The following is a 55,446-nucleotide window of genomic DNA, read 5'->3' as shown; positions in this document are numbered from 1 at the left end:
AAATGCAAAAAGGTGTATGAGCAAATCGAATAAGAAAAGTGAGGTTTTGCGCATCAACGTGTTATAATAAAGGTAAACTTGGTTAGTGCTGAAGCAATACTGCAAGTTTTAAAGGGAAAGAAGATTTAAAAGACAGTGTATGTTGCAATCGTAATAGTCGCTGACAGGTACTTTGAAACATATCTGGACTATTGAAGTTAAAATTCTGGGCTGTTACTTAAAAAACGCATACACTGAATTATTTATGCTAAAAAAAGCTTTATTAAAAAATGAAACAGAAGTGTAAGAAAGTTGCAAAACGTATAAGGTATTACTTGAAGCTACCTATCTGAAGCAACTGGAGCTTTTCAAGTTGCGAAAAATATTTTAAAATCTGAAAGAATGATGTGAAATTTTTTAAGTAAACCAGAAAGTATTCCACTATCGCGCTGAACAGCAAATTAGGCATTATATCATTTACTGTAAAAGCTCATATTTTACGTAATCAGAGCTAGAAATTTGAAAGGATAATTTCATTATACTTAACATGGAAACAAAGAGAACTATACAATCCCCTGCCTATCGTTTCTTGAACCACTCCCCTGAACGGGTACTTTTACTTTTATCAAACTATTCTCTTATTGTAATAAGTTGCTTCTATATTCAAATTTAGCAACTTCCCTCTAGGATTATCCTTATTTTGTTCTAAGTATTGGCTTTGTTCAAATGCCATTCCCCATTGTGTACGATAGCTAGACTTTCTATATTCATAAAAACTCTCTTCAGCATTATTTGTATCGAGCTTTTTGTGTGCCGTAGAGACACAAGGAATGTTCAGGAAAGAGCAAACTAAGTGCGAAAGCTGCACAATAGATGAGGGTGGGCCCCTCGGAGCCGGTTTACAAGAGCAGGCTTCAAACAACCATAAGCTGCTTTGGTAAAGAGCCAAGGTAGTGAGCGTTATGGAAAAGGCGTAATTATGCGTCATGTGTGAAATAGAGAGATGAACGCAAGTGAACCACTGATTACACGTCGAAAGGTAATGCGATGATGTCAAAACCAGGGGAGAAAAAGTAACTTGGGATAAGCCTATCGGGAACTTGTCTACTGGGTAGGTGGCATCCGGCATATAGGTGGCATGAACCTATTTCAGGCTATTGTGTGGAACTATGGGAACCTGTCGTTTCGATGATAAGGGAGAAGTCCAAGGAGCTGAACTCTAAGGAAGAGAGTACTGATGCGAAAAACAGGGGCGGATTAGCTCGTAGTAGTGAAGAAGTTTTTGTAATGGAAATGGAGCGAAGGGGCTGAGTTATTTAGTTTTAATTATTTATCAACCGAAAGGGAAGAGTTAATGAATAAAACAAAATCTTTTGACATACCAAAGCAACTGATTTGGAAAGCTTATAAACAAGTATCCAAAAACAGAGGTGCGGCAGGTGTAGATGAGGTCTCGATAACAAAGTTTGAAGAAAATCTAAAAGATAATCTATACAAACTGTGGAATCGGATGTCATCCGGAAGTTATTTTCCAGAACCAGTAAAAGCTGTTGCGATACCAAAAGATACAGGAGGACAAAGAACTTTATGTGTTCCTTCAGTATTCGACAGGATAGGGCAAACAGCAGCTACTATGTATCTCGAACCGTTAGTAGAGCCGGAATTTCACGAAGATTCGTATGGTTATAGACCAAACAAGTCTGCACTGGATGCGGTAAGTACAGCGTGTAAGAGATGTTGGAGAAGTGATTGGACGATAGATCTTGATATTTCTGGATTTTTCGACAATCTGGATCATGTGTTAGCACTGCAAACTATCAAGAAGCATACAGATTGCAAGTGGGTCATACTGTACGTGGAAAGGTGGATGAAAGCCCCGATTCAACTAGCAGATGGCAGTAAGGTAGTTAGGAATAAGGGAGTTCCACAAGGAGGTTCTGTAAGCCCAATCATTTCTAACATATTTATGCATCATGCATTTGATATGTGGATGAGGCAAAACTACCCAACAATACCATTTGAGAGATATGTAGATGATGCAATGGTGCACTGTAAAACCCAGAAACAGGCAAAATTCATAAAAGACAAGATCGAAGAAAGATTGGCTGAGTTTAAGCTAAAATTACATCCTGAAAAGACACAAATAGTGTACTGTAAGGATGACAATAGGAGAGATGTGTTTCCAATACAGAGCTTTGACTTTCTGGGTTACACGTTCAGACCTAGACTGGCAAAGAACAATAAAATAGGAAACTATTTTGTCTCATTTCTACCTGCAATTAGCAACAAAGCCAAGAAGAAGATCAACCAAACCATAAGGTCATGGAAAATACGTAGGCAAACATATACAACACTAGAGAAAATATCAAAGAAAATAAATCCTATAGTCCGAGGCTGGTATCAGTACTATGGCAGGTTTTATAAATCAGAGATGTATCCATCTCTTAGAAATGTAGAGTGGCACCTAGTAGGATGGGTCAGAGCCAAATATAAGAAACTTCGAAATCATGGAAGACTAGCAAAGCAATTTCTAGCAAAAGTGAGAAAGAGGTCTCCAAATATTTTCTATCACTGGACACTAGGATTGGGATCAAAAGGCTGAATAACGGGAGCTGTATAAATTGAGAGGTTTACGTACAGTTCTGCGAGAGACTGGTGGGGAAGCTCCGCCGGTCTACTCTCCATCTTGTTTTCTTATACTCTCTACCATCAAGCACCCACATCTATTAATTTATTTTAAAAAGTTTACTTATCTTATCATAAAAAATATAGCTGTAAATACTTTAGTGAAAATTTCTTCTTATTTTATCTTTCTTTAAGCAAATATTGAGGTCTTTTTGTAAATTTTTATAGCCTGCTTGCATAATGTTTTTATGGGTTAGTATTATGTAATAGTATCCTACATTACTTATATTAGAAATGCTAACTTTAGCTAGCATTCGTAATTGCCTTTTTATTTTATTTCTTTTTGCTGCTTTTCCGACTTTTTTACTGATAGCCAGACCTACTCTAATAACATGAATATACTTTTCAGGTTCTCTTTCTTTTATAGCATATAGTGATATATATACCCCTCGATAAAAAAGACTGTCAGGTGCTAATCTGTTTTTAAAAGCAAAGGAAAACTCTTTTTTTTTATGCTTACTATGCGCATAATTTATTACACCCTAATGAGCGACGCTTATTAAGAATTTTTCTTCCAGCTTTTGTTGACATACGTGAACGAAATCCGTGTTTGTGCTTTTTTTTTAAATTTTTTGGTTGAAATGTTCTTTTCATTGTTTTTATATTAATATAACTATTTATTTTAAATTATTTTTCTCTATTGTCAAATAATGGTCAACTTCTATGGCATTCTTATTGAATAAAATTTGATATATGGAAAAATGAATTTAATTATAGGCGTACCTGTTTTACTAATCCTTTTATTTTGTTTGAGTAAGTTTCAAGCAGTAAGTAAAGTTAAGTCTTATATATATTTGAGTTGTATGTGGATGCTACCTTGTTTGTTAGCATTCTATGATGGTTATTTTATAACTTCTATTTCTATAGCGTTACTTTTTTTTATGCTGATTTTTATCTTTAAAGGTAAAAGAAATAAGATGGTAAAATTTTTGTTATTTATGGCTTTAGCAATATCACTTTTTATCACTTTATTTATAATGCTATCTATTTTTGTTCAGTCCATTTCTTTTTTTAATAAAGTAGCTATTTCAGAATTCTTATTTTGCTTAAAATGGAAGCATAATGTAGCTATTATTGGTGAAGGAGAGGTGGGGTGTTTTGGTATAGCGCCACTTTTAGTGGGGACATTACTTATAACTATTGTAGCAATGTTAGTTGCGGTGCCGCTTGGTTTATTTTCTGCAATATATATTAGTGAGTATGCGAGTGAAAAAGTGCGTTATGTTATTAATACAGCCTTACAGGTTTTGTCTGCTATTCCTACTGTTGTATATGGATACTTCTCAGTTGTATTTTTGTCTTTTTTTATAAAGCAGGTAGCGAATTTTTTTAATCTAAGTATACACTCAGAAAGTGCTTTGATTGCTGGTTTATCGATTGGAATAATGATTCTTCCTTTTATTATTTCTTTGCTTGAAGATGCTATAAGATCTGTTCCAAAAAGTTTACGTTATGGTTTTATGGCGCTTGGCGCAACACCAGCGGAAACTATATGGCATATAACAATACCTTATGCAATGCCTACAATTTTAAGTGCAGTTTTATTATCAATTTCAAGGGTGATAGGTGAAACAATGATTGTACTAATGGCTGTGGGAATCAATGCAAATTTGACCTTTAATCCTCTCAATTCAGTTACTACTATCACTGTACAAATTGCTACATTACTTACCGGAGATCAGGATTTCAATAGTGTGCAAACTCTTGCTGCTTATGCGCTTAGTTTGGTGCTGTTTGTTATTACTTGGCTATTGAATGCATTTGCACTATTTATAATGAAACGTAACTAGTAAGTGTTTTAATATTGCAAAATTTCTGTTAATAATATAAGATTTATTTTTTAGAAGTTCTTTTATAGAATTATAGTGTTAGGTGATGAAAGAGATGAATATAGGTAGAACGGTTAAGATAACTCAAGCAGTTGTTGATCTAAAATTTGAAGGCGAGTTACCTAAGATATTTAATGCTTTAAAAAGCAAACTAAAATGTAAGGGCAAGGAGCTAGTTTTAGAGGTTTCACAACATATAGGTGACAATATAGTTCGTTGCATTGCTATGGATAGCACAGATGGTATGTCAAGAGGTGATGAGTTTGTTGATACAGGTGCACCAATATCAGTTCCGGTTGGGCGCTCAACTTTAGGAAGGATTTTTAATGTTGTAGGAGAGCTTATAGATGAGTGTGGTCCTTTAAAAGGAAAGTATAATTTAGAACCTATACATAGATCACCTCCAAGTTTTACCGAGCAGAAGATACAGGAAGAGGTTTTAGTTACAGGAATAAAGGTTATAGATCTTCTTGCTCCTTATCTTAAAGGAGGAAAAATTGGCTTATTTGGTGGAGCTGGTGTTGGTAAAACAGTTCTGATAATGGAGCTGATTAACAACATAGCAAAAGCTCATAAAGGATTTTCTGTGTTTGCTGGAGTAGGAGAGAGAACGCGTGAAGGTAATGATCTTTATAACGAGATGATTACTTCGAATGTAATAGATATAAATGAGCACGAAAAATCTCAAGCCGTTTTGGTTTATGGTCAAATGAATGAACCTCCTGGAGCAAGGGCTAGGGTTGCTTTAACAGCACTAACTATGGCGGAGTATTTTCGTGATCATGAAAATCAAGATGTTCTATTTTTTGTAGATAATATCTTCCGTTTTACTCAAGCTGGCTCTGAAATTTCTGCTTTGCTTGGAAGAATACCGTCGGCTGTTGGTTATCAGCCAACTCTTGCGACTGATATGGGCGCTATGCAAGAGAGAATAGCCTCAACTACTGCTGGTTCTATTACTTCTGTACAGGCTATATATGTTCCTGCAGACGATTTGACCGATCCAGCTCCAGCAACGACATTCTCTCATCTTGATGCAACCACAGTGTTGTCAAGGCAGATAGCTGAAATGGGTATATATCCTGCTGTTGATCCACTTGACTCAACTTCTCAGTCTTTATCTGCTGAAATCATTGGTGAAGAGCATTATAATGTGGCTTCTGAAGTGAAACGTATATTGCAAACTTATAAGTCGCTGCAAGATATTATCGCAATACTTGGTATGGATGAACTATCTGATGAAGATAAAATTATTGTTGATAGAGCTCGTAAAATTCAGAAGTTTCTTTCTCAACCTTTTCATGTTGCGGAGGTATTTACTGGCATGTCTGGCAAATTTGTTTCACTTTCTGATACTATTTCTAGTTTTAAAGGAATTATTGAAGGTAAATATGATCACCTGCCAGAAGCTGCTTTTTATATGGTGGGAAGTATAAGTGAAGCAATAGAAAAGGCTGAATCAATAAAAGCTGAAGTTGGAGCCGGACATTAAAGATTATGAACACTTTTAAGGTGCAATTTTTTTCTCCTGATAATCGAATTTCATTCGATGAAGTGGTTTCGCTTTCAGTGAATGGGCTTGAAGGAGAGCTAGTGATTTTAGCTTACCATTCTCCTTACTTAATTTATTTATTGCCTGGTATAATTACTGTTCAAATGAGTAACCAGACAAAGGAAAAAGTTGTAATTGATAATGGTATATTAGAGGTTGCAAATAATAATTGTAGCATTATAACGAATCAAATTCAGGTTTTTGATCATTTGACTCATGATGAGGAATCATTAAAAAATAAGAGAGTTGGTATATATTTAGGTTATCTTGATGTCAAATCTCTTTAGGGGCTCTTTTTGTGTTCAAGAAATGAGTTTACTCTTGTCATTCCCACTTCAAGTAGCTGACACACAACTGTACGAACATTATGGTTCAGGGAAGATGTCATTCCAGTATCTTCCTTCTTTTCATCCCAGTGCGTGACACTGGGATCCAGATATAAAAAGTATTTGAAAATTATGCAGTAAACAATAGTTCTTAAGGACATATGTCAAAAACAATGTCCAAAAACTAGATCCCAGTGTCTAGGCACTGGCATGACATTATTTATTATGTGCCGTATTGCAATGTTCGTACAGCTATGTGTCACACTACTCGGATGACAAGAGGGGCTACTTGAATAAAGAAGCCGCTGGTCTCATGTGCATCTTTAAACATTTTCACGCTGACTTTGGCTACACACCTTTGATGGACTGCTGATTAAGTCTAGAAGTGAATTACAGTGATCGCTATGAAATGCGCTATCAAGGCTTAAAGACCTAGGTTTTTTTTCTGAATCATCAATTTCCTCTGTAAGCTGGTAAAACATTTTTGAATTATTATCAAAAACTTCCTTTTTATTAACAAGTACTTGATCAATTACTGGACTTAACAGTTCTACTTGGCTATTTAAGTATTGTACTTTATCGTTTAGCTCTTTTTTTTCTCTTATTAATCTTTCAATCTCATCTTCATATTCTTTAAACTTTAATTCCAGTGATGGACGGTACTTATTAACTATTTCTTCTTCTATCTCCTGCCGTAATTGCCCTCTTATTGTCTCGATCTGCTCATCTTTAAGCTCTAGCTCGTTCTTTAACGTTTCAAAATCCCACGTTAGCTGATCTGCCTCTTGTTCATCAGATTCCAAATGTGCGTTATGCTCATTTTCTAAATTTTGTATTTGAGATTTATAACTCGCTATACACTTATCCCTTGCACTTATCATGTGTTCTGCTTCCTCTATCTCTTCCTCTTTTTTTTCAAACTGGTTCAATTTACCTTGTAGTTTCTCTTGTTCTGCATTAGCAGTTTTTAGCTTTTCCTTCAGTTCTTCTACCTTTTCTTCCAGTTCCTTATTTTTTCCATAAATTTCTTGAATTTTCTGCTCTTGCTCCTTATTGAGCTGGATTATTCGCTCATCTGTTTTACTCATTTCTTTCTCAAGTCTTTGTTCCTTTTCTTTACACTCAACTTGTAAATCATTGCACTGTTCCTCCAATTCCTCAATTTTTTGCTTAGCCTCCACGAGTTCTTGTTCTGATTCTACTTGCTTTGCTTTTAACATTTGATTTGCTTCTTTCAGTAATAATAACTCTTCTTTCAAATCTGATATTTGTTGTTCACTGCTTTCTTTTGTACTATTGCTATAGTGTTCTAATTGATCAAGCTTGTCTTCCAAACTATACTTTTCTTCTTTCAGTTGATTTAATTCCTCGTGCAATTTTCTTAACTCACTTATCAACTCTTCTTTTCCTGCATTGGCAACTTCCAGCTTTTTCTTCAGGTCTTTCTTTTCTTCATATGCACCTTCAAGTTCTTGCGCTCTTTCTTGCAGCTCTGTTGACATATTTGCTAGCTTTGCATTTTTTTGTGTCAGTTCAGCTTGCAATTTTGCATTTTTTTGCTTTTCTTCTCCAAGTTCATTCTGTAAATCACTATTATGCTTTTCAAATTCTTGCTGGCTTTGTTGCATAGCTAGTGTTGGTTGAGGTTATTGTAAGAAGAAAAGCTTTTTAATATATGGCTACTAACGCATTTTGTTGTAAAATAGGCATTTTTCAAACAAGTACAACTTATGCCACAAAAAATGAGAGTAAGTAACCAAAGAGAATATAACGAGTTTCTCAAAAAAAGAGGAAATGTTTTTCATTTTGTTAATCAAGCCATAGAAAATTGGTATGAAAATAGTCCAAAAGTTGCAGGTGGCAATAACACTTATAGTGATAAAGTTGTAATTTTAATACACATAATAGTTCATCTTTTTAGAATTGGCTTGAGACAAGCTGTAGGTTTTGTAAAAGGTTATATGGTACAAATAGGCAAAAAACTTAAGATTATCAGCTATACACAAGCTTCCAGAAGATTTAAAAAGCTTAATTTGAAGATTGATGACCATAGAAGCAATAAAGATGATCTGGAAAATGTTGAAATTGCCGTAGATAGCACTAGAGTTAGTATCTACAATAATAACGGTGGGCATAGTAAGCTTAATATTCGAAAAAGGAAATACAGTGGTTATGGTCAAGTAAGAAAATTACATGTTGTTTTAAACATAAATGATAAGAAAGCAATAAGCATGAACTACACTAGTGGTGTTGCTGTAGACTATTTGCCGGTCTGCGATATGTTAGAAGAAGTCAGTGATAAATATAACATTTGTTCTATTCGAGCAGATGCGGCTTATGATATAAAAAGTGTGTATAAAGAATGCAGAAAATACAATATTGTGCCTATTATTCGCCCTAGGAAGGATACTAAAATTTGTTTAGCTGACTACTTATCAGAAAGAAACAAGTATATTAGTAGAATTAGGTCATATGAGAATTATGAAGATGGTATTAATGAATGGAAGAAAAAAGTTAAGTATGGAGCACGGTCTTATATTGAAGTCTTTTTCTATAGGTTGAAGCAAATATTTGGGTTTGGCTTGAAAAATAAATCAGAGGTAAATCGTGAAAAAGAGCTGTTAATTAAGTGCTACTTAGTATCCGTTCAGCGGAGTGGCAGAATAAGGTAGACAAGGTGATCTAAAAAGATAATCATAGAGCAAAAGTGAGGTAATGTGGTAAACCTTTTAGAGCTTTGCAAAAATTTACAGCAAAAAATAGAAAAGTTAGAAGCAAAAATAGAAAAGCTGGAAAGGGAGAATGAAAGTTTAAAAGCAGAGAACAAGGCTTTAAAGATAGAGAACGCTGAATTAAAGGAAAGGCTTGGTTTAAACTCGAAAAATTCATCTCTACCAAGCTCTAGAGAGTTGTACAAAATAAAAAAGGACAAGCCAAAGAGCGACAGAAACGTTGGTGGTCAGGTTGGTCATAAAGGAAGTTTTCGCGCCAAAATGGATGCAGATGAGGTGATAAAAGTAAAGTTGTCATCTACTTGTGAATGCGGAGGAGGGATTGCAATATGCAATGGACCGTACATTCATCAAAAAGTTGATCTTCCGGAAATTAGGCCTTATGTAGTGGAATATCAGATGGAGCATGGTCGTTGCCGGAGATGCGGAAAAAGAAGAAGCAGTAAGTTACCAGAAGGTGTTACGTCAGATACATTTGGTCCAAGGGTTAAGTCAATAATTGCAGCGTTCAGCGGATTCTACAAAAATTCAAAACGCGAAATAGCGAGTGTCGTAAATGATATCTTCAATTTGAACATAAGCGTCGTTAGCATATCAAATAGTGAACATAGAGTTGCTTCAAAATGCAAAAAAATGTATGAGCAGATCGAACAAGAGATAAGTAGGAGTAAAGTTCTACATATTGATGAAACGAGCCATTATAACAAAGGTAAACTCGCTTGGTGTTGGATGTTTGCAAGCAATACGGCAAGTTTTGTGAAGTTGACAGAGTCAAGAGGAATGAAAGTTTTAAAAAATAACGCATGCTGCAATCATAATAGCTTAGTGGTAACCGACAGGTACGCAGTATACAATTACTTTGCTGATGAAAAAAGGCAAATCTGCTGGGCACACTTAGCAAGGGATTTTGAAAGATTAGCGCATAGTTGGAATATTGAAGTCAAAGTTCTTGGCTGTTACTTAAGAAATGTAGCTACTGAATTATTTGCACTAAAAAAGGCTTTGCTAAAAAATGAGATAGATGTTTTTAGATTTGCCAGACGTGCCAGAAAGTTGCGAAAACGTACAAGGTATTACTTGAAGGAAATATCCTACTTACCTGAAGCAATTGGAGCCTCTCGAGTTGCGAAAAATATTTTGAAATCTGAAAGAATGATGTGGAATTTTTTAGATGACCCAAAAAACATTCCGCTGACAAACAACCATGCTGAACAGCAGATACGGCATGGCTTTGTTGCATAGCTAGTGTTGGTTGAGGTTATTGTAAGAAGAAAAGCTTTTTAATATATGGCTACTAACGCATTTTGTTGTAAAATAGGCATTTTTCAAACAAGTACAACTTATGCCACAAAAAATGAGAGTAAGTAACCAAAGAGAATATAACGAGTTTCTCAAAAAAAGAGGAAATGTTTTTCATTTTGTTAATCAAGCCATAGAAAATTGGTATGAAAATAGTCCAAAAGTTGCAGGTGGCAATAACACTTATAGTGATAAAGTTGTAATTTTAATACACATAATAGTTCATCTTTTTAGAATTGGCTTGAGACAAGCTGTAGGTTTTGTAAAAGGTTATATGGTACAAATAGGCAAAAAACTTAAGATTATCAGCTATACACAAGCTTCCAGAAGATTTAAAAAGCTTAATTTGAAGATTGATGACCATAGAAGCAATAAAGATGATCTGGAAAATGTTGAAATTGCCGTAGATAGCACTAGAGTTAGTATCTACAATAATAACGGTGGGCATAGTAAGCTTAATATTCGAAAAAGGAAATACAGTGGTTATGGTCAAGTAAGAAAATTACATGTTGTTTTAAACATAAATGATAAGAAAGCAATAAGCATGAACTACACTAGTGGTGTTGCTGTAGACTATTTGCCGGTCTGCGATATGTTAGAAGAAGTCAGTGATAAATATAACATTTGTTCTATTCGAGCAGATGCGGCTTATGATATAAAAAGTGTGTATAAAGAATGCAGAAAATACAATATTGTGCCTATTATTCGCCCTAGGAAGGATACTAAAATTTGTTTAGCTGACTACTTATCAGAAAGAAACAAGTATATTAGTAGAATTAGGTCATATGAGAATTATGAAGATGGTATTAATGAATGGAAGAAAAAAGTTAAGTATGGAGCACGGTCTTATATTGAAGTCTTTTTCTATAGGTTGAAGCAAATATTTGGGTTTGGCTTGAAAAATAAATCAGAGGTAAATCGTGAAAAAGAGCTGTTAATTAAGTGCTACTTATTGAACAAATTTACTGATATAGGTATGGCTAAATTTAAATTAGCTGCGTAAATTCACTGTGATTTACATGCCTATCAGTGCTATGCAACAAAGCCATACGGCATTATGTCGTTTACCGCAAAAATTCGTATTTTACACAATCAAAGCGGGGAAATGCATTCCTTGAACGGATAATTTCGTTATACTTAACATGGAAACAAAGGGGTCTCAATCCTTTCCAAAACCTCTTATCTATTGTTTCTTAAACCACTCTCCTGAACGGATACGCTACTTATTGAACAAATTTACTGATATAGGTATGGCTAAATTTAAATTAGCTGCGTAAATTCACTGTGATTTACATGCCTATCAGTGCTATGCAACAAAGCCATTCTTGCTTGGCCTCTTCGAGCCTATGCTGTAAATTGTTCCTCTGCTCATTTAATTCTCTAATTTCTTGCTCAGCTTTTGTAAGCTTTTGATCTAGTTGTTGTGAATTAACTTCTGTTTGAGTTGCAATTGCCTGAGTTGCAATCTGCTGTGGATTAACCTCTGATACATTGTTGCTAGTGAAAGAAAGAATAGGATTGCTTTTAGCATCATTTTCAAGATCTTTCATCTTTTCGTCTTGATTGATTACGATATGTTCGTTATTTTGCAGATTACTAACAGCCGGTGCAATGTTAGCATTTTTGTTCTTTTTCAATAATGCTTTTACAGCATCATGTAGAGAGAGGCCTTGAATATATAATTCCTCATTTTGTCTTATTAATTCCCAAAACTCCTCAGGTGGCGATTCAAAATCTTTACCATTAAACTGTAGTACTTTAGTTATACCAGAATTACTTACATTCATAACCATAGTACAGGTAAAAGTTTTCCCATCCTTGTCCTGCACAGGCCAAGTGCTTGTCATTTCATAATATGCACCCTCTTTAAATTCATAATGTCTTTCCTTACCTTTTCGGTAAGCGTATATGTCATGCTTTTTATCGCAATAGATATTCAATGTGCTAATATCCCTTTCTTGCTGTAAGATATCACTAATTCTTATTGGCTCACTTCTATTGTAATTAATAAGATTAATGTTTAACACTTTATCAGAATTGTTAGTTTCTACATAAAAAGCTCGAAGGTCTATGTCTTTGTCTCTAAAATACTTACTTACAGCTTTTTTTGCCTGATTTGCTAATTCTATAAAGTTTTTTTTAAAGCTCTTGTTGAAAGATAGATCTATATATGCTTGCTTAAAATTTTCATCATTTGTTAAATCCATGAGCAAGTCATAAACCTCCCATTTTTCCTGACAATGTTCTTCTAAAACAGTAATGCTATTTTTTCTTTTCAGCTCTGCTAATATGTTTTTCAATGTCGGGAAATTTGTTGACATAGTATACCCCTTGTTACTATTGTTCTGATAATATATTTACTTTAGGAGTGATTAACTCCTTTTATATTAACCTTTTTAGTTGAATTTAATTGCGAGCGTTAAACTCGAACTTAGTCATTTTGTTTATTGTTCCTCACTACCTATTTGTATTACTATACTAATAGTAGCACTAAGTTTTAGGCTATGCAAGAATTTCTATTGAACGTAAAGCTAGTAAACTTCAGAAATTGGTTATGCTAATTTTGTTAATAAAATGCAACCAATTAAGGAAAGCGCTATACTGTGTCTCAGTGCAATATTTTCTTTCCTAACGGACTGAAAATTGAGTTGAGTTAAAAATCCGATTTTATTTAATACTTTTCAAAGATGACAATATTTTGTAAAAATAGGTTTTTAATAGGACAATAATATGGAAATTTTTCTTGATAGTGTTGATTTGAATGAAATTAAGGAGCTAAAAGAGTTCATTGATGGTATAACAACTAATCCTTCTTTAATAGCAAAATCTGGACATAAAGATAAGTACGAAGATTTAGTAAGCGAAATATGTTCTATTATAAAAGGACCTGTTAGTGTTGAAGTTGTTGCAGATAGCCATGAAGATATGGTTAAGGAAGGCCTTAAGTTAGCGAAAATCGCTAGTAATATCGTAGTAAAGTTACCCCTTACACATGAAGGATTAATTTCTTGTAAAAAGTTGTGGACAGAACATAAAATACCTGCTAATATCACATTATGTTTTTCTCCTGGACAAGCACTGTTTGCCGCTAAGGCCGGTGCTTGTTTTATTTCTCCCTTTGTTGGTCGCCTTGATGATATAAGCTATGATGGCTTATCGCTAATAGAAGATATATGCACTATATATTCTAATTATAATTTTAAGACAAAAGTTCTTGTTGCATCAGTAAGAAGTCCAGCACATGTAATAGAAGCTGCACGGCTCGGTGCTCATTCAATTACTGTGCCAGCAAAAATACTTAGACAGTTAATTAATCATCCACTTACTGATCAAGGGCTCGCAATATTTGAAAAAGACTGGGGCGTAAAACAATAAATGACATTGCTAAAAAAGACATAAAAACACAATAATTTATATAAAAAGGACATAGGTACCATCTGTCCTTTAAAGACATGTAGGTCAATGATATGCGTAATTCAGTGTTTTAAACATGATAGTCCTCCACTAATAAAAAAGATTGAGAAAAATGTATACAGCTACGACCGAAGTATAGCTAAAATATATTTTAACTGAAGATTATAGATTAGTTGAATTGAAAAGTCTGCAGACGAAGATAGATTCCGAGCTCTAGAACACCTTCACTGTGCATGGTAACAAAACTATTAGAGTTTGTCAAGTAATTTTTTATCGTAATTTTACGAACGTGCCATGCCAGTAATTATATCTAGTTAAATTTGTAAAGTAATACAGTGTTTTCGATAGTTATAAAAAAGCTGGATTTCAGTACTGGAGTAACATTTTGGAAATTGGGATGAAAAGAGGGAAAGTACTGGTTTGAAATTAAGTTTTCTGGATTCCAGTGCTGGAATGACAAGAGAGGAGCTCCAGGTACAGCTGTTACCTATAGAATGGCAGTACTAGAATGATAACAAACTGAATGACATATTTAATCTCTATACAGATGTACATCACGCACCGATTTCCATTCAAGGTAATGTCATTCCAGCATTGGAATCCAGTTAGATTTGCGAGTATAAAAGTAATACAACATTTTTGATGATGGAAGCCATTACTAGGATAACAAGAAAGGAAGTGCTGATTTCAGTGTTTATACGTTAGCCATGCATCTAAAAATTTATAAACAAAAGATTACACTTCACAACTTTGTGATGGAATAAGTTTTTCAATGCTGTTGACGCAAAACTCAGTTGTATTATTAGCTATTTCATCGAATTTATCATTTATATCCTTACCTATTTTTTCATCTTTAATATATTCATACAGAGCTAAAATAGCTATAGTTGAACATATTGCGATGAAACCAACTTTTGCTGTAATAAGTAATGATAGCCCACCTGCAAGTATGGACACTGCTCCAATAGCTAGGTTTATAATTTTATTTTGTGTTGATTGATTCTCTTTATCCTCTAAAACGTTTGATATTGCTTTTGAGGCAATTTTTATTGCTATTGCTGTAGTTGAGATTATAACAAACATCATAGCTATTTTTGCTAAGAGAAAAATTGATGGTAGCATTATTACAAGAAACAGTGAAGCACCTCCTATAAATAACCATTTCTCATTTATTTTTTTAGACTGATCTGTATTATTAGGCATTGCAACCCTCCACTTTGATTAACAGTTTATTCATATAATATGAAACATGCGATAGTCAAGATGTTTTTGTGTGGAGAAGCTTGCGATTGAGTTTTGAAGAGCTTTAGCTTTACAAGATGGTAGATTTGGTGATTATCGTAAGATTCTTGCAGTCATTTTAGTGGGAAGAATTTGTAAAATATGAAAAAATAACCGCCAGAAAATTGGAAACGCTATAACTTTCTTTCCTTTAAATATACTTTTTAAAATATATGCTGCAGCTTTTTCTGGCTCCCATATGAAGGGAAGTGGTTTATTAGACTTAAACATATCTGTTTTTACTGGCCCTGGCATTATGGTGATAAACTTTGTGCTACTGTTAGAATATTGGATTTTAGTGATTGAAAACAACTTTTTAGTGCTGCTTTGCTGACACAGTATGCAGAAGCATGTGGTGTTGCATGCATAGCAACAAGAGAAGATATAACCGCAAAAGTTGCCAAGGAATTATGATGAATCCATTCTTCAATCCAGTTGATAACGCCAAAATAATTGGTTTCAAATGTTTTTCTATGAATGTTGGTATGAAACTTATCTTCTATTTCGCCACATCCTGCATTAAGAAAAAAGAGATTTGGTATAATATTTTGCTTTTTTAAAAAATCAGACGAGTTTTTAATATTTTCACTTTTGCTTACATCACATGTTATAGGTAAAAAATTACTACCTAATTCTTCTTTTAATTTTTCCAGTTTTTCAGTGCGCCTTGCAATGCCAACCACAAATCATCCATCTTTAATGAGCAACCGTGCTAGACTTTCTCCAATGACAGATGATGCTCCTGTAATGAGACAAGTTTTTCTATCCATGTGAATTTACATAACGTGAAGTATGAATGTAATGACTATTGCCTATTCACACAAGTTAAGTTTGCTATAATTTTGCTAAATAATAAAAAAAGAAAGCTACTTATAATTTTGAATTTTATATAAAGTTAAAGGGAAATTTAGTATTTGCTTACTTGTAATTTAAAATTCTTATATAATATTTTAAATGAGTTGAGAGAATTAAATGCAGGATGCAGCTTTAGTTTTACAAGATGGCAAGTGCTTTTGGGGAAGATCGGTAGGTAAAAAGGGCAAATGTATAGGTGAAGTTTGTTTTATCACTGGTATGACCGGGTATCAACATACTATAACCGATCCTTCTTTTGCTAATCAAATCATAGCGTTCACTTTTCCTCATATTGGTAATGTTGGAATAAATCATAAAGATAATGAAGGAGAGAAAATTTTTGCAAGTGGTGTGGTTATGCGTGAACTTTCTCCTATGTCTCACTCTTCTTCATATATTAGTTTAAATGATTGGTTGGAGAAAAATAATGTAGTTGGGATATCGGGAATTGATACTAGAGCTTTGACGAGATATTTGAGAAAACATGGATCTCAAAATGGAATGATATGTCCGTCAAGTGAGGCACATATATTAGATGAATTGAAGAAATACAAATCTGTAAATGGAATAGAAATAACTAAGAAAGTCAGTTTAAGTAATAACTTTCAAAGCGTTCTTAATGCAAAATATAGGGTTGTAATTGTTGATTTCGGTATAAAAAATAGTATAATCTCACGCTTAGTAGAACTTGATTGTACGGTTGAATTAGTCAAACCAGATACAGGTTTTGCTCACAAAATATTAAGCATGAATCCAGATGGTATAGTGCTTTCAAATGGCCCTGGTGATCCACAAGAGATAGGAGAGAGTGTAACTTCAGAAATAGAAATTATTGTGAAATCTAAAATACCAGTTTTTGGAATATGCCTGGGCCATCAATTACTTGCAGTTACTTTGGGAGCAAAGACTGTCAAGATGGATATTGGTCATCGAGGGAGTAATCATCCAGTTTATGATCTGGAGAGTAAAAAAGTTGAGATAACTAGCCAAAATCATGGTTTTGTTGTTGATTCAGCTTCTCTTCCAAGTAACGTTGAAGTTACTCATATTTCTCTATTTGATAATAGTGTAGAGGGGATAATGATGAAGGATTACCCAGTCTTTTCTACTCAATACCATCCAGAAGAAGCGCCAGGTACACATGATTCACATTACTTATTTGGGCGTTTTATTGACAATATTTTGTTATATAAAAGTAAAATCTAACTGAAATCAGTTAGATTAGCTTTTATTACTTGATCTTTTGGATTTGGATGTTTAATATTAGGAATAATAAAACTTAAGTTAAGGTAGTGTTCTCTTAACAGATTTTTGTGGAGGAGTGACCGAGTGGTTAAAGGTAACAGACTGTAAATCTGTCCGCATTGCGTACGTAGGTTCGAATCCTACCTCCTCCATTGTGCGGGTATAGCTCAATGGTAGAGCTCTAGCCTTCCAAGCTAGTGACGTGGGTTCGATTCCCACTATCCGCTCTTTTTTTGTTGTATTTATATAAAATCAACATATTATTTATTGATGTATTTGTATTTTAGGTAGAAGAGTTAAAATTATGACAGCGATAGTAGAAGCATTTGGAAAGCCGCATGTAAACGTGGGAACGATAGGACATGTGGATCATGGGAAGACAACGTTAACAGCGGCGATAACAAAGCATTATGGTAATTTTGTAGCATATGATCAAATAGATAAAGCGCCAGAAGAAAGAAAGAGAGGTATAACAATAGCAACAGCGCATGTTGAATATCAAACAGAAAAGAGACACTATGCACACGTTGATTGCCCTGGACATGCTGATTATGTAAAGAATATGATAGTAGGTGCAGCACAGATGGATGCAGCGATATTGGTAGTGTCGGGGGTTGATGGGCCGATGCCACAAACGAGAGAGCATATATTGCTGGCAAAACAGGTGGGTGTTGGATATATCGTGGTATATATAAATAAAGCTGATGTTGCTGATGCTGATATGATAGATTTGGTGGAAATGGAAGTGAGAGAGTTGCTGAGTAAGTATAAATTTCCAGGTGATGAAGTGCCTGTGATAGTTGGGTCTGCGTTAAAAGCATTAGAGGATGATAGTAGTGAGTATGGAAAGAAATCAATAGATAAATTGATGGAGAAGTTAGATGAGTATGTGGCAGTACCTCCAAGGCCTGTAGATTTGCCGTTTTTGTTGCCAATAGAAGATGTATTTTCAATATCGGGCCGAGGGACGGTAGTAACAGGAAGAATAGAGAAGGGGGAGATAAAGACAGGGGATGATATAGAGATAATAGGTCTGAAAGCGACGCAAAAGACGACATGTACTGGTGTTGAGATGTTTAAGAAGTTGCTAGATAAGGGAAGTGCAGGACTCAATGTAGGAATACTACTAAGAGGAACAAAGAGAGAAGAAGTGGAGAGAGGGCAAGTATTGGCAAAACCAGGGACAATAACCCCGCATAAGAAATTTAATGCGGAGGTGTATATATTGAAGAAAGAAGAAGGAGGAAGGCATACACCATTTTTTGGAAATTATCAGCCACAGTTTTATTTAAGGACAACGGATGTAACTGGGAGCATAAAGTTGCTAGATGGAAAGGAGATGGTAATGCCAGGGGACAATGTAAGTATAGAAGTGGAGTTGCAAGTACCAATAGCAATGGATAAAGGATTACGTTTTGCGATAAGAGAAGGTGGTAGAACTGTTGGTTCTGGCGTTGTTTCGGAAATTTTAGAATGAGTATAATAACTAAGATGAAGCAAGATATATATATTAGAATCAAAGCTTTCGATTGTTCTTTGTTGGAAAAGTGTATTCGCGAGTTTATTGATCAATTAAAGCAGTTTAATGCAGATTTATCTGGTCCGATTGCGTTGCCAAGAAAAGATTCTAAATTTACTGTTAATAGGTCTCCTCATGTTGATAAAAAATCTCGTGAGCAATTTGAAATGAGAATTTCTAAGCGGTTAATTATTGTACATAATCCTACTTCTACTATGATGAAGATGCTTGCAGATTTATCTTTTTCTGCTGGTGTAGAAGTGGATTTAAAGGTTAAGGAAGTTAATATTTAGGAAAAGGAAATGAAGAGAATAAATTCGCTTAGGAGAATTGGTTTGTTAATGACGAATGTTGGCCATACTGCTATGTATTTTGATAATAGTCGCATGGCTGTAACCTTATTGCATCTAAGCGAAACTTATATTATCGATATAAAAGGACAAGATAAATGTGGCTACAATTCAGTCATTTTAGGCACAGGAGATTTAAAAAAAATAGCAAAACCTCAGTTGGAATATTTAAAGAAAAAGGGTATAAATAGTAAATGTAAATTATACGAAAGTAGATTAACTGATCTATTCGGAATAGAATGTGGTAAAAAGGTGGGGGTTAATCATTTTGTAGTTGGTCAATATCTTGACATTACGGGTTATTCTTTAGGTAAAGGGTTTGCTGGTGTGATGAAGCGGCATAACTTCAGTGGGCTTAGGGCATCTCATGGCGTTTCTATTGCTCATAGATCACAAGGTTCTACTGGTCAATGTCAAGATCCTGGTAGAGTATTCAAGGGGAAGAAAATGGCTGGTCATTTAGGTAATAGCAGAGTAACTGTACAGAATATGAAAATATTATCCATTGATTATGAAAATAGCATAATTGCTGTAAAGGGTAATAATGTTCCTGGGTTTAAAAACTCTTATGTTTTTGTGAGAGATGCGGTTAAAAAGCCTTTACATAAAGATGTTCCTTTTCCAGCAGGTCTGCTGTTGAATATGAGTGATGATGCTAATAATTTGGTGAGTTAGTTATGGAATGTGAATTAGTTGATCTATCTAATAATAATGTAGGTAGTGTTGAGCTTAATCCCTTGATATTTTCTGCCAAGCAAAAATTGAGTATTTTGCATGATATAGTGAGATGGCAATTAGCAAAGAGAAGAGTTGGTGCTCATAAAACAAAGGGTATCAGTGATGTTTCTGGTACAACAGCTAAGCCGTATGGTCAAAAACGTACCGGTAGGGCGAGGCAGGGGAGCTTGCGATCTCCTCAGTTTAGAGGTGGTGGAATTATTTTTGGTCCTGTTGTTAGGAGTCATGCTTATTCTCTTAATAAAAAAGTACGTAAGTTTGGTTTGAAAATTGCTTTATCTCTAAAATATTTAAATAATCAAGTTATTGTTCTTGATAGTTTAAATGTTGATGTGAAGAAAACATCTAAAATGTGTGAATATATTAAAAATTTTAAATTTTCTTCTTTTTTAATAGTTGGTGATTATGGAGATGATTTGTTACGTGCTGCTAAAAATTTGCATTATGTAGATTTAATCAAACCTATTGGGTTAAATGTTTTTGATATATTGAATCATGAATGCGTGATGTTAACAAAAGACACTTTAAAGCATCTTGAAGGTAGATTGTTATGATTAAATATAATAATATAATAAAATCTCCTGTAATCACAGAAAAGGCTTCTCTTTTAAGAGAGAAGTTTAATAAATACTCTTTGTATGTTTTTGTAAATGTAAATAAGCGTCAAATAAAATCGGCAATAGAGTCTTTATTTAATGTCAGAATTTCTTCTATAAATGTTATTAGAGTTAAACCTAAATATAGACGGTTTAGGGGTGTGATTGGTTGTAAAAAACAGAGAAAAAAGGTTTATTTTTCTTTGATAGATGGTCAAAAATTAGATATAATGAGCGTTTAATATGGGTATGAAATTTTTTAATCCTGTTACTCCGTCTTCTCGTGGGACTGTATTAATAAGTAAAGTTGGTTTATCAAAAGATAAGCCGGAGAAGTCTCTTGTATTTGGTAAAAAATCCAGTGGTGGAAGAAATAATCATGGTAGAATTACAACTCGTCATAGAGGTGGTGGTCACAAGAAGAAGTATAGAGTTATAGATTTCAAACGTAATAGAAGTGATCAGGGTATAGTTGAGAAAATAGAGTATGATCCAAATAGAAGTGGGTTTTTAGCATTAATATCATATAAGGAAGATGATACTAAATCTTATATATTAGCTCCTCAAGGTATGAAGCCTGGTGATGTTGTGACAGCTGGAGATGATGCTGATATTTTGCCAGGGAATTGTTTACTACTCAAGCATATACCTGTTGGTTCTTTCGTTCATAATGTTGAGCTGAAGCCAGGTAATGGTGCTGCGATTGCTAGAGCTGCTGGTTGTTATGCACAAATCGTTGGTCGTGATGGCCAATATGTTTTATTACGACTCAGGTCTGGTCAAATTAGGTTGATTTTATCTTCTTGCAAGGCTACTATTGGTGTAGTATCTAATCCTGACCATAAGAATAGAAAGTTGGGTAAAGCTGGGAGAAGTAGATGGCTTGGGATTAGACCTACTGTACGTGGAGTTGCAATGAATCCGGTTGACCATCCTCATGGAGGTGGAGAGGGAAAAACTTCTGGCGGTCGTCATCCTGTTACTCCTTGGGGTGTTGCAACAAAAGGAAAGAAAACTAGGAAAAAAAATAAATCTAGTGATAAGTATATAAAAAAATTGAAAGGTTAATTTATGAGTAGATCTGTATGGAAACCACCTTTTTTACACCCATCTGTACTAAGATTAGTTCAGAGAACTTTAAAAGAGGGTTCTATTAATAAGGTGATAAAAATTCATTCCAGGGCTTCTGTAATTCTTCCTAATTGTTTGGGTTTAAAATTTGCTGTTTATAATGGTAAAGATTACATTCCTGTTAGTGTTGATAATCAGAATATGATAGGTCATAAATTCGGTGAATTTTCACCTACTCGTAAATTTACTGGGCATGGTGGTGATAAAAAGGCAACAAGAAGGTAGGCAATTGATATGAAAAATAGGGATATAATAGTTGAGGCTGGTTCTAAGGTTTTAAGATCAACTCCTCGTAAATTAAATTTGGTTGCTGATTTAGTGCGTAATAAAAAAGTTTCTTTTGCTAATGTACAATTAAGATTTTGTGAAAAAAAGGCTGCCGGTTTTATAATGAAGGTGTTGAATTCTGCAATTGCTAATGCTCAAAATAATTATGGATTGAACGTTGATAATTTATATATAAAGGAAATTTTAATAGGTAAGTCACTTACTTTGCGTAGAGTATATCCAAAAGCTATGGGTAGGGCTAATAGAATGAGCAAATTTTATAGTAATATAACTATAAAATTGAAAGAAATTGTATGATTTATAGAAATGGAAAATTAATAAGGAAAGTGTAAAAATATGGGACAGAAGGTTAATCCTAAAGTATTTAGATTGCAAATAAATAGTAATACCTGGGATTCTGTTTGGTGTGCTACGGACGATTATAAACAGAAATTGCATCAAGATCTATTTATTCGCAGTTATATAAATGAATCCTTTAAGCATGCTGGTATTTCTAAAGTAACTGTAGAGCGTACAGTTACTTTAGTGTCTGTAATAATACATTCTTCTAAACCTGGGGTTATAATAGGTAAGAAAGGTTTGGATGTTGAGAAGATAAAGCAAAAAATAGCTAAAAAAGTAGAAAGTAGTGTTGAAGTGAATGTAGTAGGAGTTAAAAAGTCTGAAATAGATGCAGTTTTAATATCAAGGAGTATTACACATCAGCTAGAAAAAAGGATTTCATGTAGAAGAGCGATGAAAAAAGCTATTCAAAATTGTTTGAAGATGGGTGCTGAGGGTATTAAAGTAAGTTGCTCTGGGCGTCTTGGCGGAGCTGAAATAGCTCGTACTGAATGGTACAAAGAAGGTCGTTTGCCTTTACACACTTTGCGTGCTAATATAGATTATGCTTTTTGTGAAGCGAAGACTATATGTGGTATTATAGGAGTTAAAGTTTGGGTTTATGTTGGTAGTTAAGGTATATTGAAATGTTTGTTCCCAAAAAGAGTAAATATAAAAAGGTATTTAAGGGGAGAATCAAGGGTAATGCTAAGGGTGGTAGCACGCTGTCTTTTGGAGATTATGGATTAAAAGCTATGGAAGTAGGTAAGGTTCAGTCTAAGCATATTGAAACTGCAAGGCGCGTAATATCTAGAACGTTAAAACGCTCTGGTAAAGTGTGGATAAGAATTTTTCCTGATACCCCGGTTAGTAAAAAGCCAGCAGATGTACGTATGGGTAAAGGGAAAGGTAGTGTTGAATTTTGGGTATTTAAAGCTAAGCCCGGTAGGGTTTTATTTGAAATTAGTAGTGATGTTCCCATGCATTTAGCAAGACTGGCGCTTGAAAAAGCGACTGCTAAGCTTCCTATGAAGTGTAAATTTATATCTAATCATAATTGAATGGAGTTGCAATGGATATAGTTAAATTTGAATCAGAATCTTCACAAGGATTACATGAACTTCTTGTGAATTTGAGGAAAGAATTTGTTAATTTGGCTTTTCAAAAAAAGCTGGGCCAGTGCAACAATTTTTCGCGTTTTAGCTTAATAAGAAAGAGCATAGCTCGTAGTCTAACTGTATTAAATAGAAGAAAGAGAGAGGGAAAAAATGCCTAAGAAGGTTTTTTGTGGTGTCGTAACTAATGCTGAGTCTGATAAGACTGTAAAGGTTTCGGTGTTACAAGTGTATAAGGATAGGCTATATAAAAAAGTTATTAAAAAATACAAGAAGTATAAAGCACATGATGAGAATAATAGTTGCAAAAAGGGAGATAGGGTTTTAATACAGGAACATAAGCCTATTTCTGTTACTAAAAAATGGGTTGTTATCAATAGCTAAAAAGGAATAGGTATTTATATGATTCAAAAAAATACATTGTTAGAAGTAGCTGATAATTCTGGTGCGCGTGCAGTGCTTTGTATTGGCTTGTTAGGTGGTAGGAAATCTGCATCTGTAGGTGATACGATTATTATATCTACTAAGTCTATTAACCCAAAAGGTAAAGTTGAAAAAGGAAAAGTATATAAAGCAGTTGTTGTTAGAGTAAAAAATAGTGTTAAGAAATCTGATGGTTCTGTAATTCGTTTTTCTAGCAATGCTGTGGTTTTAATTAATGATCAAGGTGAACCACTTGGCACTCGGGTGTTTGGTCCAATAAAAAAGTTGTTATCTGGTTCTTTTATGAAAATAATGTCATTAGCTGATGAGGTTTTATAATGAGTGCTAAAATAAAAAGTGGTGATGATATTATAGTTTTAACTGGTAAAGATAAGAGAAAAATTGGTAAGGTAATCAAAGTTATAATACGTGATGCTAAAAAGAAAGTAGTTGTTTCTGGCGTAAATGTGTGTAAGAGACATACTAAACCAAGAGCTGGTAGTGGTGGTGGTATATTGAATAAAGAGTTAGCTATTGATGTATCCAATGTTGCAATATTGGATCCTAAGTGTAAAACTCCAACTAAAGTAGGATTTAAGATTATAGATGGTAGAAAAGTGCGTTTTGCAAAAGTTTCTGGAGAAGTGATAGATTAGGTTGATATGTTTAAACAATTGTATAAAGATAATATAGTAAAATCCTTAAAGGATAAGTTTAATTACAGCAATGTAATGCAAGTGCCTAAACTTGTCAAGGTGTGTATCAATATGGGCGTTGGAGATGCTGCTACGGACAATAAAGCGATAAATGAGCCATTTGATAATCTACATTTGATTGCTGGGCAAAAGCCTGTGTTAACCTTTGCAAAAAAATCTATTTCTGGTTTCAAAATTAGAAAAGGTGCAACTGTAGGTTGTAAAGTGACTTTGCGTAGAAATAAAATGTATGAATTCTTAGAAAGATTAATATATATTGCTTTGCCAAGGGAAAAAGATTTTAGAGGGTTTAGTGTGAAGCAATTTGATGGTCATGGTAATTTTTCCCTTGGTATCAAGGAGCATATATCATTTTTAGAAATAGACTATGATAAAATAAGTAAAATTAGAGGTATGGATATTAATATTATAACAAGTGCAGTTAGTGATAAGGAAGCAAAGGAATTATTACTGGCTCTTAAATTCCCTTTTTTTGATAATTGAGAGAAAATATATATGGCAAAAAAATCCATGATACAGAAGAATCTTCGTAGAATAAAGTTATGCGATCAGTATAGGGAGAGAAGGGAAGAATTAAAATCTATAATGAATAATAAGGATTTATCTATTGCAAAAAGGTTTGCAGCTCAAAGTAAGCTGATTAAAAAATTGCCTAGAGATTCTTCTAAAATCAGAATTAGGAATAGATGCGCTTTAACTGGTAGGCCGAGAGGAGTATATAGAAAATTTGGTTTATGTAGGATTGTTTTACGTGATTTGTGTTCTTTTGGACAAGTTCCAGGGGTTACAAAATCTAGTTGGTAAATGTGATATAAGGAGTGTAATAGTGTCGTTATCTGATGGTATTGGTGATTTTTTAACAAGAATACGTAATGCTCAATTGGCAATGCATAGGGAAACAAGAGTCCTATTCTCTAAAGTGAATTCTTCTATATTGAAGATCTTAAAAGAGGAAGGGTATATTCTTAATTATGAAAAGCAAGAGAGTGATAGTATCCCTTCGCTTGTTGTGCAGTTGAAGTATTATGATAAATCACCTGTGATTAATGATATAGCTAGGGTATCAAAGCCCGGTTGTCGTTATTATTCTAAGTGTAAGGACATTTCTAAAGCATATAATGGTCTTGGAATTTTTATTATATCTACACCGAAAGGAGTGATGACCGATTATAATGCACGTAGATTAAAAGTTGGTGGAGAAGTTTTGTGTCGTGTATTTTAAATGATAGGAGAAATGTATGTCTCGTATAGGTGCCGCACCTATCAATATTCCTGCTGATCTTTCAGTTGAATATAATGATGGTAGGGTATTAATAAGAAGTGTTAGGGCAGAAAAAGAGCTGAACTTGTGTAGTGGCATTCTGTGTCAGATAGTTGATAATCAATTGTTACTTTCTGTTGATCAAGGCAGGGATGATTATGATAAAATAAAATCTATATGGGGCACTTATAGAAGTAATATTAATAACATGATTAACGGTATGGTTAATGATTTTTCTGTTGATCTTGAGATTAATGGTGTGGGGTATAAAGCAGAATGTGATGATAAGTATTTGACTTTATATCTTGGTTATAGTCATAATATTAAGTATAAAGTGCCTAAAGACGTTGAGATTAAGTGTATAAAGCCAACTCATTTAGTGATTCGCGGTATGGATAAGCAAAAAGTCTATATGGTGGCTTCTGATATATGCAAAATTAGAAAATATGATCCTTATAAAGGTAAGGGTATTGTAATAAAAGGCAAATTTATGCTGCGTAAGGTTGTAAATAAAAAGAAGTAATTAAAATGAAAAGATTGTATAATTTTTTAAGTAGCTATGAAAAAAGGAAACTTCGTAATAGAGCGAAGCTCGATAAGAGCGCTGGACGTTTACGTGTATCCGTATTTAAGTCTAATAAACATTTTTACGTTCAGTTGATTAACGATGCAAAAGGAATAACCCTAGCTTCTGCTTCTACTTTGGATGATAAAATTAGGAATGTATGTAAAGGTAGGGTCAATGCTGAAACTATAAAACAGGTTTCTTCTTTATTGATTGAGCGTCTGCCTAGTACAAAATTGCAGCAGCGGTTCGTCTTTGATCGGGGAGCATATAAGTATACAGGATTGATTTCTCAATTTGCTGAGGCTTTAAGAAGCTCTGGATTTAAATTTTAGAAGGTTTTAAATATGGCTGTAAAGAATTTACAAAATAATAATGATTTGTCAGAACTTTTGGTTTCAGTGCGAAGGGTAACAACGGTTACTAAAGGTGGTAGAAGATTTTCATTTTCAACTTTGGTTGTTGTTGGTGATGGTAAGGGTAGGGTAGGATGTGGAATAGGTAAACACGCAGAGGTTGCTGAAGCAAGAGTGAAAGCTGTAAATGCTGCAAAGAAGTCGATGATTAGGGTGTACTTACGTGAAGGTAGAACTTTACATCATGATATTAAAGCTAAATTTTGTTCTGGTGAGATAGTTTTAAGAGCTGCAAGAACTGGAACAGGTATTATTGCTGGTGGAGCAATGAGGTCGGTTTTTGAGGTATTAGGTATAAAGGATGTGGTAGCTAAGTCTACTAGATCAAATGATCCCCATAATATTATATGTGCAGTATTTAAGGCTTTTGATGTTATGTTATCTCCTCGCCAAGTGGCAGGTAAGAGGGGTAAAAAGATTAGTGAGATAGTTGGAAATAGGTAAAGTATGAATGATGCTGTAAAATTAAATTCTGTGTTTACCAAATTATCTAAGAAAAAGAAGCCTAAATTATTAGGTAGAGGTATTGGTTGTGGTAAAGGTAAAACATCCGGTAGGGGGCATAAAGGGCAAAAAGCGAGAAGTGGCGTTTCTATAAATGGTTTTGAAGGTGGACAGCAGTCTATATATACTCGTTTACCTAAAAGAGGTTTTAAGCCTATACGCAAAAACTTATACTCTATATTTAATGTTGGTGATGTACAGTGCTTAATGGAAGCTAAAAAAATAGTCAAGGATTCTATCATAGATAAGGAGCTACTGCATAAATTAGGTTTTATCAGATCTGTTAAAAGTAAAATCAAACTTCTTAATAAGGGTAAATTAAGCGAAAAATTTGTGTTTCATGTTGATTTTGCATCAGAAGCTGCAAAAAGATCTGTAGCTTCAGTTGGTGGTAGTGTAGAAATACTATCGTAAATCATGAGCAGTAAATTTGCATTTAATAGTTTGGATTCTACGTTGTTATATAAAAGTGATTTACTAAAGCGTATATTTTTTACGCTAATGGCTTTAGTTTGTTATCGTTTAGGCACTTATGTTCCTATTCCTGGAGTTAATCTTGATATAATCAATGATATATTTCCAAAAGAGAGTTCTGGTGTTTTTGGAGTATTTAATTTATTTTCTGGTGGCGCTTTAGCTAGAATGACGATCTTGGCGTTAAACGTTATGCCATACATAGTTGCATCCATAGTTATGCAATTATTATCTTCTGCCGTTAAAGGAATCAATGAAATTAAAAATGAAGGAGAGTTAGGACGTCGAAAGATGAACTCTTATATACGCTATATGACTATAGTGTTTTGTATCTTTCAATCAATTACGATCTTAATAGGGTTAGAAAGAATGAATAGGGAAGGGGTATTAGTTGTAGTTGAACCTGGTATTATGTTTCGTACTATAGGTGTCTTTAGCCTTTTAGGTGGAACTATATTTTTAATATGGCTTGGTGAGCGGATCAGTGTGAGCGGTATAGGCAATGGTATCTCATTAATCATTTTTACTGGCATAACATCTGAATTACATAATGCTTTATCATCTCTGCTAACATTAAATAAAAATGGTAGTATGTCGTTTTTCATTACCCTTTTTGTTATAGCATTGTTTTTTTTACTGCTCCTTTTAGTCATTTTTACAGAATCTTCTTATAGAAAGGTAATTGTTCAATATCCCAAAAAACAGTTTAAAAAATTACATAATGATGATTTTACTTACATTCCATTGAAGATCAATTTATCTGGTGTAATACCAACTATTTTTGCTAACGCAATTCTATTAACGCCTATTTCAATTGCAAATTTCTATAAAGGTCATGCCATTGCTGATTTTATTTTAAACTACTTTATGGCAAATAAAGTGATGTACATTATAACTTACTTAATACTCATAGTACTTTTTAATTTTTTCTATACCAATTTTATATTTAATCCAGAGGAAAATGCTGATTTTCTTAGGAAAAATGGTGGTTTTATTCCTGGTAGAGGGCCTGGAAAACATACTTCTGATTATCTTCAAGATATAGTTTTTAAATTAACATTTATTGGGTCTGCGTATTTGGTGGTAATATGTACTATACCTGAAATTATGAGGTATCATTATGATATACCATTTATTTTTGGTGGGACGAGCTTGCTGATTATAGTTAACGTTATTACTGATACTATTATGCAAGTACAATCTTATGTTTTTTCAAATAGGTACGATAGTTGGATAAAGAAATATGAGTCTAAAACAAGGAGACTAAAGTGATTATTACAATTTTTGGTCCTCCTGGCTCTGGTAAGGGTACTCAGTCCAGTTTGTTAATAGCAAAGTATAATTTTAAATTAGTTTCAGTAGGAGATTTATTAAGGAATATTATATCTAGTGGGAGTAAATTAGGTAAAGGAATAAAGGATACTGTTGAATCTGGTAATTTAATTCAAGATGAAGTTATATGTAAATTATTGTGTGACCAGCTTGCATTAATAGATGGTGATTTTTTGTTAGATGGTTTTCCAAGAAATTTAAATCAAGCTCATTTTTTAACTCAAGTTTTGCAAAAAAGATGCAATAGGGATGTTGATCTTGTAATTGAGTTGCAGCTTGACGATAATATTGCAATTGATAGATTAAAAGATCGTCTTACTTGTTTGGATTGTAAAAGTATATATAGTATATCTTCTTTTAAGAATACTACTTGTGCTAAATGTAAAAGTACGAGATTGGAGAAGAGAATTGATGATGCTAATATGCTTGCAATTAATAAGAGGATAAGAGAATATCATTCTCAGATAGAGGGTTTGCGCGAGTATTATAAGGACAAGTTGTTAACAATTAACGCTAATTTGAGTGTTGATAGAGTAATGCAAGAGATTGAAAGTAAAATTTCTTGTAATTTGATTTGACTATAAGTTGTTTTATGGTATAAATTAAGAGTTATTATTAATAAAGTATCGAGGTATCAGTGGCACGTATTGCAGGCATAAATGTTCCGGTGAAGAAGTGTATTCCTTTTGCATTAACTTATATACATGGTATAGGTATTACTACTGCGAATATAATCTGTCGTAGCTGTAAAATTGATGAGCGTAAGCGTGTTTCAGAATTACAAGATGAAGATATAGAGAAAATTAGTAGTTTTATTAGGCAAAAATATGTCATAGAGGGTGAGCTCAGAAAAAAAGTGGCTATGGATATAAAATCTTTAATAGAAATCGGTTGCTATAGAGGATTAAGGCATAGAAAAGGTTTGCCTGTGAGGGGACAAAGAACCCATACTAATGCTAAAACTCGTAAAGGCAGATCTAAATTGCCTATTGCTGGAAAAAAATAAAATTTGTTATTATCGTGAGTTTTTATGAAAAAAGTTAAAACGGTTGGTAAGAATACAAAAAGGTTTATTACTGGTATTGTCCATATTCGTGCAACTTTTAATAATACTTTTGTAAATGTGACTGATGTTTGTGGTAATACGCTTTACCAGACTTCTGTTGGTGCATGTGGTTTTTCTGGTTCGAGAAAATCCACACCTTATGCTGCAGGTAAGGTTGCCGATTCTGCTGCGAAGAAAGTAATAGAGAGATTTGGTATGAAGGTTGTTTCTGTAATAATTCGTGGTCCTGGTTTTGGTGCAGAAGCTGCAGTTAAAGCACTTAGGAATTGTGGATTGACTGTCACTTCAATTGCAGATAAAACGGCGATACCTCATAATGGGTGTAGACTAAGGAAAAAAAGAAGAGTATAGGATATTTGGAAGGTTTTTGTATGTATTATAGTGATAATGTCTCTTTCTGTGGAAATTTAGATAGATTAACTAAGCCTAATGCGATTAAGGTAATATCAGGTGATTCAAGTAAAAAAGGTGATATAGTTCTAGAACCTTTGGAAAGTGGTTTTGCTTTAACGTTGGGTCATGCATTAAGGCGTGTAATGTTGTCTTCTCTTCGCGGTAGTGCTGTTTATGGAATAAAAATTGAAGGCGTGAATCATGAATTTACTTCGATCCAAGGAGTTAGGGAAGACATAACTGATATAGCATTAAATATGGGCATGTTGAGATGTAAGTTAAATAACACGTCTAATAAGTGCTTAAATTTGAGCGCTAAAGGGCCTTGTCAAGTATTAGCTGGAATGATAGAAACTGATGACCAATGCTCTATTGTTAATAAAGATTTGGTGATATGTACACTAGGTCAAGATGTGGAGCTTAACATTACTATATATGTTGCTAGCGGAAAAGGTTATCTTCCTGTAAATAAATATAAAGAAAATGAATTTTTAAAGCTTATGAATGAACAAGATTTAATTGGTTTTATTCCAGTTAATGCTTTATATAGTCCTGTCGAGAGGGTTTCGTATAGAGTAGAGAATAGTCGTGTTGGTCAAGTTACTGATAAAGATAAGCTAATATTGTCAATTGAAACTGATGGTACAATCTCTCCAAGTCAAGCTGTTGACTATGCTGCAAGAATATTACAGGAGCAATTTCAGCCTTTTATTAGTTCTGATATGAGTTATAAAAAATCGCAGGTTTCTTTGTCTAGTGGTGCTAAAGATTTGGGCTATGATCCTGTTCTATTGCGTAAAGTAGATGAAATGGAATTATCTGTTAGATCTCATAACTGTCTGAAAAATGAAAATATCACTTATATAGGTGATCTTGTGCAAAAGACGGAAGTTGAAATGTTAAGAACTGCTAATTTTGGCCGAAAGTCTTTGAATGAAATCAAGGCAATTTTAAATAATTCAGGTTTGTCTTTGGGTATGAATATACCAAATTGGCCGCCTAAGGATATAGATGAACTGGCTAAACAACATACTGATGAGGATTAGGTAGTATATGAAACATGGAATAAAGAAAAATAAACTGTCTCGTTGTACCGAGCATAGGTTATCAATGTTAAAGAATCTATCTATCTCGTTAATTAATCATGAGCAGATTGTAACTACTTTACCAAAGGCTAAAGCACTTCGTCCATATGTGGAAAAGTTTATTACAATTGCTAAGAATAACGATTCTTTACATGGTAGAAGGCTTTTGCTTTCACGTCTTCATAATAGTAAGTTAGTAGTTGATAAATTATTAAGCGTTCTAGCTAATCGTTATCAAGACCGTAAAGGTGGATATTCTAGAATAATAAAATTTGGTACTCGAAAGGGTGATTGCGCTCCAATGGCAGTGATAGAGCTAGTTGATAGAGATATTTCAGCAAAAGGTGAGATTTATAGTAAAAATAAAAAAGGAAGCAAAGTAGTTACACAAAGCTAATTATTCTTTTTATGGTAAGTAGGTTACGCTATTTTGTAGGTTACTTTGGAGAATTGTTAGTTTCGATATATTTAAAGCTGAAATTCTATAATGTTATAAAACGTCGCTTCCGTTGTAAGTTGGGTGAAATTGACTTAATTGTATCTAAAAAAAGGGAGCTGATTTTTATAGAAGTTAAAACAAGTTTATTTGGAAAAGAAGTACCGATATCTCATTTTCAGTGTCAGTCTATTATAAATTCTTCTAAATATTTCTTAAGTAAAAATCTTGATTTTTTAGATTATTCAGTCAGATATGATTTATGTTTTCTTTCCTTAAGGAGAAGACCTATTTATATAAAAAATGCTTGGATTGAACAATGGTAGCTAAAATAATTTAGATTTACTAGAACAGGTAATTGAATATGAAAAACAATAATTTAGTTTCATCTTATGCTAGAGCACTGTTTCATGTCTCAGGAAGCAGATTAGGTATTATAAGAAAAGAAGTAGAATTTTTGTTAGCTTTTTTTAAAGATCAAGATGTTTTTGTGTATCTATCTCATCCTATGGTTTCTCTTGTGCACAAAAAAGAAGCGATACTTTCTATAAAGGAGAACTTGAGTGAAAACTTAGTCAAATTTATTATGGTTACACTTGCAAACAAGCGCTCCCGTTTATTAATCCTTATATTAGAAAAATTCTTAAATCTTGTAAGGGAAAGTGAAAATGAATTGGAAATTACTATAAAATCAGCAGAGATTTTAAAGAAACCTGATATAAAAATAATTACTGAATCTTTGAACTTTCTTGGTAAAATAATAAAAGTCAGTCATGTGGTTGATCCTTCTATACTAGGTGGCTTTGTAGTTAGGTATGGTTTTAACGTGATTGATGCTTCGCTTAAGAGTTATTTGGATAGATTGGTTGATTTGAGTAAAATGGAAATGTTGAAAATAAGGAATTGTATATGAAGAATAGCATAAATGCCTCTGAAGTAGTAAACATAATAAAAGAGAAGGTTGAGACATTTGATAATCCTATAAAACGAGAAAATATAGGTGAAGTAATTTCAGTAACGGATGGTATCACATTGGTCTATGGGCTGGAAAAAGCAAAGTTTGGTGAAAAGGTATCTTTTGCAAGCGGTGTAGAAGGAATAGTTCTTGATTTAGATCATGATACAGCTGGAATAGTTGTGCTTGGCAATGACCGTGATGTAAAAGAAGGGGACGTTGTAAAATGTAGTGGTGATGTTGTACAGGTGCCTGTAGGTCATGAATTATTAGGGAGAGTTGTAAATGCATTAGGCGATCCTATAGACGATGGCGGAGAAATTAGAGCCAAGAACAAAATGTATATAGAATCTAGAGCGCCAGGTATTATTGACCGTAAATCTGTGCATGAACCTCTGCAGACAGGAATTAAAATTATAGATTTGTTGATTCCTATAGGTAGAGGGCAACGTGAATTAATTATTGGCGATAGACAAATTGGTAAAACCACTATTGCGATTGATACTATTATCAATCAGAAGAAGATTAATGATGAGGTAAACGAAAATCAAAAAATTTACTGTGTTTATGTTGCTATTGGACAAAAAATTTCGACAGTAGCAAAAGTGGTGAATAAGCTAAAAGAAAGTGGAGCATTAGAGTATACAACTGTAGTTGTGGCTAGCGCATCTGACTGCGCGCCTATGCAATTTTTAGCACCTTATACCGGTTGCACTATTGGAGAATTTTTCCGTGATAATGGAATGCATTGCTTGGTGGTATATGATGATTTATCTAAGCATGCTGTGGCATATAGGCAGATGTCCTTATTGCTCAGACGTCCTCCTGGTCGTGAAGCTTATCCTGGAGATATATTCTATGTACACTCTCGCTTGCTTGAAAGAGCTGCCAAAATGTCTGATGAAAAAGGACAGGGATCCTTGACTGCTTTGCCGATTATTGAGACTCAGGCTGGTGATGTATCTGCATATGTTCCAACTAATGTGATTTCAATTACCGATGGACAAATTTTTCTTGAGTCTGAATTGTTTCACAAAGGATTTCGCCCTGCAGTGAATATAGGTTTATCGGTTTCTCGGGTTGGCTCTGCTGCACAATTGAAATCTGTGAAAAAAGTTGCTGGTTCTATAAAGCTGAGTTTGGCCCAATATAGAGAACTGGAAGACTTTGCTAAATTTGGTTCTGATCTTGATGCTACTGTTCAATTGTCCTTAAACAAAGGTAAATACCTTATTGAATTATTAAAGCAAAAACAGTATTCACCTATGCAAATAGAAGAGCAAGTATTGCTTATGTATATCTTTTCTAATCTGTATGGTCAATTAAATAAGGTACAGGTGAGCAACATCAATAGGTTCGAGTGTGATCTTATCAATTATTTTCAAACTGTTCACCCTGGAGTTTTAAAAAAGTTGTCAGGTGACATGAATGATGATATAAAAGATGATATTCTTGGTATTGTGAGTGATTTTGTCACTCAATTTAATTGCGTTTAGGCGGTGATTATGACTTCATCCATTGTTAACAAGTTTCCTATTACAAGGGAAGGTTTTGAGAGTATGCAAGTCGAACTTGAGAAATTAAAGGAAGAAAAACCTTCTATCATACAGGCTATTTCTGATGCTCGTGATCAAGGCGATTTATCTGAAAATGCAGAATATCATGCAGCACGGGAAAGATTAAGTTTTATTGAAGGCCGCATAATTGAGGTAGAGAGTAAACTTTCACATGCAGAAGTGATAGAAGTAAAAAATTTGTCTGGTGATACAGTAATGTTTGGTGCAACTGTTACGGTAAGCATGCTCGGTGATGATAACAGTGAAATAGAATATGTTTATAAGATTGTAGGTGGGTATGAAGCTGATGCTTCAAAGCAGTTGATCTCTACGGATTCACCACTCGGTAGTGCTTTAATTGGCAAAAAAGTTGGTGAGTATGTGGAAGTGATAGTGCCAAATGGAGAGAAATTGTATAAAATAGTTAAGATTGAGTTTAAGTAAATCATGGTACAAGTAACTTATCCTTCAATTAGTCTACCCGGTATTTCTTCTGTGGAAGATGTATTGAGGGATGCTAGTTCTGGTAAATTATTCATTTTAGTTGACGATGAAAACAGAGAGAATGAAGGTGATCTGATTGTATTAGCTGAGAAATTAGAGCCAGAACATGTGGCTTTTATGGTTAGATACGGTACAGGGATTGTTTGTTTAGCAATGACTAAAGTTCACATGAAAAGGTTAGGCCTTAGTTTCATGGAAAAAAAAAATGTTGGTGAAAATCATACTGCTTTTACTACATCAATTGATGCACGTTATGGTATTACTACGGGTGTTTCAGCTGAGGATAGAACAAAAACTATACATGTTGCTATTGATAAAAATAGAACTCAGGATGACATTATAACTCCCGGTCATATTTTTCCTGTGATTGCACATGAGGGTGGAGTAGAGCAACGTGCTGGTCATACTGAAGCAAGTGTTGAGATAGCTAAGTTAGTGGGATGTAATCATTCTGCAGTTATTTGTGAATTAGTGAATGATGATGGCTCTATGATGCGCTTACCCCAGTTGCTTGAATTTGCTGAACAACATAATATTAAGTTAACTACCATTGATAAACTTATCAGTTACGTTCAAAATTTAAACTAGCGTTTATAGATTCGTATAGTTTAAGTGTTAAAATATAAAATTCCTCAAAGTTATACAAACAAGGAATTTCCATGTCTAAGCTTTTTGTTTTACTATTTTTTTTCGTATACTGTAATAGCGCTTACTCTGTTAGTATTATTAGAGATAGTGAAGTGGAAGCGGTAGTTAAGGATCTAGCGCAACCTTTATTTTCTGCTGCGGGTATTGATAATGATAAAATAAAAGTTTTTATAGTTGATGATAGATCGATTAATGCTTTTGTAATTAACAATAATAGCATTTTCATTCATTTAGGGCTTTTACAATATTCGACTGAACCTTATGTCTTACTTGGTATATTAGCACATGAAATTGCTCATATATCTGCTGGTCATGTATTACAAATGAGTAGTGCTGTAGGTTATTTTCAATCAATAGCAATGATTAGTTATATGGTAGGATTAGTTTCTAGTATTGTCATTAACCCTCAGGTTGCGAGTGCAATCTTGCTTAGTGGTGTAACGCTTAGTTCAAGGTTGTTTTTTAACTATTCTCAAGAGCAAGAGAGTGTAGCAGATAGCTATGCTTTAAGATACCTAGATGAATCTGGCTATGATAATTTGGGTATGAAAGAGATTTTTGACTATTTTAAGAGTATTGAGCATGAAAACACTGAAGAGTATTTCCGCACTCACCCACTTAGTGATAAGCGTATATTTGCTGTACAGAATTATAAGGTTAAAAACAATATAAAACCAATCCTTGCAGATAAATTGCTGAAGTTTGAGCGTATGGTTGCAAAGCTAGACTCTTTCTTTGCTCCTATTCATGTGTTATCTAATAAATATGAAGGTAGTTCTAAGTATGTAAATGCTGTAATTCACTATAGGCAAGGAAAGATAGAAGAGGCTATTACTAAAGTTAATTCATTGATTCAAGAGTCACGCAATGATCCTTATTTATATGAATTAAAAGCGGAGATGTTATACAAAGCTGGAAATTTAAGTGAAGCAATAAAAATGTATGAAGAATCACTTAGATATTTATCTGAGAAGAATAACTATTTAGTGAAACTTGCGTTATCTCATACTTTATTATTACACGGTGAAATAGAGAAGGCAATTTTTTACCTAGAGCAGATTGCAAGCGTAGAAGCAAATAACGCTTTTGTCTGGAAGTATTTAAGTATTGCATATAAACGTAGCGCTGATATGGCAATGTATTACTGTATCCGTTCAGGAGAGTGGTTTAAGAAACAATAGATAAGAGGTTTTGGAAAGGATTGAGACCCCTTTGTTTCCATGTTAAGTATAACGAAATTATCCGTTCAAGGAATGCATTTCCCCGCTTTGATTGTGTAAAATACGAATTTTTGCGGTAAACGACATAATGCCGTATCTGCTGTTCAGCATGGTTGTTTGTCAGCGGAATGTTTTTTGGGTCATCTAAAAAATTCCACATCATTCTTTCAGATTTCAAAATATTTTTCGCAACTCGAGAGGCTCCAATTGCTTCAGGTAAGTAGGATATTTCCTTCAAGTAATACCTTGTACGTTTTCGCAACTTTCTGGCACGTCTGGCAAATCTAAAAACATCTATCTCATTTTTTAGCAAAGCCTTTTTTAGTGCAAATAATTCAGTAGCTACATTTCTTAAGTAACAGCCAAGAACTTTGACTTCAATATTCCAACTATGCGCTAATCTTTCAAAATCCCTTGCTAAGTGTGCCCAGCAGATTTGCCTTTTTTCATCAGCAAAGTAATTGTATACTGCGTACCTGTCGGTTACCACTAAGCTATTATGATTGCAGCATGCGTTATTTTTTAAAACTTTCATTCCTCTTGACTCTGTCAACTTCACAAAACTTGCCGTATTGCTTGCAAACATCCAACACCAAGCGAGTTTACCTTTGTTATAATGGCTCGTTTCATCAATATGTAGAACTTTACTCCTACTTATCTCTTGTTCGATCTGCTCATACATTTTTTTGCATTTTGAAGCAACTCTATGTTCACTATTTGATATGCTAACGACGCTTATGTTCAAATTGAAGATATCATTTACGACACTCGCTATTTCGCGTTTTGAATTTTTGTAGAATCCGCTGAACGCTGCAATTATTGACTTAACCCTTGGACCAAATGTATCTGACGTAACACCTTCTGGTAACTTACTGCTTCTTCTTTTTCCGCATCTCCGGCAACGACCATGCTCCATCTGATATTCCACTACATAAGGCCTAATTTCCGGAAGATCAACTTTTTGATGAATGTACGGTCCATTGCATATTGCAATCCCTCCTCCGCATTCACAAGTAGATGACAACTTTACTTTTATCACCTCATCTGCATCCATTTTGGCGCGAAAACTTCCTTTATGACCAACCTGACCACCAACGTTTCTGTCGCTCTTTGGCTTGTCCTTTTTTATTTTGTACAACTCTCTAGAGCTTGGTAGAGATGAATTTTTCGAGTTTAAACCAAGCCTTTCCTTTAATTCAGCGTTCTCTATCTTTAAAGCCTTGTTCTCTGCTTTTAAACTTTCATTCTCCCTTTCCAGCTTTTCTATTTTTGCTTCTAACTTTTCTATTTTTTGCTGTAAATTTTTGCAAAGCTCTAAAAGGTTTACCACATTACCTCACTTTTGCTCTATGATTATCTTTTTAGATCACCTTGTCTACCTTATTCTGCCACTCCGCTGAACGGATACTGTATTACTTTGCTTTGACAAAGAAGGCTTGTATTGAAGGTGATTTAGAGAAATTTATGAAATACGCTGAGGTAGCTGTTAAAACTTTACCGAAAGACAGTCATTATTTGTTACAGATTGAAGACATGAAGGAACAATACACACAAAAATATCCTGATTTTTAAGTTATTTTTCCCCACACTTGCTCAACATACTATCTTGTTTAATGCTATCGGGTATAATTTTCATTATAATCGCTTTGGCACCAAAAAATACACCACAAAACATACCTAGGGCAAAGAGAGCTGGCCATGGCATTCTACCAAATATTGCAAGCAAAGCTGCACCTATTATGACTACAGTCATAAGTGGCCCACCTATTCCCCAAATATAACCAATAATATTGCATATTACTTGGGCAGTTGTATCATCTATATCAGTAGCAGCATTTGCGTAATCTGAAAAAGAGAGAAACAGCACTATACATAAAGCATTAAAAAATTTTTTTATTATATAGCTCATTCTTTTGCCTCCAAGTAATAAACTAGTGTGAATCTAAATTTATATATATATTTATTTTAGGGTAAAACTCATAGTTTGTCCATAAATAAGTGTTGCTACATAAATAGCCCACCATTGATGTTAAGCACATGCCCCGTTATATATCTTGCTTCGTCGCTTGCTAAAAACAATACTCCTGCTGCTATTTCTTTCCCTGTTCCCATTCTTTGCATTGGAATATTATCTAATATTTTTTCTTTTTGTTTTTCATTTAAAACTTCAGTCATCTTAGTATCTATAAACCCAGGAGCAATGCAATTTACTGTTACACCGCGACTTGCAACTTCTTTTGCTATAGATTTACTCATGGCTATTATCCCAGCTTTAGAAGCTGCATAATTTGCTTGCCCGGCATTGCCTGTTAAACCTACTATTGAGGAAACATTTATAATTCTTCCCCAGCTATTTTTAATTAATTTCCTGCATGCTTCTCTATTTAGTGTAAATGTAGAGCTCAAATTAATATCAATCACCTTTTGCCATGATTCATCTGTCATTCTCAGTAATAAACTGTCTTGTGTAATGCCTGCATTGCATATGAGCCCATCAAAGCCTTTCATCAACTCACTTGCTTTATTTATTAGTTGATTTACCTCTTCAGGATTTGATAAGTCGCAAGGAAGTACATGAATGTTTTTTTCATATTTTTTAGCAACTTCTTCTAGTACTTCTTTTTTTGTGCCAGAGATACATAAAGTTGCTCCGGCTTTATGCATAACCTCTACAATTGCCTGCCCTATTCCGCCTGATGCACCAGTAATCAGAAATTTCCTGTCTTCTAATCCGAACATGATAATTTTTATATTATCCCAGCTCTTAACAGAATATTAAAAGACTTGCAATAGATTTTTTTCATAACTTTCATTTAATAGAAGATTCTTGACAAATCTTGTGTTTATTGGCGAAATTATGGCGGCTGCATGCCTTTTTTTATTTTTTTCTATTCAGCCTAAACACGCTTCGTTTAAGCGTTAGCACATTATCAATTACAGTAATAAAATCAGCACCATGTGGATTCTTTTGCCTTTTTTTGATTGGTAAATTTCTTAACACTTATAGCTAAAGTAATTTAAGAGAGCCAGCGCGTGACTAGTTCTTATTACTTGATCAGTCTTCTGGATCCCAGTGTCTGGGCACTGGGATGACAGGAGTGTGAGATAAGGCTACATTCATACTCCAACAGGAATGACATCATAGAGGTCATTGAGATGACAGACTTGAATGACAATAGGGACACTAGAATGAAAGGAAAAGAGGCTATTTAATTGTGCTTAATTTTACAAAATTTATTACTCCTGCCTGACAAATTTATTAGAATAGTATGTATAGTATGTTTATTAGTGAAAATCCGAAAAAAATGCAAGAAAAGTTAATATATTACTTTAGCCAAAGCAACTGTGAAGGTAATGCAGCAATGAGAAATCTACTAGGAGGGAAGGGAGCAAATCTGGCAGAGATGTGTAACATTGGCATTCCTGTTCCACCTGGTTTTACAATTTCCACTGCTGTTTGTCAGGCCTATTGTCAAGATAATGAATTGTCTTGTGATCTACGTAACGAGATAAAAAACTACATGGCGATGCTCGAAAGTGACATCGGTTGTAAATTCGGGGATTCAAATAATCCTTTATTAGTTTCCATACGCTCTGGTAGTGTGAATTCAATGCCGGGCATGCTTGATACTATTTTAAATGTTGGTCTAAATGATGAAACCGTTGTTGGGCTTGCAAAAAAAAGTGGCGAACGTTTTGCTTACGATAGCTACTGCCGTTTCATCATGATGTACTCCAATGTTGTACTACAGCTTGATCATCACCTATTTCAAGATGTTATTGATAATGAGCAGCAAAAGAGTGGAGCAAAAAGCTTAGCTGATCTTGATGTTAATGTTTTAAAGAAAATTGTTAATGATTTTAAAGAGATAGTATGTGAGAAAATAGGAAAAAATTTCCCGCAGAACGTTGAAGAGCAATTGTTAAACTCAGTTAATGCAGTATTTGCCTCTTGGAAAAATGATAGGGCTGTTTCCTATAGAAGAATACATAATATTCCTGAAAACCTTGGAACAGCGGTCAACGTGCAAGCAATGGTTTTTGGTAATTTAAATGATAATTCTGCAACCGGCGTGATATTTACACGTAATCCTTCAACTGGAGAAAAAAAGCTTTTTGGTGAGTTTTTAGTTAATGCTCAGGGTGAGGATGTGGTTTCTGGTGTTTATACTCCTATGCCAATTGACGGGGAGCAAGAAAGTACCATGGAGAAGTTGCTACCAAGTGTCTACCGAGAATTATGCGCGGTATGTGAAAAACTTGAAAGTCATAATAAGGACATGCAGGATATCGAATTTACTGTACAGGACGGTAAGTTATGGATTTTGCAGACTAGGTCTGGCAAGCGCACAGCCGAAGCTGCTATTCGCATAATAGTTGATATGGTAAACGAAGGAGTGATTACAAAAGAGGAAGGAATATTGAGAATTGATCCAAAAACTTTTGACAATTTATTGCATCCAGTTCTTGATGTTAAAATCGATCAAGAAGTAATAGGCAAAGGACTGCCAGCTTCTCCAGGTGTTGCTTCTGGATATGTAGTATTCAGTGCAAGTGATGCTGAAAAAGCTGCAGAGCAGGGTAAAAAAGTAATTTTGGTAAGATCAGAGACGAGCCCTGAAGATATTAATGGAATGAATGCTGCAAGTGGAATAGTAACAGCGCGAGGAGGTATGACCTCGCATGCCGCTGTTGTAACTCGTGGAATGGGTAAACCATGCATTTGTAGTCTAAATGGACTTTATATTGATAAAGATGAAAAATTTCTTTCTATGGGGGATATAAAAGTAAATAAAGGTGAATCAATCACCATCAATGGAGGAACAGGAGAGGTTATGCTTGGTATTCTTCCTACAATTTTGCCTGAATTATCTCAAGAATTCAAAACGATAATTAACTGGGTAGATGAAATCAAAACAGTGAAGGTGAGAGCGAATGCTGATACTCCAAAAGATGCAAAAATTGCAAAAGAATTCGGTTCAGAAGGTATAGGATTATGTCGCACAGAACATATGTTTTTTGCTAGTGATAGAATCGAATTCATTCAAAAGTTGATAATAGCTGATGATGAAAATGAAAGGACAAATGCATTAAATAAACTCGAAGAAATGCAAAAGTCTGATTTCAAAGAAATATTTTCTATTATGGAGGGCAGGGAGGTTACTATACGTTTACTTGATCCACCTCTACATGAGTTTTTGCCCCACAATCAATCTATTATAGAGAAAATTGCCAAATCACTGAATAAGTCAGTTGAATCAGTAAAAAATAAAATAGCACAGTTATCAGAAAAAAATCCAATGCTTGGCCATCGAGGTTGTAGACTTGCTATTTCTCATCCTGAAATATATAAAATGCAGATTAGGGCAATACTCAGTGCTGCAAGTGAATTAAGGAAAGAAAAGAAGATAGAAGTGAAACCTGAAATCATGATTCCTTTTATCATGAGTGAGAAAGAGTTTATTCTGATATGCGAGTTAATAAAGAAAGAAGCCGAAAATTTCGATGTGAACTATTCAATTGGAACGATGATAGAACTGCCAAGAGCAGCACTTATTGCTGACAAACTCGCAAAACACGCAGAATTTTTTAGTTTTGGCACTAATGATTTAACACAAACAACTATGGGACTTTCACGAGATGATTCAGTTAATTTTCTCGATTCTTATAAGGAAAGCAACATATTCAAAAACGATCCCTTTGAGGTGCTAGATGTCGAAGGGGTAGGGGAATTAATCAGAATAGCTATCGAAAGGGGCAAAAAAACCAGAAAAGAAATTAAACTTGGTATATGTGGAGAGCATGGAGCGAATCCACAGTCCATAGAGTTTTTCATCAAATCAGGGGTTGATTATGTGTCATGCTCGCCTTATAGAGTACTGGTTGCAAAATTAGTGGCAGCACAGCTTAGCATAAGTTTGTTGGGTAAATAGCGATAACTAACTGTGCGAACATAGATTCCGCTAACAAGTAGCGGAATGATGATTTTTCAAATTGTCGATAAATCTAAGTCAGTTTAGCTATTTTGCTGCTGCTTTTTCTTTTCTTAATATCTTAAGAAAGATTGACTTTTTGTCTAAAATAATATAGGATAAAATAATAGTGAGTGAGGTAAAAATGTCAATATCAAAAGAACGTAAGGAATATTTACTAGAAAAGTTTAAATATGCTGCCAAAGAATTTGGCAAGTCTGGTACAAAGTCCAATCATCTAGCAGTACCAAAGGAACAGCAACTCTCTATTGATTTAGGTAATAGAAAAGTTTTTGGTATCATAAATAAGATTCTGTATTGGATAGAGAATAATTTTACTTATTTTTTTCCACGATATAATTTGTTTCCAGAAGTTGGAGTTGAAGGAAGAAAAATTCCTGGAACTAATACAAGGGTTAAGTATTTTAACTCTGATGAACAATTTGATCAAAGAAAATTTATTGGCGAGCAAGATGGGGAACTTAAGTTATACAACTTAGAGGGCAAATTATATGATACAACTGATAAAATTAGTAAGGGTAAAAAAGGTTGTGTAGCTTATGTTATCACGCTTGATGGAAAATTAGTAACTCATGAACATATTAATGTTAACAAAAGCGAATGGGCTTATCGTCATTCAACTCTTGCAGGCGGTAAGCCGATTTTATGTTCTGGTTTAATGAAAGTGGTAAATGGTAAAATAACTTATATAGACAATAATAGCGGGCATTATAAACCAGAATCAGCAAACTTATACAATGCAGTGAAAAAGTTAGAAGGTCTATTTTCGAAAGATGCGAAAGTTGTTTGCTTACCATATTGGATTAGCTTGAAAAAACAAATTCCGCTTACACGCAAAATTAATCTAGCCAAACGAGAGCCAGTAGAGGAATTCTTGAAAAGGATGGAGAAAAAAGGGAAAGATGGATTGACTCAATATGAAAGACATTTTGAAAAGATAAAGAAATTTAATGAGCAATATGAACAAAAATTGCTTCTTGCAAACTATAAGTCACCTACAAATGAACTGTCCTACAAACCAACTATACATAAAAAACACAGATTGAAATACTCTGAATATATTAACTTACACCTTAATTTTTTGAAAGAGTTTGATGAAAGTCCTGAAGTGCAAAAAATAGCAATAGAACATTCAATAAGAAGGGTTATTGGAGCAAATTATGGCCATAAGCCTACAGTTGCGCTTGCTAAGGCACAGGTAATAGATAAAGATGGAAAGCTGCAAGAAACGGACGAAATAGTAGGTATAAATGTTGCTTTTCACCATGAGAATGATCGTGATGGCTTTGCTAAACTTCTAGATTTTAAAAAGTATAGCTATATTTGCGAACCTCATTTGCAAGATAAAAAAAATAGAGCAGATATGGAAAAATTAATGCCCAATAAACATACAGTTTTTATGAGTACAGACCAGGCTAATAAATTTATAAAGGGCACTTTACAAATTAAAATTGATAGTGTTGAGCAATTGGGTGTTGGTTTAGTGATGGGCTAAAGCTCTGTTTAAATATATATTTAGTTTTGTTACAATATTCTTATTTTCATCATATAATATGATGGAAATTTTATGCACAACTTTTTTATTTGATTAAAAATTGCATTTTTGCAATAAAAACTTATTTATTGTAAGAAAACTTGCTCATATAAAACTATTTATAGAGTGACAATAGCTGTGTTATACTTACACTTCTGATTCGAAAACTTATGCAGTTATTTCTAACAAGATTGGTCAATAAATTTTACTGTTTAAGGATGAGAAACAAAGTAATCATCGTTTCTGGTATTGCTCTTATTCTACTGTTTTTTATCAACAGTACATTTTTAAAAAAAGATCAGGCGGTTCATAGTGATAATCCAATTAGTAGTTTTTCAGTAAAAACTCAGGATTATACTCCACAAAATCGCACTGTATATTTAAATTTTTCTGGTACGGTAAATCCCTTGCATAGGGTCAGCCTTGTCTCAAGAACAAGTGGTCAAGTTATTGCTATTTATTTGTCTGATGGTGAAAAAGTAAAAAGAGGCGATGTAATTTTAAAGATAGAAGATTATGACAGAGTTGCACAGGTTGAGAAAGCCAAAGCTTTATTAAATCAGCGTGAAATTGAGTATGATTCCTCTCGAAAATTGAATAAAAAAGGCTATGGAGCACAGATAAGAGTGGAATCAGCTTTTACTGCATTGCAGAGTGCAAAAGCTGACCTAAAAAGGCTAGAATTGGATTTAGAAAACACTGCGATTAAATCTCCTATTGATGGTTATATAGATAAGATCAACGTAAATGAAGGGGATTTTGTTAATCTTGGACATAAGATAACTGACATAGTTAATTTTGATCAGGTTCTTGTAGTGTTGTATGTTTCAGAAAATGAAGTAAATAAAATAAAACTGGGTAGTGCAGCGCAAATTAATTTGCTAGACGGAAGGGAATTAGTAGGTGAAGTGAGTTTTATTAGTAAAATTGCTGAGCCTAAAACTGGATCTTATAGAGTGGAGGTCAAGGTAACTGATAATGAAATTATATCCTTGCAAGGACTGACTGCTAGTGTAAGCCTGCCTTCAGGTGAAAAATTTGCATATAAAATTCCTTCTTCAGCCTTGAGCTTAAGTGACGATGGTGTTCTTGGAATAAAGATTGTTGATGACAATAATTATGTAGTATTTACACCAATAGAAATTGTTGATCATGAAAACGATGGTGTTTGGGTGGTGGTAAATAACGAAGATAAGCCTATAAAGTTAATAACATTGGGCCATCTATTTGTTAAGCCTGGTGATAAGGTTTAAGACATAACTTCAGTATCAGTTATAGCCCTTCCCATAATAGTCCAAAAAGGTCATAAGAAAGAAGAATCGACAGCATGACGAAAAGATTTGAATAAAGGAATGTTTTTCCTGGTTCTGTTTTTTATAGCAAACCAATAATGTTCAATTTTGTTAAAATCTGGAGAATATGGAGGAAGATATAAAATTTCTGTATCCGTTCAGCGGAGTGGCAGAATAAGGTAGACAAGGTGATCTAAAAAGATAATCATAGAGCAAAAGTGAGGTAATGTGGTAAACCTTTTAGAGCTTTGCAAAAATTTACAGCAAAAAATAGAAAAGTTAGAAGCAAAAATAGAAAAGCTGGAAAGGGAGAATGAAAGTTTAAAAGCAGAGAACAAGGCTTTAAAGATAGAGAACGCTGAATTAAAGGAAAGGCTTGGTTTAAACTCGAAAAATTCATCTCTACCAAGCTCTAGAGAGTTGTACAAAATAAAAAAGGACAAGCCAAAGAGCGACAGAAACGTTGGTGGTCAGGTTGGTCATAAAGGAAGTTTTCGCGCCAAAATGGATGCAGATGAGGTGATAAAAGTAAAGTTGTCATCTACTTGTGAATGCGGAGGAGGGATTGCAATATGCAATGGACCGTACATTCATCAAAAAGTTGATCTTCCGGAAATTAGGCCTTATGTAGTGGAATATCAGATGGAGCATGGTCGTTGCCGGAGATGCGGAAAAAGAAGAAGCAGTAAGTTACCAGAAGGTGTTACGTCAGATACATTTGGTCCAAGGGTTAAGTCAATAATTGCAGCGTTCAGCGGATTCTACAAAAATTCAAAACGCGAAATAGCGAGTGTCGTAAATGATATCTTCAATTTGAACATAAGCGTCGTTAGCATATCAAATAGTGAACATAGAGTTGCTTCAAAATGCAAAAAAATGTATGAGCAGATCGAACAAGAGATAAGTAGGAGTAAAGTTCTACATATTGATGAAACGAGCCATTATAACAAAGGTAAACTCGCTTGGTGTTGGATGTTTGCAAGCAATACGGCAAGTTTTGTGAAGTTGACAGAGTCAAGAGGAATGAAAGTTTTAAAAAATAACGCATGCTGCAATCATAATAGCTTAGTGGTAACCGACAGGTACGCAGTATACAATTACTTTGCTGATGAAAAAAGGCAAATCTGCTGGGCACACTTAGCAAGGGATTTTGAAAGATTAGCGCATAGTTGGAATATTGAAGTCAAAGTTCTTGGCTGTTACTTAAGAAATGTAGCTACTGAATTATTTGCACTAAAAAAGGCTTTGCTAAAAAATGAGATAGATGTTTTTAGATTTGCCAGACGTGCCAGAAAGTTGCGAAAACGTACAAGGTATTACTTGAAGGAAATATCCTACTTACCTGAAGCAATTGGAGCCTCTCGAGTTGCGAAAAATATTTTGAAATCTGAAAGAATGATGTGGAATTTTTTAGATGACCCAAAAAACATTCCGCTGACAAACAACCATGCTGAACAGCAGATACGGCATTATGTCGTTTACCGCAAAAATTCGTATTTTACACAATCAAAGCGGGGAAATGCATTCCTTGAACGGATAATTTCGTTATACTTAACATGGAAACAAAGGGGTCTCAATCCTTTCCAAAACCTCTTATCTATTGTTTCTTAAACCACTCTCCTGAACGGATACAAATTTCTGCACCAACTCCTTTAGCAAATCTTATTAGACTTATGAAAAGTAGCATTATCAAGGATAACAGTTTGTCCAGGTTCCAAAATCGGTGTCAGAAACTGCTCAAACCATTTATTAAAGATATCCATATTGCAGTGGCCTTCAAAGGTTAACGGAGCAATTATTTTTCTTCCACTTAAGGCTGCAACCATGCTAATTCGTTGAGTTTTCTTCCCAGATTTTAGGGCATAAAACCGCTGTCCTTTCTGGCAATACCCATAGGTTCAGTGTCCAGACTCATCTATATACACTAATTCTTTAGGTTCTTTTGTTGCTATAACCTTTGAAAATTGAGCTCGCTTTTCTTCATTTCTTTCTTTATATCCGTAGGTCTTTTTTTTCTTGTGAATCCTATATTTTTAAGTGCTCGATGAATTGTTTGTCTACTAATATTGCCCCAGCATCTCTGACTGAGTTTTGCCACCTTGCTCATTTGCAAATTCGGCAAATGCATTCCAGTCGGTAATTTTATGCCACGCTTCCAGGCTTTTTTGACTGAAAATCTCCCGTTTTCTCACGTCTTTTCTTCCACTCATATAAAGTTGTTTTTCCGATCTTAAATCTCTTGGCAACAGTTTCTCCACTCTCTCCTTCATCCAATGCTTCCATTACCTTTTTTCTTAAGTCATAACTATATGCTACTGGCATCCTTACCTTCCACTACTATCAATCCATATCTTACTCTTTTTGGACTATTATGAGAAGGGCTATAGTACTCTCAACCAGAACTTCACTTTCAGCCAAATAAAAACCCAAAACTTCTTTTCTGCCATTTTGCTAATATGTTATACATACATTTGCTTACACAATGCCCGTCCTCCTTGACCTTAAAAAACCATGAACACTATCGGATATACAGATTGCAGCGGACGACTGCGCCATTCGTTGATTACTGGTAGCAATTTGTCAGTAATACTTGATATCTCTGCTGCAGATATTTTATATTTCTTCTACATGCGATGCTATATCCCATGCCACTGGCATATGTACTTAAAACCTTTGCTTCAAGTTCGGTTGTTTGCCTTTTTCTGACTACTTGTAGCTCGAAACTTCCTTCTCTATCTCTTGGTGTCAATAGTTCAAATACTTGTCCGTAAAGTCTTTGAATTTCTTCGGTTGTTTTCTTCGCTTTCAGCCGACAAATGGTTTTCTATCTCGCCTTCCCTCTAGCAGTTTTTTTATAAATGGTGTTAATGCTCCATCTCTTCCTGTCAATGGTCTTGTATCTTGTAAAAAGCATCTAATGTTTTAAGCTTAAGCATTAGATGGAGAAGAGAAGAACTCTGTCAGTGGTCTTAGATATAAAATCTGTAAGGTAGATAAGAGTTCTCTTCTCAAGAGTACAGGCTGGACGGTATCGTAGAAAAACCTAAATGGTTCTAATTCTGTATTCACAAGACTAGCCTTACTTTTCATTTTTAATGGTAACGCATGGGGTTATATATGATCAACAACTTTTTAGGTATAGATGTATCGAAAGATCGCTTTGATGTTTTTCTCTCGTTCATAAGCAAAAAAGGAAGATGTGAAACTAGAAAAAGGAGTTTTAAAAACGAGGATTCTGGGTTTCAAGGTTTACTTAGCTTTCTACAAAAACATAATGTAGAAGAAGTAAAAGCCTGCATGGAGGCTACTGGTTGTTATAGCGAAGCTTTGGCTGAGTTTCTGCACAACGCTGGACATTCTGTTAGTGTTGTAAATCCTTATTGCATAAAATCTTATGCAAGGAGTAAGCTGATACGACAAAAGAATGATCAGACCGATGCAGAAGTTATTGCTGATTATTGCCAAAGACAGGAACCTTCTAGTTGGACACCACCTTCTCCTGAAATGAAAAAATTAAAACATCTTTATCGTTGCTCAGTTGCGTTAAAAGATGAGTTAACATTAGTAAATAACCACTTAGAAAAAAAAGAGAGACTGCTTAAAGAAGTTGCAAGTGCTTGGGAAGACCTTGCAATGAATATAGCTCAAAAAATAGAAACAATAAAAAACTCCGTACGTGAACTATTAAATCAACATAAAGAATTGTTGGAAAATTTTCAACTTCTATTGACTATTCCAGGAATAGGAGAAGAATCAGCAATAGCTATTTTAGCTGAAGTTCCTGACATAGAGGTTTTTAGAGATGCCAGGCAATTGGCAGCATATACAGGAGTTATACCACGAAATATGACGTCAGGTTCCTCTGTATATGCCAAACCCAGATTAAGTAAATCCGGTTCACAAACATTACGTAAAGCACTTTTCTTTCCTGCTATAGTAGCTAAGAATCACAATCCTATCATTATTAGTTTTTGCCAGAGATTAAAGGAAAAGGGTAAGCATAATATGGCTATCGTTGGTGCTGCAATGCGTAAGCTACTCCATATCATTTTCGGTGTTCTAAAATCCAAAAGTGCTTTTAATCCTGACCATATCAAGAATTACAGGGCAAAGCGGTTGGAGGAGAATTTAGTACTTTAAAATCAAAAAATGCGTACTTTCTATCTTATGTAAAATAGCATTTTACACAAATTTATTTAATGTAGTTGGTTAGTGTATATGTTGATAGAAAGTATTTTTTGATTTCGTAATACAGCTTAAGATTCAATTTCTATAATTTTCTTGTTGACTGACAAGACGGTATCTTCCTTCTCGTATAGATGATAAGATATTTGTTTCTAATTCTTTATAGTCTACCAAACCGGTAGTTGTGTTTGCTTGACTCATTGTCAAACCTCCATTTTTTTATCAATTTATTACTTTACTTCTCGGTTTGACACAGTTTATTTAACACTCTCCTTTTTGTTTAGTAATGGTTAATGCTTCCTTCTATAATGCAAAACCCATACTCACCCAACCCAATCAATTACTTGCAATCTGGATTCCAGTTTTAAGCTACTCATATGACAGAGAAAGGGCTACTTGCATGAAATGAAAAGGAGCACCGAGCAGATCACTTCTTCACAAAGATCTTATCAGCAACACGCATATCAATTATGCTCCAATTGCTAAAAGTAAAGTCGGTTGTATTTTGCAAGTGGCTTAAATAATCCCATGCGCTATAAGGATTATCTTCAGGCAATTTTACTGTGGCACTGTTATCGAGTATGATATTCCATCTTCTATTGCCTACATAAACACAAGAAGAAATATGATCACTTAATTGAGTTTTCCTCTCTAGTATATCTTTAATGAATTTTAGGCTTGATAACGAATTTTGTCCTTTGATTATAACGAGGTTATCTATCTGGTAATCATCTACGATTACTTTACCTTCAGAGTCAATTACTGAAGTTCTGTTATCATCTTTCCAAAGAGCAAAAGGTTTGTGTTCATTTACATCAATGCGTAAGGTGTTGGGTAAAATCCTATAAATTCTTACATGTTTTATCCATTCGCTTACAGATTGTATATTATCTGTTAGTTTTGAGAGTGATACATACATGATAGGTTGTGTTCTATCTACTAAACTTAGAATGTCCTGTTCATTTGTAAATTTGTTTCCAGTAACGGTTACTTTGTCGATTGAAAATCCATTGCTAATTAATAAGCTCGATAAGCGATCGTTACACCAAGTAAAGTAGTAATTGAATCGATTTGTTATTTTATCAAGTGAACTATAAAGTACTAGTGTAAGGAAAAGTGCAGTTATAATCATGAAAGCACACTTGCGCAAAAAACTCCTTTGGCTTCTAGTAACATTGTTCAACATCGGCTTGATCTCTAATATTCTTGTGGTGTAAACTGTCTTTGACAATAATTTTAATTAATTCATTAAAATCAATTCCTTTTGTCAATTTTGCAATTTCTGGTACTAACGATAATTCAGTAAAGCCAGGATGTGTATTAATCTCAAGCATTTTTAAAGTGTTATTTTGGGGATTATAACGGAAGTCTGAGCGGGAAACAGTTTTGCATCCTAAAAATTGATGAACTTTTAGTGCGTGTTCCAAGGTCATTCTATATATGTTGTCAGGAATTTTAGCAGGAAATATATGTTCTGCAAATCCATCTGTATACTTTGCTTCATAATCATAGAATTTATTTTTTGGTCGTATTTCCATAGTGCCAATTGCTTCATTCAGCAACACAGCAGTATGTAACTCTATACCCGGTATGTATTCTTCTATGATCATCTTTTCCATTATAGTAGAACTGTTATTTTTCAGCTCTAAGTAATCCTCATGTGAGAAAATCATGTGTACTCCAATGCTTGAGCCTTCGTTAATCGGTTTTAAGACGTACGGATAATCAACTTTAATATTATTTTTTAGCACATCTTCTCGACTAATTACATAACCTCTTGGAGTGTCGATATTAAGAGAATGGAATATATGCTTTGACATCACTTTATTCATAGCAACAGCCGAAGCCATAACTTCTGAGTGTGTATATTTTATACCTAAAATCTCCAGTAAACCTTGAATACAGCCATCTTCACCATAAGGTCCATGTAGAGCAATAAAAGCAAGAGCGGGATTAGTTTTTTTAAGCTTTTGAGCAATGTTGCTATCAACATCTATTTCTATTGCATTATATGAAAGGCTATCAAGCGCCTTCTTTACTGCTTTTCCGCTCATAAGCGATATTTCTCTTTCGCAAGAAAATCCACCACTTAAAATTGCTATAGTTGGAACCATAAGCACCCTAATATTTTGCTATATATCATATATAAAAGATACTTTTATCTTCAATAGAAAAAACGCTTTGAAAAATTCCACAGCTGTACAGATATTGCAATTTGCAGGTGGCAAGTAGTTTTATGTAAACTGGTTCCTTTGTGATCAGACACCATTTACGTTTGAAGGAAATATGTTTTGCATTATAGAATAGGGTTATTGCAAAACATATTTCCTTCAAACGTAAATGGTGTCCCTATATCCTATTGTAACGATAGTTACTTCATGTTTTTGGTGTCTGTATAATACACATCGCCAACTCTTAGTCTTCTAAACCCTTTAAAGCTATGGTGCAAGATTCACTGAATCAACTGTAAGACGTTCCTGTATTGCTTTATTTACTTTTGATTCCATATTTAATATAGTATTAATACTTTTATACTATATTAAATATAATATTAATTAAGGAGAATATTATGTCAGAAAAAGATAATAATCAATGTTCATTAAGTGAAGTTTGTATTAAATCAATCACTGGACCGTTATGGGGAGCGCATTATAACTCAAAGAAGACAATTGAAACAATTAAAGAAGATTTCAAGAATCTAAGCAATAATATTCATTTAACCAATACCAAGTTATGGGGAGAGTATGGTAATTTAAAGAAGACAATTGAAACAATTCAAAAAGATTTCGACAATCTGAACAATGAACTTAAACCAGACAATATTGATAGTAATATACCATCTGCTGATATATTTTCTGATGAAACGCACATTTACGATTCAATGTCTATTTAACCAAAAAGATGTGAGGCTTCTTTTGTACTCTCTATTTATTCTGAACTTTTCAATAAAGTAATAAACGTATCTGAAAAGTAATTATGCTAATATAAATATTACAATTTTATTAACACATAAATGCTACCGTGGAGTTAGTTTTTTAATTTAGGAGTATATTATGGTTATGTCTACACAAAACTCGAATTCATTAACGTTTCAGGCACGCAACCTATCTCGTATTTGCCATAAAAACTGTGAAGAGGCGTTCAATGAAACAGACAAACCTCTGTGCAAGGCTAGATGTGATGCTTTCTTTTCAGTGCCTGAACCTCGTTCACAAATTAGTGAGAAATTAATAGACATTGCAAACAATCTCCGTTTTGAGAGTGCACAATTATCGTCTATGGCAGATGAAATAGATGCTTACAATTCAATGTCTATTTAATCAAAAAAGTGTGAGTCCACTTTCGTACTCTATTACCCTAAATTTTCGTCAAAATAAGCTGTTTTATCCTTTTTTTCTTTATACTCTTCTGCTGTATCTAGGGGTTGCTTTTTAGCTGTGACATTTGGCCACTTTTGCGAATATTCTACATTTATGTTGTAAAATGATTTAAAGATTTTTTGTTCATTGTTCAGTAAGCCTTCATCTAGCTCTAGAATATCTTTTATGGAATCATCAGTTACAATTGCATCTACTGGACATTCAGGTATACACACTCCACAATCAATACACTCATCTGGGTTAATCACGAGCATATTTTTACCTTCATAAAAGCAGTCAACGGGACATACTTCTACACAGTCCGTATATTTACATTTTATGCATTTATCTGTAACAAAATGCGTCATAAAATACTGTATATTTGCATTATCTTGGGTACACTAAACTGATAAGAAATTCAAGCCTTTTATGAAGATAAATAAATTAAATAACGAAGAATTAGAAATATGGCTAAGCTTGGCTAGAACTGTGGGACCAGTAAAGTTTTTTAGTATACTAAGAGCATGTGGCTCACTAGATGAAGTGCTTAAGTATCTTAATGAATTGGCTAACAAGGATTATGGAATTAAAAATGTACAAGAAGAAATTAAGAATGCAGAAAAAATTGGAGCCAAAATAATACCAGCATGTGATCCAGATTACCCTGACATTTTAAGGAATATACCGAGTTGTCCTCCTGTAATAACTACACTTGGTGATATATCATTGTTAAGCCGTGAGATAATTGCAATAATCGGTGGACGTAATTCTTCAATCAATGGAAGAAATTTTGCCAATAAGTTGGCACTTGATTTAAGCGAAGTTGGTTTCATCGTAATTTCTGGACTTGCAAGAGGGATCGATACTGCAGCAAACAGTGTAATATACAAAAATCACCCAACCATTGCTGTCACAGCAAGCGGAATTGACGTAGTATACCCAAGAGAAAATTTTGATCTATACAAAAGAATCACTGAAAATGGCGGGTTAGTAATTACCGAGCTTCCATTTTCTACTAAACCAAAGCCTCAGTATTTTCCCCAAAGAAACCGAATTATATCTGGCCTTTCACTCGGTGTTGTGGTAATTGAAGCATCAAAAAAGTCTGGTTCTCTCATCACAGCAGATTTTGCTTTGAATCAAGGAAGAGAGGTGTTTGCAGTTTCTGGTTTCCCTTTAGATTCACGCTGTAGTGGTAGTAATTATTTAATTAAGAACGGCGCTAAACTTGTTGAATCCGCTGATGATATAGTAGAGAGCGTGAGATTTAGTTTACCTCTTCAGCAAAAAAATCTATTTGATACCGTTGCTGACCAAAAACAAGAAAAATTACAACAGGCAAAATCTGTTATAGTTGATCATATTAACTCTGTACCTGTTGATATAGATGAACTTATATTAGCAAGCGGACTTTCTACCAACATAGCTCTAATGGCTCTTTTGGAACTAGAGACGGAAAATAAAATAGAGCGTTTGCCGGGGAATAAAATATCATTAATTTTCTAGATTGCTTTAGTTATAAATCCACAACCGTACAAACATTATGATTTGAGTCCACCAAGAAAGATGTCATTCCAGCGTGTGACGCTGGCTTTCCGTAATCTCACTAAAAACGTTGTATTTTTACATAACTTTTATACTTACTAACTTAATATATAATCAGAATTCCTAGATTCCAGACTCATGCATCAATAGACCTGCTGCAAAAGGTAATGATAAAATGATGGAAGAGGAATAAGCAGATAGAGTAAGGTAAAAAAATGAGCTTTAGTTACTACAATATAAAGAAACACCCAAGAAATTTTCGTAATATAACAGGCTTAACTGTAGAAGAATTTGAAAAGGTGATAGAAAAAGTGGGGAACGTTCAAAAAAGTGTGTCAAGCCGAAAAGAAAAGTAATAAATTGATATAAAAAATGGAGGTTTGAAATGAGTCAAGCAAATAGAACTACCGGATTAGTAGACTATAAAGAACTAGAATCAAATATTTTATCATCTATAGCTAACCCAAGAAAGGTTTAGCTATATGGCAAAATTGGTTAGAATGGTATAATAAGTAATGAGAAAGAAGAAGATGCCAAGTCCATATAGTGAGGATCTGAAAGAACGTGTTCTCAAAGGAGTCGATAAAAAAACAATGACGATAAAAAAAATCAGTCAAATATTCAAAGTGAGCATAAAACCAATATATTTGTGGAGGAAAAGGAAAAAAGAAACAGAAACCATCTTCAGGCTATCACAAAGGATATGGCCATAAGATTAAAGATATGGAT

Annotated in this window: 64 protein-coding genes, 2 tRNA genes and 8 pseudogenes (1 of these 74 running past the window's edge); 57 read left to right on the top strand and 17 right to left on the bottom strand. The window is 34.1% G+C overall.

Annotation, left to right across the window (positions count from 1 at the left end; genetic code table 11):
* From ONG75_RS07845 to ltrA, 3 genes and pseudogenes are all read left to right on the top strand, one after another.
* Positions 1 to 572 (top strand): annotated as a pseudogene (locus ONG75_RS07845) (IS66 family transposase) (its annotated part extends 239 nt beyond the left edge of the window); the annotation flags it as partial.
* Positions 573 to 1,140: 568 nt separating this feature from the next.
* Entirely contained in the window at positions 1,141 to 1,290 is a 150-nt protein-coding gene (locus tag ONG75_RS05035; protein ID WP_264336130.1) for a hypothetical protein, read from the top strand.
* Between the two features lie 43 nt (positions 1,291 to 1,333).
* Positions 1,334 to 2,581 carry a group II intron reverse transcriptase/maturase gene (gene ltrA, locus ONG75_RS05030; protein WP_264336129.1) on the top strand — a complete coding sequence of 416 codons (1,248 nt, stop codon included), beginning with the start codon at positions 1,334 to 1,336 and terminating at the stop codon, positions 2,579 to 2,581.
* A 181-nt stretch (positions 2,582 to 2,762) separates the two neighbouring features.
* On the opposite strand, the gene rnpA is transcribed toward ltrA, so the two are convergent.
* Positions 2,763 to 3,140, bottom strand: a complete 378-nt coding sequence (gene rnpA, locus ONG75_RS05025; protein ID WP_080589533.1) for a ribonuclease P protein component — start codon at positions 3,138 to 3,140, stop codon at positions 2,763 to 2,765.
* On the bottom strand, positions 3,124 to 3,258 hold the full coding sequence (rpmH, locus tag ONG75_RS05020) for a 50S ribosomal protein L34 (protein WP_010404613.1): 135 nt from the start codon (positions 3,256 to 3,258) through the stop codon (positions 3,124 to 3,126). The genes rnpA and rpmH overlap by 17 nt, the downstream gene beginning before the upstream one ends.
* Before the next feature lie 107 nt (positions 3,259 to 3,365).
* Here rpmH and pstC point away from each other — a divergent pair, with 107 nt between their 5' ends.
* From pstC to ONG75_RS05005, 3 genes are all read left to right on the top strand, one after another.
* Complete coding sequence (gene pstC, locus ONG75_RS05015) at positions 3,366 to 4,454, top strand: phosphate ABC transporter permease subunit PstC (RefSeq protein WP_264375924.1); 1,089 nt, start codon at positions 3,366 to 3,368, stop codon at positions 4,452 to 4,454.
* Positions 4,455 to 4,548: 94 nt separating this feature from the next.
* Positions 4,549 to 5,985: a F0F1 ATP synthase subunit beta gene (gene atpD, locus ONG75_RS05010; RefSeq protein ID WP_029237661.1), complete on the top strand. Its 1,437-nt coding sequence runs from the start codon at positions 4,549 to 4,551 to the stop codon at positions 5,983 to 5,985.
* A 5-nt stretch (positions 5,986 to 5,990) separates the two neighbouring features.
* Positions 5,991 to 6,332, top strand: coding sequence for a F0F1 ATP synthase subunit epsilon (locus ONG75_RS05005; protein WP_264375923.1), 342 nt, complete (start codon positions 5,991 to 5,993; stop codon positions 6,330 to 6,332).
* Positions 6,333 to 6,694: 362 nt separating this feature from the next.
* Here the strand turns inward: ONG75_RS05005 and ONG75_RS05000 are convergent, their stop codons facing one another.
* The gene (locus ONG75_RS05000) at positions 6,695 to 7,999 is read right to left on the bottom strand and encodes a coiled-coil domain-containing protein (RefSeq protein ID WP_264375922.1); all 1,305 of its coding nucleotides are present in this window, start codon (positions 7,997 to 7,999) and stop codon (positions 6,695 to 6,697) included.
* A gap of 102 nt (positions 8,000 to 8,101) precedes the next feature.
* On the opposite strand from ONG75_RS05000, the gene ONG75_RS04995 reads away from it, so the two are divergent.
* The 4 genes and pseudogenes from ONG75_RS04995 to ONG75_RS04980 all read left to right on the top strand — a co-directional run.
* Positions 8,102 to 9,043, top strand: coding sequence for an IS5 family transposase (locus ONG75_RS04995; protein WP_264375921.1), 942 nt, complete (start codon positions 8,102 to 8,104; stop codon positions 9,041 to 9,043).
* Between the two features lie 45 nt (positions 9,044 to 9,088).
* A pseudogene (gene tnpC / locus ONG75_RS04990) lies at positions 9,089 to 10,330 on the top strand (IS66 family transposase); the annotation flags it as partial.
* 115 nt (positions 10,331 to 10,445) lie between these two features.
* Positions 10,446 to 11,405, top strand: a complete 960-nt coding sequence (locus tag ONG75_RS04985; protein WP_264375556.1) for an IS5 family transposase — start codon at positions 10,446 to 10,448, stop codon at positions 11,403 to 11,405.
* 38 nt (positions 11,406 to 11,443) lie between these two features.
* Positions 11,444 to 11,599 (top strand): annotated as a pseudogene (locus ONG75_RS04980) (IS66 family transposase); the annotation flags it as partial.
* A 125-nt stretch (positions 11,600 to 11,724) separates the two neighbouring features.
* Here ONG75_RS04980 and ONG75_RS04975 read toward each other — a convergent pair.
* A pseudogene (locus tag ONG75_RS04975) lies at positions 11,725 to 12,723 on the bottom strand (hypothetical protein); the annotation flags it as partial.
* 409 nt (positions 12,724 to 13,132) lie between these two features.
* Between ONG75_RS04975 and fsa the strand changes: the two are divergent.
* Positions 13,133 to 13,777 carry a fructose-6-phosphate aldolase gene (gene fsa / locus ONG75_RS04970; protein WP_007302527.1) on the top strand — a complete coding sequence of 215 codons (645 nt, stop codon included), beginning with the start codon at positions 13,133 to 13,135 and terminating at the stop codon, positions 13,775 to 13,777.
* A gap of 774 nt (positions 13,778 to 14,551) precedes the next feature.
* Here fsa and ONG75_RS04965 read toward each other — a convergent pair.
* From ONG75_RS04965 to ONG75_RS04955, 3 genes are all read right to left on the bottom strand, one after another.
* Positions 14,552 to 15,019 (bottom strand): hypothetical protein, encoded by a 468-nt coding sequence (locus ONG75_RS04965; RefSeq protein ID WP_007302528.1) that lies wholly within the window; start codon positions 15,017 to 15,019, stop codon positions 14,552 to 14,554.
* 132 nt (positions 15,020 to 15,151) lie between these two features.
* Complete coding sequence (locus ONG75_RS04960) at positions 15,152 to 15,352, bottom strand: SDR family oxidoreductase (protein WP_264375919.1); 201 nt, start codon at positions 15,350 to 15,352, stop codon at positions 15,152 to 15,154.
* The gene (locus tag ONG75_RS04955; protein WP_264375918.1) at positions 15,352 to 15,780 is read right to left on the bottom strand and encodes an SDR family NAD(P)-dependent oxidoreductase; all 429 of its coding nucleotides are present in this window, start codon (positions 15,778 to 15,780) and stop codon (positions 15,352 to 15,354) included. Before ONG75_RS04955 ends, ONG75_RS04960 begins: the two co-directional genes overlap by 1 nt.
* 289 nt (positions 15,781 to 16,069) lie before the next feature.
* On the opposite strand from ONG75_RS04955, the gene carA reads away from it, so the two are divergent.
* The 36 genes from carA to ONG75_RS04775 all read left to right on the top strand — a co-directional run bounded on the left by carA (position 16,070) and on the right by ONG75_RS04775 (position 36,770).
* The gene (gene carA / locus ONG75_RS04950) at positions 16,070 to 17,158 is read left to right on the top strand and encodes a glutamine-hydrolyzing carbamoyl-phosphate synthase small subunit (protein ID WP_264375917.1); all 1,089 of its coding nucleotides are present in this window, start codon (positions 16,070 to 16,072) and stop codon (positions 17,156 to 17,158) included.
* A 109-nt stretch (positions 17,159 to 17,267) separates the two neighbouring features.
* Positions 17,268 to 17,349: transfer RNA gene (locus ONG75_RS04945), tRNA-Tyr, on the top strand.
* A gap of 4 nt (positions 17,350 to 17,353) precedes the next feature.
* Positions 17,354 to 17,424 (top strand) — tRNA-Gly (locus ONG75_RS04940).
* 77 nt (positions 17,425 to 17,501) lie between these two features.
* Entirely contained in the window at positions 17,502 to 18,674 is a 1,173-nt protein-coding gene (gene tuf / locus ONG75_RS04935) for an elongation factor Tu (RefSeq protein WP_264375823.1), read from the top strand.
* Positions 18,675 to 18,688: 14 nt separating this feature from the next.
* Positions 18,689 to 19,009: a 30S ribosomal protein S10 gene (gene rpsJ / locus ONG75_RS04930; RefSeq protein WP_012482004.1), complete on the top strand. Its 321-nt coding sequence runs from the start codon at positions 18,689 to 18,691 to the stop codon at positions 19,007 to 19,009.
* Positions 19,010 to 19,018: 9 nt separating this feature from the next.
* The gene (gene rplC / locus ONG75_RS04925; RefSeq protein ID WP_029237662.1) at positions 19,019 to 19,741 is read left to right on the top strand and encodes a 50S ribosomal protein L3; all 723 of its coding nucleotides are present in this window, start codon (positions 19,019 to 19,021) and stop codon (positions 19,739 to 19,741) included.
* Positions 19,742 to 19,743: 2 nt separating this feature from the next.
* Positions 19,744 to 20,358, top strand: coding sequence for a 50S ribosomal protein L4 (rplD, locus tag ONG75_RS04920; RefSeq protein WP_006012216.1), 615 nt, complete (start codon positions 19,744 to 19,746; stop codon positions 20,356 to 20,358).
* Positions 20,355 to 20,642 (top strand): 50S ribosomal protein L23, encoded by a 288-nt coding sequence (locus ONG75_RS04915; protein WP_015588346.1) that lies wholly within the window; start codon positions 20,355 to 20,357, stop codon positions 20,640 to 20,642. The genes rplD and ONG75_RS04915 overlap by 4 nt, the downstream gene beginning before the upstream one ends.
* A 1-nt stretch (position 20,643) precedes the next feature.
* Entirely contained in the window at positions 20,644 to 21,468 is an 825-nt protein-coding gene (gene rplB / locus ONG75_RS04910; protein WP_264375916.1) for a 50S ribosomal protein L2, read from the top strand.
* 3 nt (positions 21,469 to 21,471) lie between these two features.
* Complete coding sequence (gene rpsS, locus ONG75_RS04905; RefSeq protein ID WP_017532489.1) at positions 21,472 to 21,756, top strand: 30S ribosomal protein S19; 285 nt, start codon at positions 21,472 to 21,474, stop codon at positions 21,754 to 21,756.
* Positions 21,757 to 21,765: 9 nt separating this feature from the next.
* On the top strand, positions 21,766 to 22,116 hold the full coding sequence (rplV, locus tag ONG75_RS04900) for a 50S ribosomal protein L22 (protein ID WP_007302537.1): 351 nt from the start codon (positions 21,766 to 21,768) through the stop codon (positions 22,114 to 22,116).
* 39 nt (positions 22,117 to 22,155) lie between these two features.
* A complete protein-coding gene (rpsC, locus tag ONG75_RS04895) occupies positions 22,156 to 22,776 on the top strand; it encodes a 30S ribosomal protein S3 (RefSeq protein ID WP_007302538.1) in 621 nt (206 codons plus the stop codon).
* Between the two features lie 11 nt (positions 22,777 to 22,787).
* The gene (gene rplP, locus ONG75_RS04890; protein ID WP_006012233.1) at positions 22,788 to 23,201 is read left to right on the top strand and encodes a 50S ribosomal protein L16; all 414 of its coding nucleotides are present in this window, start codon (positions 22,788 to 22,790) and stop codon (positions 23,199 to 23,201) included.
* A gap of 11 nt (positions 23,202 to 23,212) precedes the next feature.
* Positions 23,213 to 23,416, top strand: a complete 204-nt coding sequence (rpmC, locus tag ONG75_RS04885) for a 50S ribosomal protein L29 (protein ID WP_007302540.1) — start codon at positions 23,213 to 23,215, stop codon at positions 23,414 to 23,416.
* On the top strand, positions 23,409 to 23,639 hold the full coding sequence (gene rpsQ / locus ONG75_RS04880) for a 30S ribosomal protein S17 (RefSeq protein WP_264375915.1): 231 nt from the start codon (positions 23,409 to 23,411) through the stop codon (positions 23,637 to 23,639). The genes rpmC and rpsQ overlap by 8 nt, the downstream gene beginning before the upstream one ends.
* 18 nt (positions 23,640 to 23,657) lie before the next feature.
* A complete protein-coding gene (gene rplN / locus ONG75_RS04875) occupies positions 23,658 to 24,017 on the top strand; it encodes a 50S ribosomal protein L14 (protein WP_264375914.1) in 360 nt (119 codons plus the stop codon).
* Positions 24,017 to 24,334, top strand: coding sequence for a 50S ribosomal protein L24 (gene rplX / locus ONG75_RS04870; protein WP_010404700.1), 318 nt, complete (start codon positions 24,017 to 24,019; stop codon positions 24,332 to 24,334). The genes rplN and rplX overlap by 1 nt, the downstream gene beginning before the upstream one ends.
* A 6-nt stretch (positions 24,335 to 24,340) precedes the next feature.
* Complete coding sequence (gene rplE, locus ONG75_RS04865) at positions 24,341 to 24,877, top strand: 50S ribosomal protein L5 (protein ID WP_010404703.1); 537 nt, start codon at positions 24,341 to 24,343, stop codon at positions 24,875 to 24,877.
* A 12-nt stretch (positions 24,878 to 24,889) separates the two neighbouring features.
* Entirely contained in the window at positions 24,890 to 25,198 is a 309-nt protein-coding gene (gene rpsN / locus ONG75_RS04860) for a 30S ribosomal protein S14 (RefSeq protein WP_007302545.1), read from the top strand.
* Positions 25,199 to 25,220: 22 nt separating this feature from the next.
* Positions 25,221 to 25,616 carry a 30S ribosomal protein S8 gene (rpsH, locus tag ONG75_RS04855; protein ID WP_007302546.1) on the top strand — a complete coding sequence of 132 codons (396 nt, stop codon included), beginning with the start codon at positions 25,221 to 25,223 and terminating at the stop codon, positions 25,614 to 25,616.
* 16 nt (positions 25,617 to 25,632) lie between these two features.
* Positions 25,633 to 26,178, top strand: a complete 546-nt coding sequence (gene rplF, locus ONG75_RS04850; protein ID WP_010404706.1) for a 50S ribosomal protein L6 — start codon at positions 25,633 to 25,635, stop codon at positions 26,176 to 26,178.
* Between the two features lie 5 nt (positions 26,179 to 26,183).
* The gene (rplR, locus tag ONG75_RS04845) at positions 26,184 to 26,555 is read left to right on the top strand and encodes a 50S ribosomal protein L18 (RefSeq protein WP_029237663.1); all 372 of its coding nucleotides are present in this window, start codon (positions 26,184 to 26,186) and stop codon (positions 26,553 to 26,555) included.
* A gap of 12 nt (positions 26,556 to 26,567) precedes the next feature.
* Complete coding sequence (rpsE, locus tag ONG75_RS04840; protein ID WP_010404712.1) at positions 26,568 to 27,080, top strand: 30S ribosomal protein S5; 513 nt, start codon at positions 26,568 to 26,570, stop codon at positions 27,078 to 27,080.
* Positions 27,081 to 27,083: 3 nt separating this feature from the next.
* Positions 27,084 to 27,554 carry a 50S ribosomal protein L15 gene (gene rplO, locus ONG75_RS04835; protein WP_006012263.1) on the top strand — a complete coding sequence of 157 codons (471 nt, stop codon included), beginning with the start codon at positions 27,084 to 27,086 and terminating at the stop codon, positions 27,552 to 27,554.
* Positions 27,555 to 27,557: 3 nt separating this feature from the next.
* Entirely contained in the window at positions 27,558 to 28,886 is a 1,329-nt protein-coding gene (gene secY, locus ONG75_RS04830) for a preprotein translocase subunit SecY (RefSeq protein ID WP_010404717.1), read from the top strand.
* Positions 28,883 to 29,524 carry an adenylate kinase family protein gene (locus tag ONG75_RS04825; protein ID WP_052265056.1) on the top strand — a complete coding sequence of 214 codons (642 nt, stop codon included), beginning with the start codon at positions 28,883 to 28,885 and terminating at the stop codon, positions 29,522 to 29,524. The genes secY and ONG75_RS04825 overlap by 4 nt, the downstream gene beginning before the upstream one ends.
* A gap of 59 nt (positions 29,525 to 29,583) precedes the next feature.
* Positions 29,584 to 29,952, top strand: coding sequence for a 30S ribosomal protein S13 (gene rpsM / locus ONG75_RS04820; RefSeq protein ID WP_010404723.1), 369 nt, complete (start codon positions 29,584 to 29,586; stop codon positions 29,950 to 29,952).
* Positions 29,953 to 29,976: 24 nt separating this feature from the next.
* Positions 29,977 to 30,363, top strand: a complete 387-nt coding sequence (gene rpsK / locus ONG75_RS04815) for a 30S ribosomal protein S11 (protein WP_006012273.1) — start codon at positions 29,977 to 29,979, stop codon at positions 30,361 to 30,363.
* A 20-nt stretch (positions 30,364 to 30,383) separates the two neighbouring features.
* Complete coding sequence (locus tag ONG75_RS04810) at positions 30,384 to 31,451, top strand: DNA-directed RNA polymerase subunit alpha (RefSeq protein WP_264375913.1); 1,068 nt, start codon at positions 30,384 to 30,386, stop codon at positions 31,449 to 31,451.
* Between the two features lie 7 nt (positions 31,452 to 31,458).
* Positions 31,459 to 31,887 carry a 50S ribosomal protein L17 gene (gene rplQ, locus ONG75_RS04805; protein ID WP_010404731.1) on the top strand — a complete coding sequence of 143 codons (429 nt, stop codon included), beginning with the start codon at positions 31,459 to 31,461 and terminating at the stop codon, positions 31,885 to 31,887.
* An 11-nt stretch (positions 31,888 to 31,898) separates the two neighbouring features.
* Positions 31,899 to 32,252 carry a YraN family protein gene (locus tag ONG75_RS04800; RefSeq protein ID WP_010404733.1) on the top strand — a complete coding sequence of 118 codons (354 nt, stop codon included), beginning with the start codon at positions 31,899 to 31,901 and terminating at the stop codon, positions 32,250 to 32,252.
* A gap of 38 nt (positions 32,253 to 32,290) precedes the next feature.
* Positions 32,291 to 32,839: an ATP synthase F1 subunit delta gene (atpH, locus tag ONG75_RS04795; RefSeq protein WP_264375912.1), complete on the top strand. Its 549-nt coding sequence runs from the start codon at positions 32,291 to 32,293 to the stop codon at positions 32,837 to 32,839.
* A complete protein-coding gene (gene atpA, locus ONG75_RS04790; RefSeq protein WP_010404737.1) occupies positions 32,836 to 34,377 on the top strand; it encodes a F0F1 ATP synthase subunit alpha in 1,542 nt (513 codons plus the stop codon). Before atpH ends, atpA begins: the two co-directional genes overlap by 4 nt.
* Before the next feature lie 9 nt (positions 34,378 to 34,386).
* Positions 34,387 to 34,881, top strand: coding sequence for a transcription elongation factor GreA (greA, locus tag ONG75_RS04785; protein WP_007302559.1), 495 nt, complete (start codon positions 34,387 to 34,389; stop codon positions 34,879 to 34,881).
* A 3-nt stretch (positions 34,882 to 34,884) separates the two neighbouring features.
* Positions 34,885 to 35,529, top strand: coding sequence for a 3,4-dihydroxy-2-butanone-4-phosphate synthase (gene ribB / locus ONG75_RS04780; RefSeq protein WP_007302560.1), 645 nt, complete (start codon positions 34,885 to 34,887; stop codon positions 35,527 to 35,529).
* Positions 35,530 to 35,600: 71 nt separating this feature from the next.
* A complete protein-coding gene (locus ONG75_RS04775; protein WP_264375911.1) occupies positions 35,601 to 36,770 on the top strand; it encodes a M48 family metalloprotease in 1,170 nt (389 codons plus the stop codon).
* Here the strand turns inward: ONG75_RS04775 and tnpC (ONG75_RS04770) are convergent.
* Entirely contained in the window at positions 36,757 to 38,139 is a 1,383-nt protein-coding gene (gene tnpC, locus ONG75_RS04770) for an IS66 family transposase (RefSeq protein ID WP_264375454.1), read from the bottom strand. The genes ONG75_RS04775 and tnpC (ONG75_RS04770) overlap by 14 nt on opposite strands.
* A gap of 71 nt (positions 38,140 to 38,210) precedes the next feature.
* Here tnpC (ONG75_RS04770) and ONG75_RS04765 point away from each other — a divergent pair.
* A pseudogene (locus ONG75_RS04765) lies at positions 38,211 to 38,381 on the top strand (M48 family metalloprotease); the annotation flags it as partial.
* A gap of 1 nt (position 38,382) precedes the next feature.
* Here the strand turns inward: ONG75_RS04765 and ONG75_RS04760 are convergent.
* Positions 38,383 to 38,718, bottom strand: coding sequence for a TrbC/VirB2 family protein (locus tag ONG75_RS04760; RefSeq protein ID WP_007302562.1), 336 nt, complete (start codon positions 38,716 to 38,718; stop codon positions 38,383 to 38,385).
* A gap of 95 nt (positions 38,719 to 38,813) precedes the next feature.
* On the bottom strand, positions 38,814 to 39,548 hold the full coding sequence (gene fabG, locus ONG75_RS04755) for a 3-oxoacyl-[acyl-carrier-protein] reductase (RefSeq protein ID WP_264375910.1): 735 nt from the start codon (positions 39,546 to 39,548) through the stop codon (positions 38,814 to 38,816).
* Between the two features lie 539 nt (positions 39,549 to 40,087).
* Here fabG and ppdK point away from each other — a divergent pair.
* From ppdK to ONG75_RS04740, 3 genes are all read left to right on the top strand, one after another.
* Positions 40,088 to 42,742: a pyruvate, phosphate dikinase gene (ppdK, locus tag ONG75_RS04750; protein ID WP_264375909.1), complete on the top strand. Its 2,655-nt coding sequence runs from the start codon at positions 40,088 to 40,090 to the stop codon at positions 42,740 to 42,742.
* 184 nt (positions 42,743 to 42,926) lie between these two features.
* Positions 42,927 to 44,297 carry a hypothetical protein gene (locus tag ONG75_RS04745; RefSeq protein ID WP_264375908.1) on the top strand — a complete coding sequence of 457 codons (1,371 nt, stop codon included), beginning with the start codon at positions 42,927 to 42,929 and terminating at the stop codon, positions 44,295 to 44,297.
* A gap of 257 nt (positions 44,298 to 44,554) precedes the next feature.
* Positions 44,555 to 45,589 (top strand): efflux RND transporter periplasmic adaptor subunit, encoded by a 1,035-nt coding sequence (locus ONG75_RS04740; RefSeq protein WP_264375907.1) that lies wholly within the window; start codon positions 44,555 to 44,557, stop codon positions 45,587 to 45,589.
* A 50-nt stretch (positions 45,590 to 45,639) separates the two neighbouring features.
* On the opposite strand, the pseudogene ONG75_RS04735 reads toward ONG75_RS04740, so the two are convergent.
* Positions 45,640 to 45,777, bottom strand: a pseudogene (locus ONG75_RS04735) (transposase); the annotation flags it as partial.
* Between the two features lie 79 nt (positions 45,778 to 45,856).
* On the opposite strand from ONG75_RS04735, the gene tnpC (ONG75_RS04730) reads away from it, so the two are divergent.
* Positions 45,857 to 47,239 (top strand): IS66 family transposase, encoded by a 1,383-nt coding sequence (tnpC, locus tag ONG75_RS04730; RefSeq protein ID WP_264375454.1) that lies wholly within the window; start codon positions 45,857 to 45,859, stop codon positions 47,237 to 47,239.
* Positions 47,240 to 47,261: 22 nt separating this feature from the next.
* Here the strand turns inward: tnpC (ONG75_RS04730) and ONG75_RS04725 are convergent.
* Both ONG75_RS04725 and ONG75_RS04720 read right to left on the bottom strand, forming a co-directional pair.
* Positions 47,262 to 47,950 (bottom strand): annotated as a pseudogene (locus ONG75_RS04725) (IS630 family transposase); the annotation flags it as partial.
* 81 nt (positions 47,951 to 48,031) lie between these two features.
* Positions 48,032 to 48,526: pseudogene (locus tag ONG75_RS04720) on the bottom strand (transposase); the annotation flags it as partial.
* A gap of 219 nt (positions 48,527 to 48,745) precedes the next feature.
* Here ONG75_RS04720 and ONG75_RS04715 point away from each other — a divergent pair.
* Positions 48,746 to 49,768: an IS110 family RNA-guided transposase gene (locus ONG75_RS04715; RefSeq protein ID WP_264375440.1), complete on the top strand. Its 1,023-nt coding sequence runs from the start codon at positions 48,746 to 48,748 to the stop codon at positions 49,766 to 49,768.
* Between the two features lie 123 nt (positions 49,769 to 49,891).
* Here the strand turns inward: ONG75_RS04715 and ONG75_RS04710 are convergent, their stop codons facing one another.
* The 3 genes from ONG75_RS04710 to ONG75_RS04700 form a co-directional block, all read right to left on the bottom strand.
* Entirely contained in the window at positions 49,892 to 50,014 is a 123-nt protein-coding gene (locus ONG75_RS04710; protein ID WP_264375462.1) for a hypothetical protein, read from the bottom strand.
* A gap of 226 nt (positions 50,015 to 50,240) precedes the next feature.
* Positions 50,241 to 50,999 (bottom strand): cell division protein FtsQ/DivIB, encoded by a 759-nt coding sequence (locus tag ONG75_RS04705; RefSeq protein WP_010401947.1) that lies wholly within the window; start codon positions 50,997 to 50,999, stop codon positions 50,241 to 50,243.
* A complete protein-coding gene (locus tag ONG75_RS04700; RefSeq protein WP_039833309.1) occupies positions 50,980 to 51,933 on the bottom strand; it encodes a D-alanine--D-alanine ligase in 954 nt (317 codons plus the stop codon). The genes ONG75_RS04705 and ONG75_RS04700 overlap by 20 nt, the downstream gene beginning before the upstream one ends.
* Before the next feature lie 449 nt (positions 51,934 to 52,382).
* On the opposite strand from ONG75_RS04700, the gene ONG75_RS04695 reads away from it, so the two are divergent.
* Positions 52,383 to 52,706 (top strand): hypothetical protein, encoded by a 324-nt coding sequence (locus ONG75_RS04695; protein ID WP_264375906.1) that lies wholly within the window; start codon positions 52,383 to 52,385, stop codon positions 52,704 to 52,706.
* A gap of 459 nt (positions 52,707 to 53,165) precedes the next feature.
* Here ONG75_RS04695 and ONG75_RS04690 read toward each other — a convergent pair whose 3' ends face one another.
* On the bottom strand, positions 53,166 to 53,540 hold the full coding sequence (locus ONG75_RS04690) for a ferredoxin family protein (protein ID WP_010405211.1): 375 nt from the start codon (positions 53,538 to 53,540) through the stop codon (positions 53,166 to 53,168).
* A gap of 61 nt (positions 53,541 to 53,601) precedes the next feature.
* Between ONG75_RS04690 and dprA the strand changes: the two genes are divergently transcribed.
* The 3 genes from dprA to ONG75_RS04675 all read left to right on the top strand — a co-directional run bounded on the left by dprA (position 53,602) and on the right by ONG75_RS04675 (position 55,430).
* Positions 53,602 to 54,678 (top strand): DNA-processing protein DprA, encoded by a 1,077-nt coding sequence (gene dprA, locus ONG75_RS04685; protein WP_264375905.1) that lies wholly within the window; start codon positions 53,602 to 53,604, stop codon positions 54,676 to 54,678.
* 254 nt (positions 54,679 to 54,932) lie between these two features.
* Positions 54,933 to 55,073: a hypothetical protein gene (locus ONG75_RS04680; protein WP_010405218.1), complete on the top strand. Its 141-nt coding sequence runs from the start codon at positions 54,933 to 54,935 to the stop codon at positions 55,071 to 55,073.
* A 159-nt stretch (positions 55,074 to 55,232) separates the two neighbouring features.
* Entirely contained in the window at positions 55,233 to 55,430 is a 198-nt protein-coding gene (locus ONG75_RS04675; RefSeq protein ID WP_264375904.1) for an IS630 transposase-related protein, read from the top strand.
* Positions 55,431 to 55,446 lie beyond the last annotated feature (16 nt).

Origin of the sequence: Wolbachia endosymbiont (group B) of Sphaerophoria taeniata (genome assembly GCF_947179355.1) — a bacterium.
In the GTDB taxonomy this organism is placed as follows: domain Bacteria; phylum Pseudomonadota; class Alphaproteobacteria; order Rickettsiales; family Anaplasmataceae; genus Wolbachia.
This window is presented reverse-complemented; position numbering and strand designations above follow the sequence as displayed.

Excerpts from the sequence above, each read along its gene's own strand:
- ltrA (WP_264336129.1), top strand. The coding sequence starts at position 1,334 with ATGAATAAAACAAAATCTTTTGACATACCAAAGCAACTGATTTGGAAA.
- rpmH (WP_010404613.1), bottom strand. The coding sequence starts at position 3,258 with ATGAAAAGAACATTTCAACCAAAAAATTTAAAAAAAAAGCACAAACAC.
- pstC (WP_264375924.1), top strand. The coding sequence starts at position 3,366 with ATGAATTTAATTATAGGCGTACCTGTTTTACTAATCCTTTTATTTTGT.
- atpD (WP_029237661.1), top strand. The coding sequence starts at position 4,549 with ATGAATATAGGTAGAACGGTTAAGATAACTCAAGCAGTTGTTGATCTA.
- ONG75_RS05005 (WP_264375923.1), top strand. The coding sequence starts at position 5,991 with ATGAACACTTTTAAGGTGCAATTTTTTTCTCCTGATAATCGAATTTCA.
- ONG75_RS05000 (WP_264375922.1), bottom strand. The coding sequence starts at position 7,999 with ATGCAACAAAGCCAGCAAGAATTTGAAAAGCATAATAGTGATTTACAG.
- ONG75_RS04995 (WP_264375921.1), top strand. The coding sequence starts at position 8,102 with ATGCCACAAAAAATGAGAGTAAGTAACCAAAGAGAATATAACGAGTTT.
- ONG75_RS04985 (WP_264375556.1), top strand. The coding sequence starts at position 10,446 with ATGCCACAAAAAATGAGAGTAAGTAACCAAAGAGAATATAACGAGTTT.
- fsa (WP_007302527.1), top strand. The coding sequence starts at position 13,133 with ATGGAAATTTTTCTTGATAGTGTTGATTTGAATGAAATTAAGGAGCTA.
- ONG75_RS04965 (WP_007302528.1), bottom strand. The coding sequence starts at position 15,019 with ATGCCTAATAATACAGATCAGTCTAAAAAAATAAATGAGAAATGGTTA.
- ONG75_RS04960 (WP_264375919.1), bottom strand. The coding sequence starts at position 15,352 with ATGCCAGGGCCAGTAAAAACAGATATGTTTAAGTCTAATAAACCACTT.
- carA (WP_264375917.1), top strand. The coding sequence starts at position 16,070 with ATGCAGGATGCAGCTTTAGTTTTACAAGATGGCAAGTGCTTTTGGGGA.
- tuf (WP_264375823.1), top strand. The coding sequence starts at position 17,502 with ATGACAGCGATAGTAGAAGCATTTGGAAAGCCGCATGTAAACGTGGGA.
- rpsJ (WP_012482004.1), top strand. The coding sequence starts at position 18,689 with ATGAAGCAAGATATATATATTAGAATCAAAGCTTTCGATTGTTCTTTG.
- rplC (WP_029237662.1), top strand. The coding sequence starts at position 19,019 with ATGAAGAGAATAAATTCGCTTAGGAGAATTGGTTTGTTAATGACGAAT.
- rplD (WP_006012216.1), top strand. The coding sequence starts at position 19,744 with ATGGAATGTGAATTAGTTGATCTATCTAATAATAATGTAGGTAGTGTT.
- ONG75_RS04915 (WP_015588346.1), top strand. The coding sequence starts at position 20,355 with ATGATTAAATATAATAATATAATAAAATCTCCTGTAATCACAGAAAAG.
- rplB (WP_264375916.1), top strand. The coding sequence starts at position 20,644 with ATGGGTATGAAATTTTTTAATCCTGTTACTCCGTCTTCTCGTGGGACT.
- rpsS (WP_017532489.1), top strand. The coding sequence starts at position 21,472 with ATGAGTAGATCTGTATGGAAACCACCTTTTTTACACCCATCTGTACTA.
- rplV (WP_007302537.1), top strand. The coding sequence starts at position 21,766 with ATGAAAAATAGGGATATAATAGTTGAGGCTGGTTCTAAGGTTTTAAGA.
- rpsC (WP_007302538.1), top strand. The coding sequence starts at position 22,156 with ATGGGACAGAAGGTTAATCCTAAAGTATTTAGATTGCAAATAAATAGT.
- rplP (WP_006012233.1), top strand. The coding sequence starts at position 22,788 with ATGTTTGTTCCCAAAAAGAGTAAATATAAAAAGGTATTTAAGGGGAGA.
- rpmC (WP_007302540.1), top strand. The coding sequence starts at position 23,213 with ATGGATATAGTTAAATTTGAATCAGAATCTTCACAAGGATTACATGAA.
- rpsQ (WP_264375915.1), top strand. The coding sequence starts at position 23,409 with ATGCCTAAGAAGGTTTTTTGTGGTGTCGTAACTAATGCTGAGTCTGAT.
- rplN (WP_264375914.1), top strand. The coding sequence starts at position 23,658 with ATGATTCAAAAAAATACATTGTTAGAAGTAGCTGATAATTCTGGTGCG.
- rplX (WP_010404700.1), top strand. The coding sequence starts at position 24,017 with ATGAGTGCTAAAATAAAAAGTGGTGATGATATTATAGTTTTAACTGGT.
- rplE (WP_010404703.1), top strand. The coding sequence starts at position 24,341 with ATGTTTAAACAATTGTATAAAGATAATATAGTAAAATCCTTAAAGGAT.
- rpsN (WP_007302545.1), top strand. The coding sequence starts at position 24,890 with ATGGCAAAAAAATCCATGATACAGAAGAATCTTCGTAGAATAAAGTTA.
- rplF (WP_010404706.1), top strand. The coding sequence starts at position 25,633 with ATGTCTCGTATAGGTGCCGCACCTATCAATATTCCTGCTGATCTTTCA.
- rplR (WP_029237663.1), top strand. The coding sequence starts at position 26,184 with ATGAAAAGATTGTATAATTTTTTAAGTAGCTATGAAAAAAGGAAACTT.
- rpsE (WP_010404712.1), top strand. The coding sequence starts at position 26,568 with ATGGCTGTAAAGAATTTACAAAATAATAATGATTTGTCAGAACTTTTG.
- rplO (WP_006012263.1), top strand. The coding sequence starts at position 27,084 with ATGAATGATGCTGTAAAATTAAATTCTGTGTTTACCAAATTATCTAAG.
- secY (WP_010404717.1), top strand. The coding sequence starts at position 27,558 with ATGAGCAGTAAATTTGCATTTAATAGTTTGGATTCTACGTTGTTATAT.
- rpsK (WP_006012273.1), top strand. The coding sequence starts at position 29,977 with ATGAAAAAAGTTAAAACGGTTGGTAAGAATACAAAAAGGTTTATTACT.
- ONG75_RS04810 (WP_264375913.1), top strand. The coding sequence starts at position 30,384 with ATGTATTATAGTGATAATGTCTCTTTCTGTGGAAATTTAGATAGATTA.
- rplQ (WP_010404731.1), top strand. The coding sequence starts at position 31,459 with ATGAAACATGGAATAAAGAAAAATAAACTGTCTCGTTGTACCGAGCAT.
- ONG75_RS04800 (WP_010404733.1), top strand. The coding sequence starts at position 31,899 with ATGGTAAGTAGGTTACGCTATTTTGTAGGTTACTTTGGAGAATTGTTA.
- atpH (WP_264375912.1), top strand. The coding sequence starts at position 32,291 with ATGAAAAACAATAATTTAGTTTCATCTTATGCTAGAGCACTGTTTCAT.
- atpA (WP_010404737.1), top strand. The coding sequence starts at position 32,836 with ATGAAGAATAGCATAAATGCCTCTGAAGTAGTAAACATAATAAAAGAG.
- greA (WP_007302559.1), top strand. The coding sequence starts at position 34,387 with ATGACTTCATCCATTGTTAACAAGTTTCCTATTACAAGGGAAGGTTTT.
- ribB (WP_007302560.1), top strand. The coding sequence starts at position 34,885 with ATGGTACAAGTAACTTATCCTTCAATTAGTCTACCCGGTATTTCTTCT.
- ONG75_RS04775 (WP_264375911.1), top strand. The coding sequence starts at position 35,601 with ATGTCTAAGCTTTTTGTTTTACTATTTTTTTTCGTATACTGTAATAGC.
- ONG75_RS04760 (WP_007302562.1), bottom strand. The coding sequence starts at position 38,718 with ATGAGCTATATAATAAAAAAATTTTTTAATGCTTTATGTATAGTGCTG.
- fabG (WP_264375910.1), bottom strand. The coding sequence starts at position 39,548 with ATGTTCGGATTAGAAGACAGGAAATTTCTGATTACTGGTGCATCAGGC.
- ppdK (WP_264375909.1), top strand. The coding sequence starts at position 40,088 with ATGTTTATTAGTGAAAATCCGAAAAAAATGCAAGAAAAGTTAATATAT.
- ONG75_RS04745 (WP_264375908.1), top strand. The coding sequence starts at position 42,927 with ATGTCAATATCAAAAGAACGTAAGGAATATTTACTAGAAAAGTTTAAA.
- ONG75_RS04740 (WP_264375907.1), top strand. The coding sequence starts at position 44,555 with ATGAGAAACAAAGTAATCATCGTTTCTGGTATTGCTCTTATTCTACTG.
- ONG75_RS04715 (WP_264375440.1), top strand. The coding sequence starts at position 48,746 with ATGATCAACAACTTTTTAGGTATAGATGTATCGAAAGATCGCTTTGAT.
- ONG75_RS04710 (WP_264375462.1), bottom strand. The coding sequence starts at position 50,014 with ATGAGTCAAGCAAACACAACTACCGGTTTGGTAGACTATAAAGAATTA.
- ONG75_RS04705 (WP_010401947.1), bottom strand. The coding sequence starts at position 50,999 with ATGTTGAACAATGTTACTAGAAGCCAAAGGAGTTTTTTGCGCAAGTGT.
- ONG75_RS04695 (WP_264375906.1), top strand. The coding sequence starts at position 52,383 with ATGTCAGAAAAAGATAATAATCAATGTTCATTAAGTGAAGTTTGTATT.
- ONG75_RS04690 (WP_010405211.1), bottom strand. The coding sequence starts at position 53,540 with ATGACGCATTTTGTTACAGATAAATGCATAAAATGTAAATATACGGAC.
- dprA (WP_264375905.1), top strand. The coding sequence starts at position 53,602 with ATGAAGATAAATAAATTAAATAACGAAGAATTAGAAATATGGCTAAGC.
- ONG75_RS04680 (WP_010405218.1), top strand. The coding sequence starts at position 54,933 with ATGAGCTTTAGTTACTACAATATAAAGAAACACCCAAGAAATTTTCGT.
- ONG75_RS04675 (WP_264375904.1), top strand. The coding sequence starts at position 55,233 with ATGAGAAAGAAGAAGATGCCAAGTCCATATAGTGAGGATCTGAAAGAA.